Consider the following 57,671-nt stretch of genomic DNA (forward strand, 5'->3'; position numbering starts at 1 on the left):
ATGACGATCGGTGACATTCTCAAAAAGCTCGGAAGCGAATCCGATCCATCGGAATTCAACAAAAAAGAGCCGTTTGATGTCCTCATCATCGGCGGAGGGCCTGCCGGCGCAACGGCGGCCATTTATGCGGCGCGCAAAGGGGTTCGCACCGGCATCATCGCCGACCGTTTCGGCGGCCAGATTTTGGACACCACCACCATTGAAAACTTCATCTCCGTCAAACAAACCGACGGGGAAAAACTAGCTTCCCAACTGGAAGCGCATGTCAGGGATTACCCTGTCGATGTGATGGATTCACAAACGGTCAAACGGATCGAAAAGAAAGACGACATGATTGACATCTTCCTGGAAAACGGTGCCGTGTTAAAAAGCAAAACCGTCATTATTGCAACGGGTGCCCGTTGGCGTAATGTCGGTGTTCCCGGAGAAGAGAAATTCCGGAACAAAGGCGTGGCAAACTGCACGCACTGTGACGCACCGTTATTCGCCGGAAAAGACGTAGCCGTCATCGGCGGAGGAAACTCCGGCATCGAGTCGGCCATCGACCTGGCAGGGATCGCCAATCATGTCACCGTCCTCGAATTTATGCCTGAACTAAAAGCAGACGAAGTTCTGCAAAAACGCCTGAACAGCCTTCCCAACGTCACCGTGATTACCAATGCCCAAACCAAGGAAATCACTGGCACAGATAAAGTGGACGGAATCAAATATGTCGACCGTGAAACCGGTGAAGAGCATCACATCAAACTGCAAGGTGTCTTTGTCCAAATCGGTCTCGTGCCGAATACCGAATGGTTGGAAGGCACGGTTGAAATGGATCGCGGCCAAATTATCGTCGATGCCAAAGGTGCCACCAACGTTCCGGGCATCTTTGCCGCAGGGGATTGTACCAACAGCGCCTACAAACAAATCATCATTTCCATGGGCTCCGGTGCAACCGCCGCATTGGGAGCATTTGACTATCTGATCCGCAATTAAGGGTTTTATCCCGGTTGCCCTGCTGATCATCAGCGGGGCAACTTTTTTTGTGCAAAAAACAAAAAAGGGCTCCTTGCTTGAAGCCCCGGATGACAGGATGTCCGGCGGTTTGCTCAGTCGCCGATAAATCTGGCCAATTGATGATTAAATTCTTCCTTCTCATCATAAAAAGATCCGTGTCCGGAAAATTGAAACGGGACCAACCTGGCATTCCGGATCATCCTTTGTTGGATTTCTCCCAGCTCAAACGGAACCACTTGGTCATGAATGCCGTGAATGATTAAAACCGGCACCCGGATCACTTCCAGATCGGCAAACAACACTTCCCGGATCCAGGTTTTTGCAACGGCGGCCGTGGCCCATCCCGCCGCCTCCAACCCCAATTGGAAAAACCAGTCGGAAAATGCTTGAGATGTATGTTGGTAAAAAAAGCGGTCCCCGAAATCCCGAAGCATCCGGGGACGGTCCCGGTAAGTGTCCTTGATGATCTGCAATATGGTTTCTTTCTCAACCCCGTATGGAAAATCGGTTCGCCGGACCAAACTGGGGGCAGCGGCTGCGACCAAAACCAGCTTCGACACCCCGTAACCCTGATGCCGTCCCATATACCTGGCCGCAATGGCACCGCCGGTGGAGTGCCCGACCAATGTAAAATCACACAACCCCAGCGCCTCCACCACCCCTCTCACATCATCGGCCAACGTATCATAATCATAGCCGGAAAAGGGTTTGTCTGACTTGCCAAAGCCCCGGATATCCATGCCGATACAGCGATACCCGTATTTGGGAAGCCGGTTGAACTGGTATTCAAACAGATGATGATTGCCGGGCCAACCGTGCAAAAACAAAATGGCCTTTTGGCATTCGGGCCTTAAATCTTCGACATATATGGCCTTAAATCTTCGACATATATATTGATATGATTTGCCTTCACATAGTAACCCATGGCTTTCCTCCTTCATGAATATGTCAGGTCATTCTATTCATGAAGACATTGCAATATGCCGGAACCCACCCCGCCGGCCTTTTTTCAAAATAATGCCCGAAGTGACAAATCCACCTCGGGCTTGTTTCCTTATTGATTCTGCACCTGAGGCCCTGTCATCCGGCTTTTCATTTTGTTTGTCAAAAACAATGCCGGCAGGATGCTGATCACCATGAAGATCAAACTTGTCACAAAACCGGCATGATAAGCACCGGCCAGGTTGGCTGCCGCGGCTCCCCCTTGATAGAGGAAATGGCTCACCACGGTTGCCAAAACAGCGGAACCGGAAGCCGCCCCGACGTTTTGGATGATGCGAGTGGCTACGCTGGCTGCCGGCATCTGCGACCTTTCCAGTCCCACATAAGCATCGCTCATCACCGGGACCGTGATCCCTCCAACGCCGATTCCGCGTATGAAGAGTACAATCCAGATGATCCACTGCGCCGTGGCAACATCAAAAAATATAAATGGGAATGTCCCGATGATGGTGATGGCAATCGAAGGCAATACAACATACCGGGCTCCGATCTTATCCGTCAAGTTGCCAATCAACGGCCGTGCCACCAGCATCCCCAAGCCTTGGGGAACCAGCCACAGTGCCGATGTGATCACATCCAGGCCGAGTACATTTTGAAAAAACATCGGGAAGAGAAGCATGGGTCCGTTGGTGGCAAAACCGGCCAGGAACAGGGAAAAGAACACGGCACTGAAATTTTTGGATTGGAACAGATCCAGCGGAATCAATGCTTCGCTTTTTTGCTTCCATGCATAAAACAGGTAGGAAATCAGCGACAGAGCGGCCATCCCCAAAGCCAGAATGCCCGTGGCTGCATGCTTGCTTTCCGCCCGGATCTCCGTGATGCCATAGATAAACATACCCGATAACAGCGCCAACAAAAAAATACCGGCCCAGTCCAGTTTTGCCGATCGATTCACCGGTTCAAATTTTGGAAGCTTCCATTGCGCAATGATGAGTGCAACGGCTCCGACCGGAAGGTTTACAAAGAACAACCACGGCCACTCGGAGTGTTGCAAAATCAACCCTCCGATCACCGGTCCGGCAATCGGGCCAAAAACAACCGGAATGCCGACAACAGACATGAGACGCCCGATGTTTTCGCCGCCGGCAGCTTGTGCAACCAAGGTCGTCAACGTTGGAATGATGATGCCGGAAGCGATCCCCTGCAACACACGAAATGCAATCAGGCTCTCAATGTTCCAGGCAAATCCGGAAAGGAGCGAGCTGATCAAAAACAGCCCCAATGCGTACATATACACCTTCTTGCCGTCATATTTTTGCATCAGCCATCCGGAGAAAGGGACGGCCATCCCCAACGCAAGAACATATCCGGTCACAACCCATTGCGTAACAACAAAAGAAGCTGAAAACACTTTTGCCAAATCATTCACCGCAATATTCACGATCGTGGAGTCCAACATCGGCGGCAGTGCGCCAAGCACCAAAATCCACGCGATGCCGAGTAATCCTTTGGGCAATTTTTCTTTTTCCATTTTTCCATCCCCTAATTAAGATACATATTGTACTTTAATTAGTATATACAGGAATGATATAAGATTCAATATGTACCTTATTTCCAATAACAATATGGTATAATGTTTTAGAAAAATTTTGGTCTGGGATTAAGTTTTCCCGAAAGAAGGTGAAGAAATGAAAGATCCAAACAAGAATACGCGCCGAAGAGGAGACACGCTGACCGAAAGCATTTATGACGCCACGATCCAGTTAATCAAAAAAGTCGGCTACAGCAACCTGACCTTTCAGCAAATCGCGCAGGCCGCCAAAACCAGCCGTTCGGTCTTGTACCGCCGTTGGAAAACTCCCTTGGAGTTGATCCGTGACATCGTAGCATATAAAGCAATCGACGCACTCGACGGGGCTTTGATCGATAAAATTGAGGACACCGGAAGTTTGCGCGGGGACTTATTGCAGTTGCTCACCCTCTACCAAAGCATTTATGACCGGTGCGAGCGTGAAATCATGAATGCGATTTTATTTGAAATGGGGCAAAACAAAGAAATCGCGGCTGAACTTGAAATCAACGCAACCAATAAAAACATCCAGGTCATGCGGAAACTGCTCGGATTCGCCAAAAAACGGGGAGAAAAAATAAAAGAGGTCAGCGACGAGACACTGACCTTGCCTTTTGACCTGCTCCGGATTGAAAATATTTTGCGCAAAGATGGGATTAATACCAAACGGTTGAAACGGCTGGTGGACGAAATATTGCTTCCGGTTTATCTTGCTTGACGACTCCCGCTCGCGGGCAAGAATTCTGTTTTCTTGTCCACCCTAAATTCCCTCCGGATTGATACTGAAAAAGATCCGGAAATGATCAGTGCTTTTTTATCAAATCCGGATCCAATGTCTTTCTGTCAATCTTTTTTTCATCAATGCCACACACTCCACGTGTCTCGAGTGTTGACGACAGACGAATTATAACAAATGAGATGTAGTGGTGCATTATCACTTCTTTTCAATACCTTTTATGTTACGGAGCCGATTGTGGAAGTGAACCAATAAAAAAACAAAAGAAATTTATGATACCTTGGCTCAATGAAGATTTGAAAAGTATGTAAAATAAAAAGGCTCTGTTACAAATATGGTTGTGTAATTGTAAAGGACACGTTATCTCCTCTACAAACCGGGATTTGTGCATTTCACTTATCTTCTAACGTATACGAGAATCAGATCTGTCTTGTTTTACAATAATATCTCATTATAAAAGTTGATATAATCATTAATAGCTTCTTCAAAATACGGATTTAAATAAATATCAAAGTGTCCGCAATCATACTGTTTACAAGTTGAGTATTTCGTGTTTCCTGCAAGCTGTATGGTTTTTTCTGCAGGAGCCAATGAATCTTTTGAACAAACCGCAACATAAATCGGATTGTTGATTTTGCTGAAATATTTGCCGGGAGAATACTTGACAAATTCAAGTAATGTTCTTGCTGGTGCTTCATTTCTAAATTCTGCATCTCCAATAAATCTCTTTGTGGTTTCCTCATCGGCTTCCATAAACGCATTTTCTCCCTTGTATGTGGAGAGTTTCAGCATAACGGGATGATATCCTCTTATACAGGATAATAAATCAGCAATAACCAAAGGTACTTTTTTCAGGATATAAGGCAGGGATACCATTTTTACTGTGGCCATGGTATCCGTATATGGACATTGTGCTACAGTTGCTTTAATATCATTTCTGTGTGCCGACAGCCATATTACATGCCCACCGCTGAATGAAGTGCCAAAGAGCAAAAGATTCTCTCCGTCAATGCGATTGTCTTTTTTGATATATTCGATGGCATTATTCCAATCTTCGAGCTGCATTTTTACATTTATCAGTTGTCTTTTATTGCCGTCACTTGCTCCAAAGTTACGATAGTCAAATAAAAAGCAAGCGTATCCTGCTTCTGCAAATCTTTCAGCGTATTCATATAAACGCATTTCACGAGTTCCACCCAATCCGTGAGCCATTACAATTATGGGGCATTTTTTATCGCTTGCTGGTAAATACAACCATGCACTGCATCTTGTTCCCTTGGAATAAAAGTCAACATCTTCCCGCTGGAATGAATTCCTCATAATTACCTCCTTTCAATATTGTTCCATAAATTCCGATTTGTCAGAATCCGCGGGGCGAACGAATTGCTGGCCTCTTGACTGCATTTTTCAGACCTCAATGTAATGCAGTTGTTAATATACTGGATATTATAAATGCCATTCTTGCTCTTTCCTGTTTTCAACTGTACTAATTTATTTCCTTTTATATTTGAAAACTTAACATATGAATTCATTTTATCCCCTTAAAAAATATATAATAAATAAACTTTATATTCTTAATTTTGATATAAAAATTGGTCCTTTGTCAAATGTTGGGGTACAGGTTAACGCGCAAGCGCGTTCGCGCATGTCTATAAGCTCGTGACGTTCCCGCAGGACTTTAAATATGCTACGGAGCATGACACCGCGGAAAAAATACGAATGTATTTTTTTGAGTCGCTGCCAAAAGCAAAAACTCCCAGAACAAAGTCAGACCGTTTCAACTCCTTCTGGAGGCACAGTTTTTGTAATTTGTAATGGGTATAAGGCAAATTATCAAATATAAAAAGATATTTATGGCGTGAGTCAACAAAATTATTGCGCTAATGACACTATATTAAAAGAAATAGACCCCCCAAGGACAGGTTAAGGCCTATTTCTTCAGATCTTTTTATTTTAGATAATTTTCTAATTTAAACATGGCAACATTTTCTATGTGCCCGGTCTGCGGGAACATGTCGACCGGTTGCACTTCCTGCACCCGGTACCCGCATTCTGCGAGGTATTTTGCATCACGGGCCAATGTGGCTGAATTGCAGGAAACGTAGACGAGCCGCTCAGGCTGCATAGAAACGAGGGTATCGAGCAGCACCCGGTCACAACCTTTTCGCGGCGGATCCACCACCACAACATCCGGGCGGATCCCTTCTTCATACCATCGGGGCAATACTTCTTCCGCGGCTCCTGTTTCAAACGTGACATGATCCATTCCGTTGATTTTCGCATTTCTTTCGGCATCCCGGACGGCAGCGGGAACAATTTCCACCCCGTATACCCGCTTGGCGTTTTGCGCCAGGTACAAGGCAATGGTTCCGATTCCGCAATAAGCGTCGATCACGACTTCCCGGCCGGTCAGGCCGGCATACCGGGCTACTTGATCATACAGCACTTGGGTCTGCACGGGATTGACCTGGAAAAAGGAATGCGGCGAAATGGCAAAGGTCACTTCCCCGATCCGGTCGTAAATGACATCCCGGCCCCACAACACTTCATTTTCCGGCCCCAAGACCACATTGGTCCGTTTGGAATTGATATTTTGGATCAATGATTTGAGTGCGGGGAACTCTTTTCGCAACGCCTCCACCCATTTGTCGCGATGCGGCAGTTTTTTTCCGTTCGTCACCAGGACGATCATCAATTCCCCGGTGTGAAAACCGGTGCGAACCATCACATGCCGCAAGCATCCTTGGTGTTTGGTTTCGTCATAAATGGGGATTTTCAGTTCCCGGGCCAATTCTTTGACTTTCCGGACGGCTTGGTCATTGGCTTCATGCTGGATGAGGCAGGCCTCCATATCCACAATCCGGTGCGATCCGGCCGCATAAAAACCGGCTTTCACTTTCCCGTCTTCCCATCCCAAAGGAACCTGGGCTTTATTGCGGTACCGCCATGGGTTTTCCATGCCCAACACGGGAAGAACCGGCACCTGCATGCCGCCGATCCGCTCAAAATGATCCGCCACCTGTTGCCGTTTATGCTCCAGTTGGGCGGGATATTGCAAATGTTGGATCTGGCATCCCCCGCATTCGTGATAAATCGGGCAAGGGGGTTCCGTCCGGCTGGGATGGCTTTTCAACACTTGGATTGCTTCGCCTTTCCCGTATGTTTTTTTCACCACTTGAACGCGCACACGGACTTTCTCATCCGGAACCGTTTGAGGCACAAAGATGGTGAATCCCTGGTATTTGCCGACACCGGCTCCGTCATGGGACAGGCCGGTGATTTCCATTTCAATCACATCGCCTGTTTTTACCGGCGGTTTTGCTTTCTTCATCCGAACAACTCCTTCATAAAAAAACGTTCATCAACCCGGATGAACGGCGACTATGGACAAAAGATTTTTAGATGGCGCGGCAGCATTTTCACCTTACCGGAAAGCTCCCCTCCCCACTCCCCGTCCAGATTTAATTTCAGGGAAATCGGGGTGTTGATCTCGAGCTCATCCGTTTGGAAATAAATGATTCTCGAATCCCGGATATGTTCCCCTTTGCGGGCCAGGGCAGCCAAGTGCAAAAGATCGGGGATATTGGCTTTGGGAATGATGAGCACATCAAACAAACCGTCATTCAGACTGGCTTCGGGAGCAAGCCGTTCAAATCCCCCGACGGAGACGCTGTTGGCAATGATGATCAGCCAGATTTCCGACTTCCATTTCCCGCGGGGCGTTTGAAGCTCGACCGGGAAAGGATGATGAAGGCTCCCCAGCTTTTCGATCGCTTTGGCGTAATAAGCCAACGGCCCCACGATGGACTTTAAACGGCTGGGCGCCTCATAGGTGACTTCCGTCAACCGGCCGGCCGCCGCCACATTGATGAAATATTTATCTCCAAACACACCGACATCCACATCGACGGTGTTTCCTTTGGCAATCACTTTGCAAGCTTCTTCCAAATCCCGGGGAAGTTTCAAAGCCCGGGCCAGATCATTCGTGGTTCCTCCGGGCAAAATGCCGAGAGCGGGAGGGTTTGGAAACTCTGCCAACCCGTTGACCACTTCATGAATCGTCCCGTCCCCGCCGGCGGCAATCACCACATCCTCTCCCCGTTCAGCGGCAATACGGGCTTCCCGGGTGGCATATCCCCGTCCCGTGGTGGCATGGCAGGAGGTTTCATATCCGGCCTGTTCCAATACCGCGAGCAACTGCGGCAACTTCCTGGCTATCATTTCCCTTCCGGCTGTGGGATTGTATATCAGTCGTGCCCGTTTCATAGAGCCAGCTCCTTTGGACGTTTAAAAAAATTGCCGTCATTTTTCCTTATTCCGTCGGAACAAACACCTAGTTACTAGTTTACCCAACACCCCGGACCACTTCAAAGTGAATATTTCGTTATAGAAAAAGGCTTGCGGGAAATTCCCGCAAGCCTGTCAATCTCCGGTCAATGGGGCAGGAAAACCAGTTGGAAAAAGAACAGAACCGCAAAGAGATACACCAGCCAGTGAACTTCTCTCCACTTGCCGCGGAAGATTTTCATCAGCGGATAGGTGAGAAAGCCCAGCGCGATTCCCGTGGCGATGCTTGATGTCAGCGGCATGCTCAAAATCACCATAAATGCCGGGAATGCCTCATCAATCTCATTCCATTGGATATGGCTGACATGGCTCATCATCAAGGCACCGACCACAATCAAAGCCGGGGCCGTGATGGCCGCAATCCCGGACACGGATTGAACCAGCGGGCTGAAAAAGGCAGAAAGGGCAAACAACACGGCCACAACCACGGCTGTCAACCCGGTTCTCCCGCCGGAAGCCACACCGGAGGACGATTCAATATAGGCCGAGGTCGGGCTGGTTCCAAAAATGGAGCCTGTCAGGGTCGCAACCGAATCGGCCAGCAGGGTTCTTTCTCCCCGGGGAAGCACTCCCTCTTTCATCAATCCGGCTTGTTTGGCCACACCCAAGACCGTGCCGGTGGTGTCAAACAATGTGACCAATAAAAAGGAAAAGACCACTGCATACAAACCGTAATCAAACACAACTTGAAACGCATGAACCGGATTGTCCACCACGAGGCGGTTTGGAATCTCGGGAGCCGACACGATGCCGCTGTCGAAAGAAAGCTGTCCCGTCAAATAAGCAATGATTCCCGTCCCGATCATGCCGATAAATAAAGCGCCATTTAGATTGAGTGCCATACAGGCCAGTGTGATCGCCAATCCGGCCAGCGTAAGCAGCGCCGAAGCAGAATGAAGGTTGCCAAGCGCCACCAAATTGGATGGATGGTCTTGAATCAATCCCGACATTCTCAAACCGATGAAAGCAATAAACAATCCAATGCCTGCCGTGATCGCGCTTTTCAAATTGGAAGGGATCACTTCTATCAGCTTGGTCCGAAGTGGCGTCAACGAAATCAGAACAAAGAGAATTCCCGCGACAAAGACCGCCGCGAACGCTTCTTCATATCCCAACCCTTGATGGGCTTTCACCACGGAATAGGCAAAATATGCATTTAAACCCATCGCCGGAGCAATGGCAATCGGGTAATTTGCGAACAATCCCATGACCAACGTCCCAACCACCGTCGCAATGATGGTGGCAAAGAAACTCAACGAAAAGGGAACCCCGGCATCCGCCAAAATAATCGGGTTTACCACCATAATATAAGACATGGTGAAAAAGGTGGTCATTCCTGCAATGATTTCTTTTTTAACGGAAGATCCGTGTTTTTCCAATTGAAACATGGATGAACTCCCCCAAAAAACGAATATTATTAGAAGTACAGATATATATTATTCGTTTTATGTATAAAATGCAAGAAAAAAACCCCGGAAATGACATCCCGGGGTCTCCTGGTTATTCTTTTGTCCACTCTGTATGGAACACGCCTTCCCGGTCAATGCGCCGGTAAGTATGGGCTCCAAAATAATCGCGCTGGGCTTGCAGCAGGTTGGCCGGCAGTTTCTCAGAGCGGTAACTGTCATAGTAGTTGATGGCACTGGCAAAAGCAGGCACCGGAATGCCGTTTAACACCGCCGTTGCCACCACTTCCCGCCAAGCTTGCTGATACTCTTCCACAATCCCTTTAAAGTAGGGGTCCAAAAGCAAGTTGCTCAAGTTCGGATCCCGGTCATATGCCTCTTTGATATTTTGCAGGAATTGGGCACGGATAATGCATCCGCCGCGGAAAATCATCGCGATTTCCCCGGGTTTCAAATCCCAGCCAAAGGCATCGGATGCGGCTTTCATTTGGGCAAATCCTTGGGCGTATGAACAGATCTTGCTGGCATAAAGGGCTTTACGGATCGATTCGATCAATGCTTCCCGGTCCTCGATCACCGTATGGCAGCCGGTTTTCGGCCCTTTTAAGACCTGGCTGGCTTTAACCCGCTCTTCTTTCATGGCCGACAAAAAGCGGGAATAAACCGACTGGGTGATAATGGAGAGCGGGACGCCGAGATCCAAGGAACTTTGGCTTGTCCATTTTCCGGTTCCTTTTTGTCCGGCGGTATCCAGGATCAATTCAACCAACGGCTGTCCGGTTTCCTTATCGACTTTGGTAAAGATGTCAGCCGTGATTTCGATCAGGTAACTGTTCAACTCGCCTTGGTTCCATTCTTTAAAGACCTCATGCAATTCTTCGGCATTCATGTTTAACAGATGTTTCAACAAATGATAAGCTTCACTGATCAATTGCATGTCGCCGTATTCGATGCCGTTGTGCACCATTTTCACATAATGTCCGGCTCCGTTCGGGCCGATATAGGTGCAGCAGGGATCGCCGTTTACTTTGGCGGAAATGTCGGTCAAAATATGTTGGACCTGCTCATAGGCTTCTTTGGATCCTCCCGGCATGATGGCCGGTCCGTGCAGGGCTCCTTCTTCCCCTCCGGACACCCCGGCCCCGATAAAATGAATCCCGGTGGCTTCCAATTCTTTGCTGCGGCGAATGGTGTCCTCGTAAAAGGCATTGCCGCCGTCAATGACAATATCGCCGGGTTCCAGGTATTTTTTCAGTTGTTGAATCATGTCATCCGTCGGTTGGCCGGCTTTGACCATCAACATGATCCGGCGCGGTTTTTGAAGAGATTGAACAAATTCTTCCATGGTATATGTACCAACGATATTCAAATCGCTGTGTTTTTCGGTCAGCTTTTTCGTCCGCTCCGGAGAACGGTTGAAGACAGATACGGTATAACCTTTGCTTTCCATATTCAAAGCCAGATTTTTGCCCATCACTGCCAGTCCGATTACTCCGATATGACTTTTTGCCATGAACGACACATCCTTCTATAAATGTAAAGTATTGTTCATCTTTAATAATTAATTATAACAAAAACAAATTCATTCTTCTTCAAATCGGGAAAAACGGAATTTGAATCTCAAAAGCCCGCTCCACCATCCACAAAATTCCCAACAACGCCATCACTGCTGAAACCCACCGGATGATCCGGCGCTCAAGCGCACCGTTTCGCATGCGGATCCGCCGGAGCAACGGGAACACAAGGGAAACCACCAACAATTGCCCGATTTCAATCCCCGCATTAAACGAAAAGAGAGCGGTGAGAAAGTTGGTTTTGGGCAAGTGGATATCCGCCAGCGAACCGGCAAATCCCAAACCGTGAATCAATCCGAAGAAAAACGTCACGGTCAGTCGATGAGGGTATGTCCGGAAAAAGAAATTCTCCACTGCAACATAAACAATGGTCAGTGCAATCAGCACTTCCACCCACTTCGAGGGGGCTGCAATAATGTCCATGACGGCCAAAATCAACGTGATGGAATGGGCAACAGTGAAACAAGTAATCACCTTCAACAAGTTTTTCGCGTTTCCCGCGGCCACCAGAAGCCCCGCCAAAAAAGCCAGGTGATCAAACCCAAACCAGATGTGTGTCATTCCCATATAAACAAACTCTTTGGCCGTCAGCCAAACCGACAAATCCGTTTGTTTGGAGAAAGTCAGATGCCGGTTGTCATCATGAAAAACATAATGCCCTTCCTGATCCCCGTTTTCGATCTTGACCACGTTTTGGTGTTGGCCTTTGTTGAATTCAAAGAACATTTGATAAGACAGATCCACTTTGCCGACCGGTTCTGTGGAAATAAACGCTCCCTCCACCCGGTAGTGCCCCGGTTCCGGCCGGGTGATTTCTTTCAATGTGAATGGCATCGGACGGTTATTATTTTTTGCAACAAACCGTGTTTTTATATAGCTTTCGATTTGATTCTCCTGTTCTTCACGCACTTTATTTTCCTTCAGCACCAGTTGCTTCCCCGCCACCTGTTCCAACAGGGGCTCATTGATCAGCATCGAAACATGAATTTGATTGCCTTCGACCGATAGATCCGTAGACACCAGATGCAACGGATGGGCCTCTGCCGGCAACAAAGGCAAGAAAATGATCATCCACCATAAACATCCCATCCATCCCCAATAACGAATTTTCTCCATCCTCTCTCCTCCCACATCATTTCGTATAATTCCGGGCCATTTCCATCAAACTAACAACGTACCAAGAAACAGGAGGGATTAAATCATGAAACGCGTTGCAGTGGAAGCCGGATTATCTCCCGTCCGTGATTACTTGAGCCAAAGAGGTTTCCAAGTTGAGGAATATCAAGCGGAATCACTGCAAAATCAAGGTAATTATGCCGCAATTGTCATATCCGGACAAGATCAGAATTTAATGGGCATGCAAGACCAAGTGGAAAACTGTCCGGTCATCAGCGCAAGCGGCCTGACCCCGGAAGAAGTTTGCCGGCGGATTGAACAAATTGCCGGATCTTAAAGAAAAGACCAAGTCATCTGTTATGACTTGGTCTTTTTCTTCAGGTTCTCCACCATGGCCTCCATCCAACGGGAAACTCCCGGATCCGGCAAGTATGCCGACCTGAGGTATTCCACCTTCAATCCTTCCAAACGGGAGGGAATCAGTTGGTCAGTGAAGTACCCCTCGCTTAAAAACAAAGGCAAAACCAACACCCGGTATTTCTGACTCAAAGCATCAGCCCGTTTTTGCAATTCGTCCGATGAAAGGGAGGCAGAGGTGATACAGGCCAAAGGAAACTTTCGCCGCAGCTGCTTTACCAATCCGTTCATTCCGGCTTCCCACTTCTCTTTGAAACCGGGCAATTCATTTCCGTGTCCCACCAGCAAAACCGCCTCTTCCTCCGGTTTCCGGATAAGAGCTTGGATTCTTTTGGCCAACATTTCCGCAATGTACGGATGATCGTCCATCGCGGGACTCATCGCCACTTTGGCATGAACGTTCAACGGGGCGACATCGGATGCGGCCGGAAGCCGGCCGGTCAGCCCCAACATAAACCGGATTTCTTCAATATGTTTGCTGCCGGAAGATGCAAACAGGGGGATGGCAAAAATCCGGTTTACCCCCTGGGCTTCCAATGCATCAATCCCGTCTTGGATCTTCCGGCCTTCCACCAGTTCCAAAAATCCGACCGTAAGTGGATGTTCCGTTTTCACCTGCTTCACGGCATCATCAACCAACCGGACCCACCGGCTGCTTCTGGAACCATGGGCAATCACCAGCACCCCGATTTTTTCCGCCATCACACATCCCCTTATTTTGAATGGTCTGCCACTTTCTGCATGGATTTAAATGTCAAAAGAGCGAAAAAGAAGCTGATCATCCCGTTCATCAGGCCTTCCGCATAAAAAAAGACCTGAGCCACTCCGTTTAAAGCCAGCAAAAAAACCGTCACCCAATAAACGGGTTTGGGAAACGCCCGGGCCGTCCGCTCATAATAGGTCAACAAAAAATACAGCGCAAAAATCAAAAAAGTAACCGCTTCATAAGGGGCCGGCACAAAAAATAAAAAATAAACCCCCGCCCCCAACAGAAGCGCAATAATCACAAGATGAAAAAGCAGCACAACCAAGCCTCCTTCTGATTAGAAAGAAGCCCGCCGAAAGGCGAGCTTTTTAATTGGACGACTGAATCTGTTTTAAGATCAACTCATTCACCAATTTCGGATTGGCTTGGCCCCGGGTTGCTTTCATCACCTGACCAACCAGGAAGCCAAGCGCCCGGTCTTTTCCGTTTTTAAAGTCCTCAACGGATTGCGGGTTGGCGGCAATCACTTTTGCGACTTCCTCTTTCAGCTTCCCTTCGTCACTGATTTGGACCCATCCTTTTTCTTTCACGATGGTTCCGGGGTCTTTTCCGGTATCCAACATTTCTTTGAACACTTTTTTCGCGATTTTGCTGCTGATGGTTCCTTTTTGAATCAATAAGATCATTTCAGCTAAATGAGCCGGGGTCATCCGGATGGCTTCGATTTCGATGCCTTCCCGGTTCAGATATCCCAACAGTTCGGTGATGATCCAGTTGGAAGCCAGTTTCGGATCCGCTTTTTTCGCCACCGTCTCTTCATAAAAATCGGCAACGGCTTTGGAGCTGGTCAAAATGCCCGCATCATAATCACTGAGCCCGAACTCTTTTTGGTACCGTTCTTTCCGCTGATCCGGCAATTCGGGGATGCTTGCGCGGATTTCTTCTTTCCAAGCTTCGTCAATATGAAGCGTAACCAGATCCGGTTCGGGGAAATAGCGGTAATCATGCGCTTCCTCTTTGCTGCGCATGGTTTTCGTCCGGTTTTCCTGTTCCAGCCAGCGCAAGGTTTGTTGCACCACTTTTTCGCCGCGGTCCAGGATTTCCTGTTGCCGCTTTTGTTCATATTCCAGCGCTTTTTCCACGTTTTTGAACGAGTTTAAGTTTTTCATTTCCGTCTTGGTGCCGAATTCTTTTTGGCCGACCGGACGCAAACTGATATTGGCATCGCAACGCAACGAGCCTTCTTCCATCCGGACATCAGATACGCCCGTGTACTGGATGATCGTTTTTAATTTTTCCAAGTACGCCCGGGCTTCAGCCGGTGAACGGAGATCGGGTTCGGATACGATCTCAATCAGCGGCACTCCCACACGGTTGAAATCCACCAGCGATCCGTCGCCGTTTTCGCTGTGATTCAGCTTTCCGGCGTCTTCTTCCAGATGCAGACGCGTGATGCCGATGCGTTTCTTTTTCCCGTCCACTTCGATTTCAATCCATCCGTTTTGACCGATCGGTTGATCATATTGAGAGATTTGGTAAGCTTTCGGGCTGTCCGGATAAAAATAGTTTTTCCTGTCAAACTTGCTGTATTCAGCAATCTCGCAATTCAGGGCCATGGCGGCTTTCATCGCAAAATTCACCGCTTGCTTGTTCAATACCGGAAGCACGCCGGGATGCCCCAGGCAAACCGGACAGGTATTCGTGTTGGGGGGAGCTCCGAACTCAGTTGAACAACCGCAAAAGATTTTGGATTTCGTGGACAGTTCCACGTGAACTTCCAAGCCGATGACTGTTTCATATTTACTCATTCTGCGTTCCCTCCCACCATCGGAGCCGGCAATGACTCAGTTTGTTGTTCATAGGCATGAGCCACGCGCAATACCGTCGATTCGGCAAAAGGCTGGCCAATGATCTGCAAACCAACCGGCATGCCGTCCGCCAGACCGCACGGAACACTGATGGCCGGCAATCCTGCCAGGTTGACCGGAATGGTCAAAATATCATTCATATACATGGTCAGCGGATCGTCCGCTTGTTCCCCGATTTTAAAAGCCGTTGTCGGCGTGGTCGGTCCGACAATTACGTCAAATTGCTTGAATACGTTCTCGAAATCCTGACGGATCAATGTTCTCACTTTTTGCGCCTTTTTGTAATAAGCATCATAATAACCGGAGCTGAGTGCATAAGTTCCGAGCATGATCCGCCGTTTCACTTCGGGACCGAAGCCTTGGCTGCGCGACTCCAGATAAAGATCCAGCAAGTTTTTCCCGGTTTTGCGAACCCCGTACCGCACGCCGTCAAAGCGGGCCAGGTTGGAAGAAGCTTCTGCCGGGGCAATGATGTAGTAGGCCGCAACCGCGTATTCCATATGGGGAAGGGAAACCTCCTCCACATGTGCGCCCATTTTCTCCAGCTGGTCAATCGCTTTTTGAACCGTTTCACGGACGGAAGGATCAATGCCTTCTCCCATCATTTCTTTGGCCACAGCCACTTTCATGCCTTTGATCTCTCCGGTCAAAGCAGACAGATAGTCCGGCACTTCCACCGGGGCCGAAGTGGTGTCATGAGGATCGTGGCCGGAAATGGCTTGCAAGACATACGCGGCGTCTTCCACGTTTTTCGTCAACGGCCCGATTTGATCCAGTGAAGAGGCAAAAGCCACCAAACCGTAACGGGAAACACGCCCGTAGGTCGGCTTCATGCCAACCACGCCGCAATACGCCGCCGGTTGGCGGATCGATCCGCCGGTATCCGATCCGAGCGAGAAATAGACTTCACGGGCAGCAACCGCTGCGGCCGAACCTCCGCTGGATCCTCCGGGAACCCGGTCCAAATCCCACGGATTGCGGGTCAATTGCAAAGAGGAGTTTTCCGTGGAGGAACCCATCGCAAATTCGTCCATGTTCATTTTTCCCACTGTCACCGCTTCAGCCTGCTCCAATTTATCCATCACCGTTGCGTTATAAATCGGCTGGTAATTGGACAAAAGCCGGCTGGCACACGTTGTGGTCATGCCTTCGGTGCAAATGTTGTCCTTGATGCCTGCCGGTAAAGCGGCGAGCAGACCTTTTTCCGAAGTGTTTGCAAGCTTCTTGTCCAACTCTTCCGCACGCTTTCGGGCGCCTTCCGCGTCCACGTGAACGAAAGCTTGCACTTGTCCGTCGACTTCTTCAATGCGCCGCAGAGATTCATTCACCAGGTCTTTGACCGAAATTTCACGATCTGCCAAGCGTTTATGTATGCTCTTGATGGATTCATTAAACAGCGACATCGTTCTCCCCCTTACTCTTCAAAAACTGCCGGCACACGAAACATTCCGTCTTGATGTTCCGGTGCATTTTTCAATACTTTTTCCCGGTCCAGGGACGGACGCACTTCGTCTTCCCGCATCACATTGATCATTGGAATGACATGGCTGGTCGGTTCCACATGATCTGTGTCCAATTCGTTCAATTTATTGGCAAACTCCAAAATATCATTTAACTGGCTGGTAAACTGTTCCGCTTCCTCTTCACTTAATTTCAAACGGGCCAGTTCAGCCACTTTATAAACCTCTTCTTTGGAAATCGCCATCTCGTTCACCTCCGCTAAACAATCGCCTGCCTTATTATTCTTCCACTTTAACTTCTCACAGTATAGCATAAAACCGTAAATTACATTAGTTTTTCTTCAACTCCGTCCTTTTCAATACAGGTCCGTGGGAACAGAGACCTTATTTTTTGACTAAAATCGGAAATATTTTTGTCGAAATCATAAAAAATCTCCAGTATAATAATGATAAAATTCAATAAATATTTTGATGAATCCGATGAAGCAACACTATCCAACCGGTTCGGACAAATTCTCATCAGCAGGAGGGTTGAACGTGAAAAATCGACTATTGTCCATTCTCATCTGGGGAGGAATATCCGTACTAGGCGCCGCCGGGTTTGCCATTTTGGCCTTAAACCGCGGCGAATCGGTGAACTCATTTTGGCTGATTACCGCCGCCGTCTGCACCTATGCGGTTGCTTACCGTTTTTACAGCCGTTTTATCGCGCGGAAAATTTTCGAATTGGATGACAATCGGAAAACTCCGGCAGAAATTCATAATGACGGCAAAGATTATGTTCCCACCAACAAATGGGTGTTGTTCGGCCACCATTTTGCGGCCATTGCCGGCGCCGGTCCCCTTGTCGGTCCCATTTTGGCGGCACAAATGGGGTATTTGCCGGGAACGATCTGGATCATCGTCGGCGTGGTGCTTGGCGGGGCCGTGCAAGACTTTATCATTTTGTTCGGTTCCATGCGGCGAAACGGAAAGTCACTCGGTGACATGGCACGCGAAGAAATCGGGCCGGTCGGCGGATTCACGGCTGCCATCGCCATTTTGGGAATCATGATTATTTTGCTGGCGGTATTGGCATTGGTGGTTGTGCAAGCGCTCGCACACAGCCCGTGGGGAATGTTCACCATCGTGATGACGATCCCCATCGCCGTATTTATGGGCATCTACATGCGCTATCTGCGGCCGGGGAGAGTGCTGGAAGCTTCGATCATCGGGTTTGCCCTGTTGCTTTTGTCCATTTACGGGGGGCAATATGTATCCGCTCATCCGGCTTTGGCTTCATACTTCACGTTTGAAGGCACCACCATTGCTTGGATGATGATCATTTACGGTTTTGTCGCATCGGTTCTCCCGGTTTGGCTTTTGCTCGCCCCACGCGATTATTTAAGCACCTTTTTAAAAGTGGGGGTCATTTTTGGACTGGCCGTCGGCATTGTCATCGTCTTGCCGGACCTTAAAATGCCGGCCTTAACCCAATTCATTGACGGAACCGGTCCCGTGTTCTCCGGCGATTTGTTCCCGTTTGTCTTTATCACTATCGCTTGTGGTGCCATCTCCGGATTCCACGCTTTGGTTTCATCCGGCACCACTCCCAAAATGATCGCCCGGGAATCCCATGCCACCATGATTGGATACGGCGGAATGCTGACCGAATCTTTCGTCGCCATCATGGCACTGGTCGCGGCATGCATCCTGACTCCCGGTGTGTACTTTGCCATGAACAGTCCGGCTTCGGTGATCGGAAATGATGTCATCTCGGCAGCCCGGGCCGTGACGGAGATGGGATTTACCGTAACGCCGCAGGATTTGTCGCAATTGGCTGAATCGGTCGGGGAAAGCACCATTCTTTCCCGCACCGGCGGAGCTCCGACCCTTGCCGTCGGAATGTCCGTCATCTTTTCCGAAGTGCTCGGCGGACAATCGTTGATGGCATTCTGGTATCACTTTGCCATCTTGTTTGAAGCTGTATTCATTCTGACCACCATTGATGCCGGCACCCGGGTGGGCCGCTTCATTTTGCAAGACTTGATGGGAAGGGTTGTCACGAAACTGGGTGACACCAAGTTTTATCCGGCAAACATCTTGGCAAGCGCACTCGTTGTTGCCGGCTGGGGTTACTTTTTATACCAAGGCGTCATTGACCCGTTGGGCGGCATTAACACGTTATGGCCCCTGTTCGGGATCGCCAACCAAATGCTCGCGGTTGTTGCGCTGGTTGTCGGCACCACCATTTTGATCAAGATGGGAAAAGCCGCCTACTCCTGGGTGACGTTCATTCCGCTGGGATGGCTGACCATTGTCACCATGACAGCCGGATGGCAAAAGTTGTTCCATCCCGATCCGTCGGTCGGATTTATCGCGGCGGCCAACAAATATTCCGAAGCGATTGCCAACAACCAGTTGCTGGGTCCGGCGCAATCGATCGAAGAAATGAAGCGCATCGTTTTGAACAACCAGATTGATGCCGTCTTAACCTTCTTGTTCATTGCTTTTGTGATCGTGATTATTGTGGATGCGGCCCGCATCTGGTACAAGGTGCTGGTCAAACACGAACCCCTGTCGGCAAAAGAAGCGCCATATGTTCCGCATCAACCCAAAACCGTGAAGGGGTGAATTTGAATGGTGAAATGGATCAAAAAATCCTGCCGGGCCCTTGCCTATTATTTAAATGAAATGGCCGGTGTTCCCAATTACGACCGATATCTTGACCACCTTCAAAAACATCATCCGGACCAAACCCCGATGACAAGAGCCGAATTTTACCGCCAGGCCATCGATGAACGATACGGAAGCGGCGACATCCGCCGTTGTTGCTGAACGGAAACAGCAAAAACACCCACCTCCGGTTTTTAGAGGTTGGGTGTTTTTGTTTCGTCTTTCACGGTTTGGGTTTCCGCCTTCGGATTTCCGGTCTTGGCAATTTCTGCTTTGGGTGCATCCGGCTTGGCTTCTGCTCCTTGTCCCGAATCTTCTTCGCTTAATACCCCGCTGGTGGCCTTTTTAAATTCTCGAAGCGATTTCCCAAGGGCCCGTCCCAGTTCCGGCAGTTTCTTCGGACCAAACAAAATGAGTGCCACCACAAATATCAGCAGCCATTCCACACCATTGATGCTCACTTTGTTTCCTCCTTTATCAAGGGGCACTTCTAATCGTATCCATTATAACACCGATTCAAAACAAAGAAAAACCCAAACGACGCGTCCGGGCTTACCCTACATGCTGATCAATGATGTTTTTCAGCTGATTCTTCTTTTCTTTGGAACACAAGGCCAAAGCCTGTGTGATCTGTTCCTGCCAATTTTCTTCTTCCATCAGAACCTGATCCAGCCTCTCTTTTGAACGGTCGATACAGGAAAGTTCCTCTTTGATGATTCCCACCATTTGTTTCATTCCGTTGACGTGCGATTCGATCCGGTCGACTTTTTGCTCCACCTTGTTCAAATTCTTTTTTAAATCCGAGATATCCGTTTTGATCTGTTCAATGCTTGCAGACTGCATATCCATCCGTTCCATCATGGCATGCAACAAAGATTGCAATTCTTCCATCGCCGATCAGCTCCATCTCAGACTCTGCTTCTGTTTCTTCCATTATATAGAAATTTTTGTCAAAAATTTTCCTGTAATTTGTCGATATTTTGACAAAAATATCAAAATTGAGGTTTGCTTTGATTCCCGGCTTGTGCAAGCAAACCCGTTTTTGCTTAATCTTCCCTCCGGCGCCCTCAAAATCCTGCCACCATTGCGGGCATTTTTTTCATACTTTTTCCGGCTTCCTGCCAAAATAAAGCCAACAAGTGAAGGAGGCGAAAAAAATGCCCTTTTTGGATTGCGGCGGAACCCGGCTTTACTACGAATCGGAAGGAAACGGACCCGCCATCATTTTTATCCATCCTCCGCTGATCACCAGCCGCGTCTTCCACTATCAGATGGAAGATCTGAAACACCGTTATCAACTGATCCTTTTTGACGTTCGCGGACATGGATTCAGCGGCCCGTCCCGCCAGCCGGTGACTTATCCGTTGATCATCCAGGATCTTTGCTGCCTGATGGATCACTTGCAAATCGAAAAAGCTTATCTGGCCGGGTATTCCACAGGCGGAAGCGTGGCCTTAAACGCCTTGCATCGCCATCCCGAACGATTTTTGGGCGGCATTTTGATCAGTGCGCTTTCGGAAATATCCGATCCGGTCATCCAAGCGGAGTTGGAGCTGGCTGTGGCTTTGTGCAACCGCACCGGCTTTCCGCTTTTGTCACGGAGCTTTTGCCTGGCCAACGCCGGCAGCCTCAAAATGTATGCTTATCTCCATGCCGCGGCCCGCATGGGAAACCCGGAAAACATCAAGCAATACTTTCAATACAGCCGGACATTTAACGGTACCAGGCTCCTGCCAAGCATTCAGGCGCCCGTCTTGGTTTTCTCGGGAACCCGGAATGACCGGTTTCGCAAATATACGGAAGTTCTCACCAAAAACCTGCCCAATTCCACTCATTTTCCGCTGAACCACAAGCCGCACCACTTAACCACCCGGGCTGCACGGCAACTCAATCAAGCCATCCGCGCGCGGCTGGCGCTGTATGAAACCGATTGAATCCACCGCATGCATAGGCGTTTATGGCGGTGAAATAATAAGAAAAAACCGGAAAGGAGCTTGCGCGTTGAATCATACTTACCATCTGATCATCAAGTTTATCTATGTCACTTTTCTTCTTTACCTTACTATGGGATTGATTTACGACATTGATTATAAATCGATTCTGTTTGTCAGCATTGTTCTGGCATTGGCCGGATATCTGGGGGATTTCTTTTTGCTGCCGAAAATGGGAAATGTGTTCACCACCCTGTCGGATGCATTGTTAAGTTTTCTCATCGTTTGGTTCATCGGGACTTACTTTTTTGATATGGATATCGGCACCAAAAACTTTAAAATCAACCAAGTGCCTCTGTTTCAAATTTCCCTGACCGTCGGGATCGTCTATGCCGTCATCGAATGGTTTTACCATCGCTGGTTTTTTAAATTTCTCGGCAAAAAAGAGGTTTTTTAACCTTCCCTTTTCGGCCCCCTTTTCTTCTTCAAGCATGCAAAAGGGGGACTTGATTCCGGATCCAGCATTATAAATATAATTATAAATATTTTGATATCAACACTCTGAATGCCAAGGAATACTCAATTTCAAACGCCCGTTCACAGTGGAAGACGTTCCCTCGTTCATCCGCCTTTGCCCTGAAAAAGGCGACATCATTTGATTCCGGACGAAACCTCCATTGAAATGAAATAGACATCATGAAAGGAAATGTTCCAATAAAAAAAGGCTGTTGACGATTTTGCCAACAGCCTGAAAGCGTCGATTAAACCACATATTTTTCGGCATCGATGATCCGGGCGGCAATCCGGCGTTTCAATTCCACTTCGTTTACCGGTTGGATCCGGGTCAGCTTTTTCAATACCGAAAGTTGAGTGCGCAGGACATCGCCTTCTTCGATGGCTGCCAAAGCATGGCGGGCCAGCGCATCCACTTTTTGCATCGACTCATAGATGAAAGCCACGGTGTAATCGATTTTGGCTTGTTCGTTTTCTTCACCATTTTTAAGAATGGCTTTTTTCGTGCGCAACAAAGCACTCTCCATGGCAAAGGTCTCGATGGCGATATCTGCCAGGTCACGCAGCAATTCTTGTTCTTTTTGCATTTTCTCCCCGTATTTTTGCGTGGCCAGTCCGGCGACCATCAAGAAGATTTTCTTCGCATTTTCCACATAATGTTCTTCGGCCTCCAAAACCGGAGCATCTTCATCCGGGAAGTACGGCATCATGGTCAACAATTCTTCTTGCAGATTTTGTGCGGCTTGCAAGAAAGGCAATTCCCCTTTCAATGCTTTCCGCATCAAGGTGGCCGGGATGATCAGCCGGTTGATTTCGTTGGTTCCTTCAAAAATACGGTTAATCCGGGAATCGCGATACATGTTTTCAATCTCGTACTCATTCATGAAACCGTAACCGCCATGGATTTGTACCCCTTCATCCACCACATAATCGAGCACTTCGGAACCGAACACTTTCGACACAGAGCATTCGATCGCCAAATCCCCGATCGCATTGGCCACCACGGAACCTTCCGCGTTTTCCACTCCTTCCAGGTTGGCGTCAAACATTCCGGCAATCCGGTACGCCAAGCTTTCCGCAGCATACACTTTGGTCGCCATGTTGGCCAATTTTTCGCGAATGAGTCCGAATTTGGAAATCGGCACTTTAAATTGTTTCCGTTCATTGGCGTATTTTGCCGAGATCTCGATGGCCCGTTTGGAGGAACCCACGGTGCCGATGGCCAGTTTGTAACGGCCGATATTCAAAATGTTAAAGGCGATTTTGTGCCCTTTGCCCAGTTCTCCGAGCAAGTTTTCCACCGGGACCTTGGCGTCTTCCAGGATCAAGGTGCGGGTGGATGATCCTTTGATTCCCATTTTCTTTTCTTCCGGCCCGACAGAAACCCCGGGGAAATCACGTTCCACAATGAACGCCGTAAACTTGTCGCCATCCACTTTGGCGTAAACGATAAACACATCGGCAAAACCGGAGTTGGTAATCCATTGTTTCTCCCCGTTTAAGATGTAATATTTTCCGTCATCGCTCAATTTCGCCGTCGTTTTTGCCCCCAAGGCATCCGATCCGGAACTGGGTTCCGTCAGGGCATAAGCGGCAATTTTCCGTCCGGAAGCCAAATCCGGCAGATATTTTTTCTTTTGTTCATCATTTCCGAAAAAGACGATCGGAAGGGACCCGATCCCCACATGCGCCCCGTGGGACAAACCAAAAGAACGGGCAAGAGAGATTTTCTCCGTGATCAAACTGGAACTGACTTTGTCCAGACCCAACCCTTCATATTTCTCCGGCACGTCCGCACCAAGGAGCCCCAAACCTCCTGCTTCTTTCAACAAACGCACGGTATGTTCAAATTGGTGATTCTCAATTTCCGGCAAAACCGGCCATACTTTGTCTTTGACGAAGTCTTCGGTCGTTTTGGCGATCATTTTGTGTTCTTCTGTAAAATCTTCCGGCGTAAAAACCGTTTCCGGATCTCTTTGCTCCAGTAAATAAGCTCCGCCTTTTGCTTTTGTATCTGTCATTTTTCTTCCCTCCCGTTAATTTAAAACCTGATGAATTGGCTTCGGTCAGCTTACCCGTTCCACAATGCCCGCGGCTCCCATCCCGCCGCCGATACACATGGTGACAAGCCCGTAACGGAGATTGCGCCGCTCCAGTTCTCCCAAGATGGAAACGGTCAATTTCGCCCCGGAACATCCCAGGGGATGGCCCAGCGCAATGGCGCCTCCGTTGACATTCACCTTCTCCGGATCCAGTCCCAACTCCCGGATCACGGCCACCGATTGGGAAGCAAAGGCTTCATTCAGCTCAATCAAATCGATGTCCTCAAGACGAATGCCCGTTTTTTCAAGCAATTTGGGCACGGCTGCCACCGGACCGATTCCCATGACATCCGGATCCACCCCGCCCAGGGTGAATCCGCGGAAAATCGCCAGCGGTTTCACACCCAGTTCCTCGGCTTTTTCCCGGGACATGATCATCACAGCGGCCGCTCCGTCACTCGTTTGCGAAGAGTTCCCCGCGGTCACCGTTCCGTTCACGTGGAAAACCGGACGTAATTTTCCGAGCACTTCCAGATTGGTGTCGGGACGGACGCCTTCGTCGGTGTCAAAGATCCGCTCTTTGACTTGCAGTTTTCCATTTTCATCAAAGAAATGTTCCTTCACGGTCAAGGGAACGATTTCATCTTTAAATTTCCCCGCTTTGATGGCTGCCGCCGCCTTTTGGTGGCTGGCCAAGGCAAAACGGTCCTGATCTTCTCTGGTCACGTTGTACCGCTTCGCCACTTCTTCCGCCGTATGCCCCATGGACATGTAAGTTTCCGGCAGATGTTCCATCAGATAGGGGTTGGGCGCCGGTTTATATCCGCCCATCGGCACCATACTCATGCTTTCGACGCCACCGGCGATCATGATGTCGGCAAATCCGCACATAATTTTTTCCGCCGCAATGGCAATGGTTTGCAGGCCGGAAGAACAGAAACGATTCACGGTCATTCCCGGAACCTCCGTGGGAAGTCCCGCCCTCAAAGCGACGATTCTCGCAAGGTTCATCCCTTGCTCTCCCTCAGGAAACGCGCATCCCAAGATCACATCTTCCACTTCCTTGGGATCCACCTGAGGAACACGCCGCATCAAATCCGAAACAACAGCTGCGGCCATTTCATCCGGCCGGTAATTGCGCAAGCTCCCTTTTCCCGCTTTTCCCACTGCAGTACGGGCGCCGGCCACAATGACTGCTTCGCGCATATTTTCTCCCCCTTTTCAAATGTTAGTTGCGAAGAGGCTTCCCTTTAACCAACATGTGTTGCATTCTTTGTTGGGTTTTGGGTTCTCCGATCAGACTCAAAAAGGCTTCCCGTTCCAGATCCAACAGATATTGCTGATCCACCAGCGTTCCTTCCGGCACATTTCCACCGGACAGAACAAACGCCAATTTGCAAGCAATTTTGTAGTCATGCTCACTGATATATCCAGACTTCAAGAGCCCGTAAGCACCGAGTTTCAGCGTGTTGTATCCCGTTTCCCCGACCACCGGGATTTTACGCGGTTCCGGAGCTTTGTAACCGGCGTTGTAAAGTCCCAGGGCCACTTGTTTTGCATCGTAAATCAAGTGATCTTTGTTGACGGTGATGCCGTCATACGGACGGATGAATTTATATTTGCGGGCATCTTCGCCGCTGGTTGACACCTTGGCTTGGCCGATGGTCATAAAGATGTGATTGACCAGAGGTTGCAACGAAATCCGGTCTTTCGGATCCACGCCTTCGGTGAAACGGAGCAACATTTCGCTGTTGCCGCCACCACCCGGAATCAAACCGACACCGACTTCAACCAGCCCCATGTAGGTTTCTCCGGCGGCCTGAACCCGGTCACACGGCAAGCACACCTCAACGCCGCCGCCCAACGTCATGCCATAAGGTGCGGCAACGACCGGTTTCTCCAGGGTCCGCAAAGAGCCCATGGCTTGCTGGAACTGATGAACAATCAAATCGATTTCCGGCCAGTTGTAATCTTGTGCTTCCATCAAGAGCATCATCAGGTTGGCGCCGACACAGAAGTTGGGCGCTTCCGCACTGATGACCAGTCCCCGGTAATTCTTCCGCACTTCTTTGACCGATTTGTTGATCATGCTGATCACTTCCGGCCCCAGTGCTTGTTTGGGGGAATGGATTTCCAGACAAGCGATGTCATCGCCCAGATCAATCAGGGTGGCTCCCCGGTTTCCGAAAATTTTCTTCCCTTGTTCTTTCAGGCGGGCCAAGGAGATCGCTTTTGGATGCTCTTCCACTTCTTCATATTTGCCGCCGATCGAGAACACCCGGTTTTTTCCGCCTTCCGTTTGATAGAAAGCAGTTTTTCCGGACTGAAGCATCTCTTCCACCCATTGCGGGATGGTTTCTCCTTCTTCACGCATCCGGTTGACGGATTTTTCAAGCCCGATGGCATCCCACATTTCAAACGGGCCCAAATCCCAGTTGAATCCCCATTTCATCGCACGATCCACACTGGTGATGTCACCGGCGATTTCTTCCAGACGGGCGGCGGAATAAAGAAGCACTTTTTTCGTGATGGTCCAGGCCAATTTTCCGGCAACATCATCGGCATACACCAAGGCTTGCAATTTGCCCGGCAACCCTTTTGCCCGTTTGCTTGCTTCCAGTGAAGGGGCTTTCAGTTTTTGGCGCGGTTCATAAGTAAGCGTTTTCGGATTTAAGACCAAAATCTCTTTTCCTTTTTCCGTTTTCACCCGTTTATAGAATCCTTGGCCGCTCTTTTCACCGAGCCACCCGTTTTCCACCAATTTTTTCAGGAGGGGAGAAACTTCAAAAGCCGCTTTTTCCTCCGGATCATCCACATTTTCTCTCACATTGTCAGCCACATGGACAAACGTATCCAATCCCACCAGATCCAGGGTACGGAAGGTGGCGCTTTTGGGCCGCCCCATGGCACGTCCGGTGATCGCGTCCACTTCGGCCGGTCCGAGATCCATTTCCTCCATCGCCTCTAACGTGACTTGAAGCCCGTAAGTTCCGATGCGGTTCGCAATAAAGTTGGGGGTATCCTTGCATATGACCACCCCTTTGCCCAGAACCTCCTCGGCAAAGGACTTCATGTCTTCCACAATGGCCGGATCGGTCTTTTCATTGGGGATAATCTCCAGCAACTTCATATAGCGCGGGGGGTTAAAAAAGTGTGTTCCCAAGAAATGCTTCCGGAACTCTTCGGAACGACCCTCCACCATTTTGTTGATGGAAATGCCCGAAGTGTTGGAACTGACCACAATGCCCGGTTTCCAGACTTTTTCCAGGCGCTTGAACAAATCTTGTTTAATTTCCAAATTTTCCACGACGACTTCGATCACCCAGTCCACCTCGGACAAGCGGTCAAAATCGTCCTCCATGTTTCCGATTTCTATCCGTTCAGCCGCTTCCTTCGTATAAAGCGGAGATGGCTTTTCCTTGAACAAACGGTCTTTCCCGGCTTGAGCCAAACGGTTACGAACCGCCCGGTCTTCCAGCGTCAGCCCTTTCTGCTTTTCCTTTTCCGTCAAATCCCGCGGCACAATGTCCAATAATAAAGTTGGAATTCCTACATTCGCAAGATGCCCGGCGATCGATGCCCCCATGACACCTGCGCCCAACACTGCTGCTTTTTGAATGCGTCGCAAGAGTTCTCCTCCTCTCTTCTTTTGAAAAACCCCATCTGAATGAACAGTCATTCACTTGAGGGATAGAAAAAAACCTATCCCTAAGGATCGGCTTTGACTACAAGAGGATTGACACTAATTCATAACTTAACAAATTTTATTTTGTTTATAATTAATTTCAATAATATTATTTCTCTGTTTTTTATTTTCGTCAAGGGTTTTTATCGACTTTTTAATTCCTTCTGACAAAATTATTTTTTCAAAACGATCCGGTTCCTTTTGATTCGTCACATTTTTCGATCAATAATAACCCAAATGATAATTCCCGCTCCCAATGCGACAACCGAAAAGATGACAAAGGGTGTGAAGGAAAACGGATTGGAGCTGCTTTGCGAAGGTTTCGGACCAGAGTCTGCCACGCCGGCGTCGTCTTCGGAATTCGTTGAAGCATTTTCGGGAGAGACTTGAAACGAATCAGCATCTCTTAATATCCGCCGGTCGCCGTTGATCGTCCCGTCAAAGGTGAGCTGTGCCTGATAAGTGCCGGGAGGAAGCGCTTCAAACCGCCGGGTTGCGGTTTCCCCGTTCTGCCAGAGCCAAACGGAGGCTTTTTCTTGTCCTTGTTGATCAAAAACTTGAAAATGCCATTTTCCTGCCGCTTGACCCCCGTATAAAATTTCCCCGGAAGCGCGGATACCCTCGTGGGAAGGTGTCACTTGCAACCGGATGCCTTCCCGGGTAAACGTGCAATCTTCTTCCAATATATACGGCTTGCGGTTGATAATCCCGTCAAACTTAAGACGTGCCGTGGTTTTCCCGGCATCATTCCCGATCTTTAAAAATGAGACATCACCATCGCCAATCTCGCGGAACGATTGGTTGTGTTCACGGTCAAAATAATACCAGCTTCCTTCCACTTGATCGCCGGAACCGACCGTGAGCCGCGCATACACATAATACCGCTCACTTTGTTCATCAAAACCGACACTGCATCGGATCGAATAGGCATCCTGAGCCCGGCCGTGAGAAAAAGGAAGCGCCGCCACAACCAGCCATAAAGCAAAAAAGATGATCCACCCCTTTCTCATCCCTTCCCTCCCTTCCAAAGAAAACCCAGATTTCATGAAATTTTCCATTCATGGTTACATTCATTATAACATATATTTCTGAATAATTTTAAAATATACTTTAATTAATGGTTTGATTTTCTATTATTTTAAATATCCCTTTAGAAAAGCAAAAAGTTGCCCGGTGCATCCCCGACGGATGCCTGAGCAACGTTCCGACTCGCTTTATAAATGGTTGCTTGCCCGCATCACACGCGGTCTCAATGCGGGGGTCTGGGGAATATACTCTTTCACCAAAGCGGCGGCATAAAAGAGACACCACAAATAGTTGATGAAAAGGAAAGTCCCCGCTTTCAACCACACATTCGGAAGATCCAACAGGTCAAACGCCAACACATAAGCCGGCAGAATCGACCACAAAGCCCGGTCTCCCAGTGATTCAGCCATTTCCCAATAATACACTTCTTCCACTTTAAAGAGTTTGTCACGGAAGTACATTTTCAAGACGGGCCGGACACTGGAATAATAGAAAAAACCCGGGATTCCCAACAACGCCCGGTTGATGCTGATAAACAAATACGACAAGATCAGCAAACAGATATATATCATCGGTTTGCTCCTCCCCCCACAAAGACCTGGATGATTTTCTGTTTTATTTCGTAAAACTTTGTCATAAAAAAGTTTTATATATATATTTATATCTTTTTATAATTCTTTCCTCCCGGGAAAATTTAAAAATTCCATGTCTTTGTTAACCAGTAATTTTAATTAAAACTAAAATTAAACAAAATTTGATTTTACAGGTTGAATCTGTGTTTCCAAGAAGTTTATTTTATGTAAATAAATATCCCTCGTCCATCAGGATCGAGGGGATTATTATTTCCAAAATTATCCGGTAATTAATCCGGAAGAATTTTTGATGATGAAATTGCGAATGGTTTCCGCTGCTGCCTCTTCGGAGGAAAGTTCTTCCGCACGGAATTCAAAAGCTCCCTTTTTTTCATCCAGATCCAGCTCATCTGCCAGCATGCCGATCAGCCCTTTGGTTTTTTTATCCAATTCAAAAAATCCCCGAACGCTGTTGACCGCCTGTTTCGGTTTAAACTGAAACACGATTTCATCAAATTTGCCGCGCATCCAATCCGTGGCATGAAACTGGATGATTTGCACGCCCCCGTTCCGTTGGCCGGTATAACTTTCCCCATAGTGAACAAAGCCCAGCTTTGCAAATCCGCCCAAGAAGTTTTTGAGAAGGCCCGATGGCCGGACATCGACAACGTCCCGGTCCTTGGCATCAATGCCGCTTATGATTTCCAAATTGGATTGGAAATAATAACGGGTATTGACGGATGAAACCGGCAGCAGCTCAGGGCATTTAAAAAAGAAGTCAAATTCTCTTTTTTCCCCGGGATGAACCGTAAATTCTTCCTGAATCACCGGAATGGTTGCAATGGTTTCATTGACATACTTGATTTCATCGTCCTTTTTATAAGAAGACGCCAGCTTGAAGTGGACTTCCAGCTCTTCGATTTGCTGTTCGACTTCGCCTCCCTCCACATACACCTTTCCAGTAACCTCTTCACCCATGGTGACCACATCGGAATCCAAAACCAAATCGATTTTGGCCGCTCCCACTCCCAAAGAGGCAAGAATTTTCTTAAACAAATCCGTTCCATCCTTTCGTTATTATGTAATTCACTCCCATCTTACCATACATTTCTCACGGCGAGCGGGTCAATCGATTCTTTCTTGATTTTCGTTATTCTGCTTCCTCCACCTCAAACCCCATATCCCTTATCATCTGATGATCCAACAGGGCTGACTGGCCTTCGGTCGTCAAATAATCCCCGACAAAAATGGAATTGGCGGGATAGAGGGACAATGCTTGCAAATGGCGCAGGTTGACTTCTCTTCCTCCCGAAACCCGGATTTCCTTTTGTGGACAAATGAAACGAAACAACGCAAGCACTTTTAAGCAATAACGCGGATTTAATTCATTCATCCCTTCCAAAGGGGTCCCGGGGATGGGATTCAAAAAGTTCACCGGGATGGAATCGACATCCAGTTCACGCACGGCCAACGCCATTTCCACGACTTGTTCCTTGGTTTCCCCCATGCCGACAATATAGCCGGAACAAGGGGAGATGCCCCCTTTTTTCACCAACTGCAGCGTTTCCACCCGGTCTTGATATGTATGGGTGGTGGTGATGTTTTCATAGTGTTTCTCTCCGGTATTCAGGTTGTGGTTGTAACGGTCCACGCCGGCTTCTTTTAACCGTTTGACTTGGTCTTCGTTCAAAATTCCCAAACAAGCACAAATTTTAAGCGGATATTTTTCTTTGATTTCCCGGACCGCCTGGACCACTTCATCCAGTTCACGCCGGGTCGGTCCGCGCCCGCTTGCCACAATGCAATAGGTTCCGGCTTTTCTTTCCATGGCTTCTTTGGCCCCGTCGACCAAATCTTCTTTTTTCAATAAACTGTATCGCTCAACCGGAGCCTGGGAAACAATCGATTGCGAACAGTAACCGCAATCTTCCGGACAAAGCCCGCTTTTGGCATTGATGATCATATTTAATTTGACTTTTTTCCCGAAATAATGGCACCGGACACGAAAGCTGGCTTGCAGCAAAGGCAATAATTCATCATCCGGTGCATTTAACACCGAAAGACCTTCTTCCATGCTCAATGTTTCTCCCTGAAGTGCCTTATCCGCCAACTTTTCCCACTTGAACAAGCTGCTGAAAGAATGAAGTGTCATCGCAACCTCCTGCTCCTTAAAAATTCATGAACCCATTTTTCCGGACCGGTCGGATCAACCGGTGTCCGGACGATTCTTTCTTTTTGATTGTAAACCATATTAAATTACAAAGTTTACATTTATAATATGAGTATACCACAGCCGCTTTTTTCCTCATAAGAAAAAAAGCAAATGCCCTCCCGGGACATTTGCTGTCAAATTGCCCTATAAATACAATTCGCTGTATTTTTTTCTTAAATAATCCAGATAGGGTTGAATGGTCAGTTCCGATCCGGTTGCCCGCCGGATCAATTCGTCCGCGGTATATTTGCTTCCATGCTGATAGATCTGTTCTTTCAGCCAGGAATGGAGAGCGGTGAAGTCCCCGTGTGCAATTTGTTCCGGGATGTGGGGGGCATCTTTTAAGGCCGCTTCGTAAAATTGGCAGCTTAAGATATTTCCAAGCGCATAGCCCTGAAACTGTCCGCCGATAAAATCCGCATACCAATGGATGTCCTGCAACACGCCCGAACGGTCATCGGGAGGAGTGATGCCCAGATCGGACTGATAACGTTCATTCCACGCATCACGCAAATCTTCCACCCGGAGTTTTCCTTCCAGCATGAGCAGTTCCAGATCAAAGCGGATGATCACATGCAGGTTGTATGTCAATTCATCCGCTTCCGTGCGGATCAGCGACCGCTTCACATGGTTGATGGCCCGGTAAAACTCTTCCAGTGTCACCCTTCCCAACTGGGTCGGGAACGTGGCCTGCAATTGCGGATAAAAATAGGTCCAAAACTCCCGGCTTCTGGCAATCACATTTTCCCACAGACGTGACTGGCTTTCATGAACCCCGGAAGAAGTCCCGTCATAAAGCGGGGTTCCGTCATACTCCGGGCGAATCCCCAATTCATACAGTGCATGCCCGGCTTCATGGATCGTACTGAACAACGCTTCGCTGATATCCCGCTCATTGACACGGGTGGTGATACGGATATCTCCTGCCGCAAACCGCGTCATAAAGGGGTGGGCCGACAAATCCACTCTCCCGCGGTTGAAATCAAATCCCATCTGCTTAATGATTTCCTTGCTGAAATCCAGTTGTTTTTGTACCGGATAAGATTGCACCAAGGAGGAACGGTCCGAAGCCGGTTTCTTCGTCACCGCTTCCACAAACGGAACCAATTCCCTTCGCAGCTCTTGAAACAACTTGCGGAGCGTCGACGCTTTCATCCCGTAATCCGAACGGTTGATCAACGGGTCGGACACATGCTCTTTTTCCGGAAAAAAGCCGGCATATTCCAAGCTGAGTTCCAACGTCTTTTTCAGGTAAGGAGCCACTTTGTCAAAATCATTGGCTTCCCGCGCTTCCAGCCACACTTGGGTGGTTTCGGTGATATGCCTGTAAAAACGGACCATGAAATCTGCTGAAACTTTTTGTGCTTCCTCATATTGCCGTTTGGCAACCCGGACGATGGCTGCCTGATCGGAATCAAAGGATGAAGAAGCCGTCTCTTTTTCCAGATCCTCCAGTAATTCACCCAACCGGGGATCCGTTTTTTTCTGATGAACCAATTTCCCCAACAAGGACAGTTGGTGTCCTCTTGCTTCTGCTGCAGCCGGGGGCATGTATGTATTTTGATCCCAGCTTAATATGGCCATCGTTGCTTCCAAATCATATATTTCGCGCAGCTTTGTTTTTAATGCTTCCCATTTTTCATGCAAAATCGATTTCCCTCCAGTTTGCCGGGCAAAAAGTCCGGAGATTCAGTCAATCTTTGTTTATTGTACCAAAACATCACATCCCAGGCGATGCCCGAAAAAGATGAAAATCACCGGTTTTGCCGGTGTCCGGTTAAATTTGGATTCCATTTTTTCTTGCCTTTTTTACACGCTCGGGTGACAATAGTGTGCAAAGTGTGTATGATACTTAGAAGAATGAGAAAAAGAGGCGGTACCATGAAAAAGCGGGATTGGATCGAACAAGTTCTCCGTCAATCCTGCCTGGAAAACCCGGAAGGAATGACGGCACAACAAGTCGGAAAACTATCCGGCCTGAACCGTTCCACTGCCAGCCGGTATTTAAATGAATTGGTCAAACTGGGACGTGCCCGGAAACAGGCGGGACGCCCGGTGAGATATTTTCCTGTGGACAGCCCGGACAAAATCCGGGAAACCTCGCGCTGGAAACCGGCTGAAGATGACGGATTGCTGGACGATGCCTTGGCGGCCCTTTTATATCCTCCCAAAGGCCTTCCCATTTTGTTTACCGGGGAAACCGGTGTCGGGAAAACCTATATGGCTAAAAAATTGGTCGAAGTGGCCATCGAAAAAAATTACCTTCCGCCAAACACGCCGTTTGTCTCTTTTAACTGCGCGGAATACGCCCAAAACCCCGAGTTGCTTCTGGCCCAACTGTTTGGCGTGAAAAAAGGCGCCTACACCGGTGCGCAGGAAAACCGGTCCGGATTGGTGGAGCGGGCCAATGGCGGCATTTTGTTTTTGGATGAAATCCACCGGCTTCCCCCGTCGGGACAGGAAATGCTTTTTTACCTGATGGACCAGGGATTTTACCGTCGCCTCGGGGATGCTTCTGTGGAACACCCTGCCCGCATCCGGCTGATCGGCGCCACCACCGAACCTCCTGAACAAGCGTTATTGCCGACATTACAGCGCCGTTTTTCCGTGCAAATTGAAATTCCGCCGCTCAGAAAGCGTCCTGTGCAGGTGCGGGAACAACTGATTGAAACATTTCTCCTCGATGAATCGAAACAGATGAACATTCCCGTTTCTCTGTCCCCCGAATGCCGCTCGCGGCTTTTGACTTATCCTTGCTTTGGAAACATCGGCCAATTAAAAAGCGATATCCAGATTGCATGCGCCCGGGCTTTCCTCCGGCATATGAATCGTACCGGACAAGAAGTGGTGATCCAACTGCATGATTTGCCGGCCCACCTGCGCAAACAAGGCTGGATCTCGGCCGCCATCGAAGCCAAAATGAAAGATCATCCGGAACCCGAAGAAGCGGCAGCAAAAACAACAGACGAAGCGGACAACATCTACCGCGAACTGCTGGCAGCCAAAGAACAATTAAGCAAACAAAACATTTCGTCAGCGGAATTAAACCGGCAACTGCAGGAAACGGTCAATGAATATATCACCCGTCTTTTGCATTCAGCCAAAACCCGGCAACCGTCCGGGGATCAAGACCTGTTCTTATCGATCCGGCAAGTGCTTAAGCAATGTGTGGATCATTGGAACCATCCTCTGTCCCAAAAAATATCCGACACGAAGATCAACGCCCTGGCCCTGCACATCCAGTCTTATTTGGAACAACCCGGGCCCCGTGCGAAAAAAACGTTGAACGGGTTAAAGATTGAACCGGTTTACCGCGAACTGGCCGGTCAGATTGGAACCGCTTTGGAACAAGCGTTGGATATCCGTTTGCCAAAAGACGAATTGGATTTAATCTCCCTTTTCTTCTCGTTGTATCAACCCCGTTCATCCGACCCGAAACCGCGGGTGATTGCCACGGTTTGTTTAACGGGCGAAGGAGCGGCGGTTTCATTGGAACTTTGGCTGAAACAACATTTGCCGGAGCAAGACCAGGACGTGTTGATCCGTGCGGTGCAAATCGATCCGCTTGAACGCGAATCCGGGGAATTGGAAGAATTGGCGAAATCCTGTCATCTGGTCGCCGTGGTCGGAACAGTCCCCCCCAAAATGAAAGATATTCCATATATTCCGGTTTGGGAACTGTACCAACCCGCCGGATGGGACAAATTAAAAGAACTGTTATCCAAGAGCCGCCCGGACGATTCGCCTTTGGAACGCGACACCAAACCGGAACCCGAAAACCGGCTCTTTACATTGATGGAACAAGGATTGCGGGAGACGGTCACTCACTTCAATCCCAAAAAATACATCGATGTGATCCAAAACCATCGCGCACTGTTTCAAGAAACATTTCAGTGGACCCCCGAACGCGAACTGGGAATCTGGATGCATCTGGCGATTTACACCGATCAACTGTTGAAAGAACAAATCAATCAAACGGCCCGCCAAAATCACGGCGGCAGGCATAAATCCCGGGCGGAACAACCATCCTATTTATGGAAAAACCTTTTGCTCCAACTGGAATCCGTCTTTTCCGTTCAATATCCGGCGATGACGGCACAAGAAATGACCCGTTTATCGGCGTCTTCCGATTAAACGGTTCCATCCTTGTGTGTAAATTCGTTGCACACAAGGATGTCCCATCTCATCCGATGCGAAAAATCTTTCCAATCCGTCTGTTTTATTGCTTGGCATGCTTTTTGCATTTAAAATGAAATGGCATTTATTTTTTATTACTAAAACCAAGGTGGAACATCGTTTCTTTAAGAAGCGGAGGAATGAAATGAACCACACCATCCGCCTGCTCGTCATTTGCAGCTGGGGGGCAACTTCCAGTGTATTGTGCCAAAAAATCAATGAAGCAGCTTCCCAAAAGGAGATGGCTTTAACGGCAAAAGCTGTCGGTGTCAAAGATTGGCGCGAACATCTCGAATCCGCGGATCTCGTCATGATCGAACCCCAAATCAGCCATCTCCGGAACGAGATCGAACCGGTCGCAAAAGCCCATCGAAAACCGTTTGCGCAAGTCGACCCGGTTGCTTTTGCCACGATGAACGGAGATCAATTGCTGAAACAGGCGGCATCGCTTTTATCCACTCCCCGGTCATTGCACCGGACAGAATAAAGGTTGCCATCCTTTCCACCTTGTAGACGATATGCCAGTCAAAATCCAAAATGATAAAAAAGAAAGGAACATGTCTCATGGCTCAAAAGAAAGTAACCATTTCCAATCCAAGCGGTTTGCATGCCCGTCCGGCGGCACTTTTGGTCAAAGAAGCCGGAAAATTTTCCAGCAAAATCCAATTGGTAAAAGATGAAAAAGAAGTGGATGCCAAAAGCTTATTGGGGGTCATGTCGCTCGCAGCCAAACAAAATGACGAAATCGTCATTAAGGCTGAAGGAGAAGACGCTGAAGAAGCCGTAAACCAATTGGCACAATTTATCGAACAACTCAATGCTTAACTTTAAGGAGGGTTCATGTTGAGCCAACACATCAAGGGAGTGGGGGCTGCACCGGGGTTAAATATCGGACAGGCCATTTGGTGGCGCAAAGAGAAACCGGTTGTGGAAACACGCTCCATCTCCGATACCGATGCTGAAGTGGAAAAGTTAAATCAAGCGATTGAAAAAGCCAGGGAACAAATCCAAGAGTTGCGTTCGATCGCTTCCCAGCGGATGAGTGACGAAGAGGCCGCTGTTTTTGATGCACATCTTGCCTTTTTGGACGATCCAGGTTTTACGGGCGAAATGAAAAACCGGATTCAAAGCAAAAAACAAAACGCTGAATCCATTTGCCAGGAAGTCACCGATGAAATGAGCCAATTGATGGCTTCGCTCGATGACGAATACATGCAAGCCCGTGCCGATGACATTCGTGATGTCGGAACCCGTCTGTTGTTGATTTTATCCGGCAAACAACCTTTTGATCCTTCCTTGTTAAAACCGGGGCATGTTGTGATCGCGGAAGAATTGACTCCTTCCGACACGGCCCAATTTCCGGAAGGAATCAGCGGGATGGTAACCGAACGCGGAAGCAAAACCGCCCATGCCGCCATCATGGCCCGGACTTTGGGCATTCCGGCGGTATTGGGACTGGGTGAGGCCATTCGTCAAATTGAAGACGGCGACATCATTGTGTTGGACGGGGATCAGGGAACCATCCAAATCAACCCGGACAAAGAAACCGAAGCAGCGATCCGCCAACAGATCAAAAAACAAAACGAAGCACGCGAGCAAGCATTGAAAGAAGCAAAAGCCGATGCTTATACAGCCGATGGAAAACGGATTCAGGTTTTCGCCAACATCGGAAGTTTAAATGATGTGGACATCGCCCTGAAAAACCATGCCGAAGGGGTCGGTTTGTTCAGAACCGAGTTCCTTTATCTGGAAAATGACCACTGGCCCGATGAAGAAGAACAATATGACGCTTATGCGAAAGTTTTGAAAGCGTTTGGCGACCGTCCCGTGGTCATCCGGACTTTGGATATCGGCGGTGACAAAGACTTGCCGTATGCCGAATTGCCCAAAGAAGAAAACCCGTTCCTGGGACACCGGGCGATCCGTTTCTGCCTTTCCAACCCGGACATTTTCAAAACACAATTGCGTGCACTGCTCCGGGCAAGCGTCCACGGAAATCTGTGGATCATGTTCCCGATGATCGAAAACCTCGCTGAAATCCGCCAAGCCAAAGCGCTGCTGGATGAGTGCAAAAATGAACTGAAAAATGAGGACATTTCCTTTGCGGAAAACATTCCGGTCGGCATCATGGTGGAAATTCCGGCTGCCGCCATCAATGCGGATTTACTTGCGCCGGAAGTGGATTTCATGAGCATCGGAACCAACGACCTCACCCAATACACCCTCGCGGCAGACCGGGGCAACGAGAAAGTGGCTCATCTGTATGATGCCGCACATCCGGCGGTGTTGCGCCTGGTGAAAATGACCTGTGACGCCGCGGAAAAAGCAGGAATCGTTGTCGGCATGTGCGGGGAATTGGCGGGAGACACCGCCATGACAGAAGCGTTGATCGGGCTCGGGTTGCATGAATTGTCCATGAGTGCCGGAACCATTCCGGAAGTGAAACAAAAAGTCCGCCAAACCGATTCGGAAAAAGCCAAAGAACTGGCGGCGGGACTGTTGAGCCAAAAAGACGGGGATCAAGTCCGCCGGTTCATTCAAGAACAAAAATCATAAAGACGAAAAAAGCCGAAGAACAGTGTTCTTCGGCTTTTTTTAAAATGAAAAAGGAATCCAAAACATGCTTTTGGATTCCCACCGTTCCCTATTTAAACCGTCATTTTTTTCATCGGTCGTATTGCTGGTTCTGGTTGGACAACCTCAATAGGCCTAACACCTCTCCGAAGCATTTTGTGATAGGCTTGGGAGGGTTTTAATACATTGAACATGTGCTCAATGGCAATCATGGGATCAACGGTATGACCGCAAGTATAGCAATCCAAGGCGGCAAACCCTTTTTCCGGATACGTGTGAATGGACAGATGACTCTCTGAGAGCAACACTAAAACAGTGGCCCCTTGAGGTTCAAACTGATGCGATTGGACGGACAAAACGGTTGCTCCACAGGCTTTTGCCGCGTCTTTCAAGTGTTCCTCCAAACGCTGGACATCATTCAGCAGATCGAAATCAACACCCCATGCATCCATGGCTACATGTCTTCCGAAAGTAGAAAATTCCATCTCTTTCGGCCCCCTTCCTAGCAAAAAGTTGGTGTGAGCCAAATTCCGCTAGGATCTGCTTGTTCACCACGGGGGAAGGTTAGTCCAGTGAGGTCCCAACCCTTTAAGTGAATCCTGGATCCTACTAGCTCAATGTCACAGTGATTAACTTAACACAATCTGTATACAACTTCAATAGTTATTTTAACCGAAATTCCCTTTCACTACGATCTTTTTAAAAAGTTTAAATCCAATATTTTTAATTCTCCGAATCATCCCGTCCCGGAGCATTGAAAAAAGCGGGATCCTGTCCCGCTCCGTTTCCTTCCGTCCCACATCCCGCCTTTTTACAACTCTTTCACCCAGATATTCATATCTTCAAAATCCCCCGAGATCTGGCTGTTTTGGATCAATCGCCCTTTATATTCAAAACCCAGCTTGGCGATCACCATATTCATTCCCGTGGAAACCGCCCGGGTCAATGAAAACAGGTGAGGGATCCCTTTTTCTTTCATTCTTAATTCCAGATCATAAATAATAGCACTCAACAGTCCGTTGCCCCGATGATCCGGGTGAGTGGCGCAATCGGTAATTTCCGCACATTGAAAATGCGGAAAAACATCCGCCGAAGCCGAACTGACAATCTGATCCCCTTCGGTCACCACCGAGAAGTAGACATCCTGGTCCATGCATTGGCGGATAAAATCAGGATCATGAATGGGGGTGGGGTATGTTTCAAAGACCAGCTGATACAACTTTGCCAAAGCCTCCGCATCTTCTTTCACGGCATGGCGCAATTGATACCTGGGATCCAGACGCGGACGCTCTTTAATGGTTTCGACCTTCTCTGCCATCTCCACAATTTTGTCTTTTTTCTCCTCATCTTTTTTATGCGCACGGTCCTCTTCCAAAAAGCGGGACAAAATACAAGCCGGATTTCCTTGGAAAAAACCGCTGATTTCTCCCTCTCTTTGAAACCCGAGCTTCTCAAAAAAAGAGATGTCCTCAGGGTTTGCATAAATCATCACTTTACCGATATCCTTTTCTTTGGCCAATTCTTCCAGGTGTTTCAACAGGGACTCCACATCGTACCGGCTGTATTGGATCAATTTAATGCGACTATTAAATTCATCCACTTCATAAGATACATTATGTGGAGTGGTTTGAGTGGTTTTCATTCAACTCTCCTCCATCATCTTTCTTTCCGCAACTCCGCTGTCCTTAGCTTTTGCCAACCTGCCCGATATTATCATCAGTAACTTTTACCCTGTCTTCCGGAATACAAACGGCTTTTTTCCCGGATTCATGTCAATCGGACATAAAAACATCACAAAAAAGACAGATCTGTCGTGTAATTTTTATTTAATGCGGGTAGGATATAATTTAGATCTTGATTACCCTAAATCCCGGGGGGTTTCTTTTATGTACCTGACACCCAGAGAACGAGGCATTGTCATCCGGGCTCTCACCAAGGTGTTGGAAACCGAGCCGCCTTATACAAGAGCCGATGAATATAAAAAATTATTGGACCGTCTCAAAAGCGAACAAGAACGGGAAGACGACGAACATCCCCGGCAAGAATACATCTACAACATGGACGATGGCTGAAACATAAAAAATCCCCTTCTTTTCAAAGAAAAAAGGGGATTTTTGTCTTCTTCACCATCCCGCCTGGGGATGCCTTTTTAATTTGATATTCCGGAACAAAAAGCAAGGATCCAACGAATCGGAATCTGACAAAGGTTGACTCGTGATCAACAAATGAAAGGGCGCGTAAGCGCGTTTGTCTTTCAAGAGGATCCCTGCATGTTCCCTCGGAAACGCAACCGCATATTCCCGTTTCCCTTTCAACCGGAAACAAAAGAGATAAGCGTCATTGCCGCGGTCGTACATCCAGACATATTCATCCGCTTCCTCCGATTGTTTGACATCGCCGGCCCACTCCGGAATGGACAACACCAACGTATCCGTGCCATCCGCACGGAGTTCGGTCCAGCCTCCGTCCTCCGGAATGGCTGCTTCTGTCACTTGTGGTATATATCTTGAACGCATAATCACCGATCCTTTACCCCATTTTTATTCCTGGACACGATCCGGTGCAACAGCGGAGCAATTCCCGTTAAATCCCACGCTCCGGTGTCAATCTCCGAGAATGCGTCAATGTCCCCGATCACCAGGGTGGGAACCGGGTTGACGGTATGGGTTTTCACCCGCAAATCTTCGCTGTTTCCATGATCGCTGACCAATACAATCGTATCCTCCGGCCCTTTCAACCGCACAAGTTCCCCCAAAAAACGATCATAATGGTGCGTCACATATTGAAGCAACCAGGGATCCTGTTTGTGGCCGGCCCGGTCACTCAAGAAGAACTCATGGACAACCAAATCATAATCGCGGGCTATCGACCAAAGGTGGCGGGCAGCCTGTTCCGGCGTGATTTCCTCCACATCCATCCCGGTTTTTTTCAGGATGGTCCGGGTGATGTCATGATACACCGCTTTGCCTTCCACCAATTCCGGGAAAAATCGAACCGGCTCCCGGCTGGATTGGATCGTTGCCGTGGTGACCGAAACCCAACCGCGCTTGGTGGCAGGACGTTCAAAATACTCTTTGGTGTACGCATTGGCAAAGGTCGCTTTCCAGCCTTTTTTTTCAAACTGTAAGTAGATGTTGTCTTTTTGCACCCATTCACGCAACCTTCGAAACGGCAACCCGCTCATGTGTTTTCCCATCTCCCGGGCTGCATTTTTTCCCGTAAAGATCGTCGCCTGGCCCGTGGCACTCTGCGGAAGCCCCTCCACGCCCAGGCAGGCATCGGTCTCAAGCAGAAGAAGGTCCGGACCATGGCGGCCGGCCGCTTCCCTCACCAACGGCATTCCGCCAAACAACTGACGGATGCAAGGAGTCGGATACGTCACCCAGGGATTGTGATCCGCCATCTCCCCCAAGCCGACCCCGTCAATAAACAGCAGCACGACAGCGATCTTCACCACCCCCTGTCGGTGTCCTCAGGTTGTTTTCATCCCGGCCTCCCGGTACAATGATAAGGAGCATTGCAAAAAAAGGAGGATACGATGCAACGTTTCAGCCAAATGTCCAAAGATGCGCTTGAGATGGAAATTGAGCGCCTGAACCGGGAAAAACAAAAAGCAAAAGACCAAGGTTTGGATACACAACTTGCCATTTTGGAACAAAAAATCAATCTTGCGCGTTCATACCTGATCGATCCCGCGACCGTCCAAACTGCCTGTTGGTATCAAGTGGAAGGAAAAAACATTCCTTTTTATGTCGAATATCTCAACGGAGTGATGGCTTGGGGAAATTGGGAACATTCCGGTGAAAAAGCAGCCGTTCCATTGGCTTTGTTGGAAAAACCGGTATCCCGCCGTTCTGTTAAATGATGGTTAATTTTTATTTTTATTGGACATAATACATCTAGGAGGTGTGTTCGAAAAAATGTATTATGTCGTCCGCGATTCAGAAAAACTCCCGCCATCGATCATTCATGAAGATAACTATTTCGCTTGGTATAATCCGATGAAAAAGGACCATCGCATTGAATTTCGCGGCACCATGAATCAATGCTATGATTTTATGGCCGCACACTATCCCCGAAAATAATGCTTTTTTTCGGTCCGCAAATTGACAGAATTGTATAAAGAAATGAGTGAAAAATAAACCGGGACTTGAAAGTCTCCGGTTATTTTTTCGGTTGTAACTTTTTCTTTCGCACCGGCGGCAAAATTTTGTTCATGCTGACTTCCTGTTTGCGTTCCCAAGTACTCGGATCATTTTCGTCAAACTGCTCCAAAAAGCGAATCACTTCGCGGGTAATCGGCGTTGGCGTCGACGCACCCGCCGTCACGCCGACCACTTTTTTCCCTTTGAGCCAGTCCAAATTAATTTCTGTCACATCCGCAATCCGGTACGCATCCACGCCGGCGATCTCTTTGGCCACCTGAGCCAGCCGGTTGGAATTGTTGCTGCGGGGATCCCCGACAACAAGAACCAGATCCGTTTCCTTCGCCTGTTTCGCAACGGCTTCTTGCCGCAATTGCGTTGCCAGACAAATTTCATTGTGGATCTCTGCCGTCGGGAACCGTTCTTTGACCTTTTCCATCAAATGCTTGGTATCCCATTGGCTCATGGTGGTTTGGTTGGTGACGAGCAACCGGTCCGTTTTGAGTTGGAGCCGGTCAATATCTTCCTCTTTTTCAATCAAGTGAACCTTCCCGGGAGCCACTCCCATGGCCCCTTCAGGCTCGGGATGGCCTTGTTTGCCAATATAAATCACTTCATATCCGTCGGCCGTCTTTTCCCTGATCAAATCGTGCGTCCGCGTAACATCCGGACAAGTCGCATCCACCACCGTCAAACCCTTTTCCCGGGCGCGACGGCGGACTTCGGGAGAAACCCCGTGTGCGGTGAAAATGACCGTCCCTTTGTCGATTTTCTCCAGAATCTCCAACCGGTTTGCTCCGTCCAGGGTAATAATGCCTTCGTCTTCAAATGCTTCCACAACATGGCTGTTGTGAACAATCATTCCCAATATATAAATCGGACGGGGCAGATCCAGGTTTTGGGCGGCTTGGCGTGCCAAAACCATGGCATCCACCACTCCGTAACAATATCCTCTGGGTGTGATTTTTACGACTTCCATGTTTTTCCCTCCTGACCCCGATTTTGGATCCGAGGCTTTTGTCCATCTCATTATAGCGCAACGGCCGCTCCGGGTAAATGCAAATCCTCCCCGTTTCCGATAAGTCCAAAAGGATTTCACAATTTTTTAGGCTTTTTTTCTGGAACATCCATCCTTGGTCATTCATAGGATACACTGTCATCATGAAGAGAAGGAAGTGAGTGTGCATTATGGAAAAACCAGCAAAACCCATGCCGATGCCCGAACCGCAGCCTTTGCCGCAACCGCCGGCTATGCCGGAACATCCCATGCCCATGCCGATGCCCTGCATGCCGCCCATGTATGAAATCCCCTGTGATCCCAGATGGCTTCGGCACATGTACCACCATCTCAAAATTTGCCATAAGTATGAGCTGGAAATGCTCAGATGGTATATGAGGTATTGTGAGAGCAAGCATCATTGCAGACATCCTCACCGTCGTCATCCCCATGGCAGAAGACCTTACCACTGTCATCCGTATGAATCCTCTTCATCCCCTCATGACCGGAACCGGTGGGATAGCCCTCACCATCATTGCTGAAAAAAGGCCATCCTTCCCAAATTCTCCCCTGGAAGGATGGCCTTGATTGCACCTGTATCGGATTAATTTTTCATTCTTTCGCGTACATACAAGGTACCCAGAATAAAAGAAATAAACAACAAAAAAAGGATAATCACTCCTGATGAATCCAGAATATTCCCATTCATATGATCAAAACCCCCCGAATCTTGTCCGTCTGTAAATAGGTATACTACATTTAAATAAATTTGTACAGAATGGGAATATTACAAAACCATGAAACAGGGGTGATTTCATGCAGATTTAAAGAGCTTCCTCTTCTTCCTCCCAATCCTGGGGTTTCATGACACCGTTTTTGATCCTCAAGATGGCCAACGTTCTCGCTTCAAAATCCAGAGCCCGTTCCGAATGGGAAAGCATCAGGTTTCGCCGGGCAATACAGTCAAAGCACACGGCAAATTCATCAAAGATCTGGTCGGGATCTTCGGCGATTCTCAATTCGGTTCTCTTCTTTTCCTGATAACAGATCGCGCAATTTAAATACATTTCCGTGTAATAAGGTTGAGGCCCGCCTTCGCGGATCGCATTTAATATCTCAGCTTCAATCTGTTCCGCCAAACGCTCCACTCTTTTTTTTCTCTCCATTTGATCCTGCATCATTGTTCACCCATTTCCCCTTTTAAAAAAATCGCGTTTTCCACGAATAAGCCCATTCACAGCATCTTTTTATTTATATTTAAAAGCAAAATTCGTTATTTTTAGCTATATCATCCATTCGTCAACAAACCGGAAAACCCCTTTTAAACAAGGAAGAAAGCGAAAAAATCCCCATCCGCCCTCATATCAATAATGTCTGTTTTTGTCAAAATATAAAATGATTTGACTACTTATGTCACGAAGGAGGAATTATTGGTTACCGATGTCTAATACAAGTTAGAAAGGAGGGGGCGAATATGGTCGTACGTGATCGATCCTCGAAATCTTTTGCCGACCAGCGTCTGGGGTACAAGTATCGTGTCATTCACAAGCGGGTTCGCCCTGCAGTGAAAAGAACGGTGCTTAAAATGGCAAGAGATATGTTTCTCGACCATATTTCGAAGGATGTGCCTTTTAAAAAGTGAATCACCTTTGTTTTGTTGGCATTTTGCTTACATGACAGCCCTCCCGTTCCATAAGGGCGTCATTTCCTCTCCAAATGGATGAATCATTCCCCCGAATGGCCAATGGTTCGTTTCTCTATTCTTTTGAATTTGGTTTTGGGTACTCAACGATCAGCCCTCCCGAACCGACGGGAGGGCCCTTTTTTTGGTTCTTTTAAGCGTGCGTATGGCTCTGGAGACGGGCATGCATCTCTTTGTCCCGCCACCGGATAAAATGTGTCAGCTCCTCTGTCATCTGCCAATTGGAAAACGGGGTGATCAAATAAATTCCGTCGAACTTTTCCATAGCCACTTCCAAAAGCTCTTTGGCCACTTGGACGCCTTCTGATTTCCCGGACTGACGGTCGGTCGTTTTTTCCATTCGTTTTAACACATCTTCCGGTATTTTAATTCCGGGCACTTCATTATGCAAAAACAATGCATTGCGATACCCGGTGAGCGGCATCACACCGATGAACACCGGGATGCCGAGCGATTTCGTCGCTTCATGCACCCGGATCACCCCGTCCGGGTCATAGACCGGCTGCGTCATGACAAAATCCGCGCCGGCTTCAATTTTTTTCTCGAGACGTTTGACCGCCGCATCCAGCTTTCGTACATGCGGATTAAAGGCGGCCCCCACCACAAACTGCGCTTTTTGTTTTAATTTCCTTCCCGAAAACGAGATCCCTTCATTCAGCTGTTTCACCATCCGGATCATCTCAACGGAAGTGACATCGTAAATCGAATGGGCTCCGGGCAAATCCCCCATGCGGGTGGGATCCCCGGTGATCACCAAAATCTGATCGATTCCCAAAGCATGAAGCCCCATCAGGTGGGATTGCTGTCCCAATAAATTCCGATCCCGGCATGCAACGTGGACCAACGGTTCGATATCATATTTTTTTAAGATGGCACCCAGCGCCAAATTGCTCATCCTGGCGGTGGCCAGGGAATTGTCCGCCATCGTGACCGCATCGACGCCGGCTTGCTTCAGTTTTTTGGCCCCTTGCAAGAAACGCATGATATCCAGATCTTTCGGCGGATCAAATTCACAAATGATGGTTCGTTGTTTGTTGCGGACTTTCTGTACGACTGTCGGTTTCGTTCTTCTTTGCAAGACGATCGTTTCATGGGATGACAGTTTGTAACCGTCTTGGGGCGGGTTTTTCCGCTGAACCGGACATTTGCCTTTCAAGACTTTGGCAATCCGGGCGATGTGCTCGGGAGTGGTTCCGCAACACCCTCCAAGCAGCCGGACGCCTTGATCAATCAAGAGGCCGGCTGTTTCCTCAAAATAATCCGGCGCCGACTTGTAATGAAGTTCCCCGTTGCTCATCCCCAGCCGCCCGGCATTGGGAAAAGCCGTGAGGATCATTTGCTCGGGAACAATGGTTTTTTCCAATGTCCTCAATACTTCCACGGGGCCGAAACGGCAATTGATTCCCACGCCGTTCACCCCGAGCGATGCAAGCTTCTCAAAAGCCTCAGAGATGGTAAAGGCATCCCGGGTCCGGCCGATTTCCATCATCGAAAGCTGGGCAAAGACGGGAAGCGTCGTGAGCGGGCGAATCACTTCAACCGCCAATTGCAGCTCTTTCAAGTCCAAAAAAGTCTCCAGCAAAATCCCGTCGACGCCTCCGTGCAAAAGAGCCACCGCCTGCTCTTCATACATCGCCCGGTACTCCTCTTCATCGTACACCGGCACTTTCCCGGCACAGATGGAACCGATCACCCCGAGAACATAGGCATCGCTTCCAATCGATTCTTTGGCAATATGAACAGCTTCCCGGTTCAGCCGCGTCACCTTGCTTTCCAGTCCGTAACGCGACAGCCTCTCGCGGTTGGCACCGAAGGTGTGCGTTTCGATCACACGCGCCCCGGCCCGGTAATATGCTTCATGAACCTCGCCGATCAGGAACGGGTTGCTCAAAACCAATTCCTCCGTACAATGGCCGATGGAGACGCCTTGCTGATACAAAAATGTTGCAATCGCCCCGTCCCCGACCAGCAAAGAATGTTGCAGGCATTGAAGCAAGCCTTGCTCGCCCATCAATCTTTCCCCCTTATATCGCATTAAAATACCGAGCTTCCGGATGAGCAAACACCATTGCCGACACGGATGCTTCGGGATCCATCATGAAACCGTCGGTTAACTGAATGCCGATGTCCTCCGGCGAAATCAGGCGAAACAACTTCTGCTGATCCTCCAGATCGGGACAAGCCGGGTAGCCGAAAGAAACGCGAATTCCCTGATATCTCGCCCCAAAACGCTCCTTCATGGTCATTTCGGCCGGATCCGGAAATCCCCAACGGTTCCGCATCTGTTGATGCAATTGTTCGGCAAAGGCTTCCGCCGTTTCCAACGCCAGCGCCTGGATGAAATGGGAATGGAGATAATCCCCTTTTTCTTTCCATTTTTGGGACAATTCCCGGATGTGTTGCCCGGCTGTCACCGCAAGAAAACCGACATAATCCATTTCCCCGGATTCCACCGGACGCACAAAATCTGCCAAGCACAAATACGGCTCTTTGGACTGGCGGGGAAACGAAAAACGTTCCAATACCACGCCGGGAGTTTCGGGATCATAGATCAAAACGTCATCCCCGTCGGCTTGCGCGGGGAAAAATTGATAAATGCCGTGAGGGGTGAGCCACCGTTCTTTTTTGGCTCTTTCAAAAAACCGGTCAAACAATCTCTTCATTTCCAGCGCTTTTTCGTCCCCCTCTTTGATCAATTGCTCCACATTCCCCTTCAACCCGAGGTGCTTTCCAAACAACATCTGCAAATTGATATAGGGAAGAAGCAAATCCAACGGATAATCGCGGTAAACATGCCTTTTGAAATCCGGCGGGGTAAAAACAGGAGCCTTGCGGTTCACTTTGCTTTTCCCCTGCACAGCCGCCGGGGCGCCTGCTTCCTTTTGCTCTGTTTGCGATGGAGACCGCTGCTTTTTCTTTTCGTTTTTTTCAGCCTCAATCTTCTCCCTCTGCTCCGGATTCATCAGCCTGTTGGCCAGTTCCAGTCCGTTCATCGCGTCTTTGGCATATAAAACGGGCCCGTCGTATTCCACGGCAATGCGTGTTTCTGTAAATTTTCTCGTCAAAGCCGCCCCGCCCACCAAGATGGGAATGTCAATCTCTGCTTCTTTCAGGTCCTGGGCCGTCACCACCATCTGCTGGGCCGACTTCACCAAAAGCCCGGACAACCCGATGATATCCGGCTTTTCTTTCCGCGCGGTCTCAATCAATTGTTCCGGGGGCACTTTAATCCCCAAATTCACCACTTGATAGCCGTTGTTCGCCAAGATGATTTCCACCAAATTTTTCCCGATGTCATGGACGTCTCCCTTGACGGTGGCCAAAACGACTTTCCCACGTGTATGACTTTCCGTCCGGTCCATGTAGGGTTCCAAATACCGGACGGCCGCTTTCATCACTTCCGCACTCTGCAAAACTTCGGCTACAATCAACTGGTTATCATTGAATAAGCGCCCCACTTCATCCATGCCCGCCATCAACGGGCCGTTGATGATATCCAGCGGTTTGTACTTGGCCAGCGCCTGATCCAAATCCTCGTACAAGCCGTCTTTGCTTCCTTCCAGGATGTAGTTGGCCAGTCGCTCTTCCAACGTCATCCGGACCCCGGTTTGCTTTTTCTTTTCCTTTTTATGGCGGTAAAAGTTGGTAAACCGGGTCAGGATGTCGTCATAGTTTTGGTGATCCGTGTGAAACAAGAAGGCTTCCGCCAACTCCCGCTCTTCTTCCCCGATGGAAGCGTAACGCTCCAGTTTTTCCGTGTTGACGATGGCATAATCCAGCCCGGCTTTGGTGCAGGCATAGAGAAACACCGCATTTAACACTTCACGCCCGGCCGGCGGAAGCCCGAAGGAAACGTTGGATATTCCCAGAATGGTTGACGTCCGGGGTAACGCTTCTTTGATGAGCCGGATGCCTTCCACCGTCTCCCGGGCGGAACCAATGTACTGTTCGTCTCCCGTCCCGACGGGGAAAACCAACGGGTCAAAAATAATGTCCTCTTCCGGAATGCCATACTGATGAACCAGCAAATCATAACTTCTGAGCGCCACTTCCAGTTTCCGCCGGGCCGTCAGTGCCATCCCCTCTTCATCGATCGATCCCACCACAATCGCCGCCCCGTATTTTTTCACCAGCGGGAGCACTTCCCGGAAACGCTCTTCCCCGTTTTCCAGGTTGATGGAATTGATCACCGCTTTTCCTTGGGAATATTGAAGCGCCTTTTCAATCACCTTGGCATCGGTCGAGTCAATCATCAGCGGAACTTTCACCATTTTGGTCACATGCTTCAAAAATGCTTCCATGTCCGCCAGTTCATCCCGGTCCGGATCGGCCAGGCAAACATCGATGATCTGGGCTCCGCCTTTCACCTGCTTGCGGGCAATCTCGGAGGCTTCTTCATATTTCCCTTCTTTGATGAGCCGTTTAAACTTGCGGGACCCGATCACGTTGGTGCGCTCCCCGACCAGCAACGGCCGGGAATCCTCTTCCAAGAAAACCGGGTCGATTCCCGAGATTCCGGGCAAATGGCTTTCCACCGGCCGGCGGGGTTTTTTTCCTTCCAAAGCCCGGGCAATGGCCCGGATATGTTCCGGCGTGGTCCCGCAACAGCCTCCCGCCAAGTTCAGCCAGCCTTTATCCGCAAAATCAGTCAATTTTTGCGCCAAGGCTTCGGGGGTCTCCAGATAATCCCCGTTTTCATCCGGCAATCCGGCATTGGGATAACAACTGACGCCGCAACGGGCAATCCGGGACAACGAACGGATGTGATCCGTCATGAACTCAGGACCGGTTGCACAATTCAGCCCGACCGCAAACGGACGAAGGTGTTCGATGGACAGATAAAATGCCTCGATGTTTTGCCCCCCGAGCATCGTTCCCATCGGTTCAATCGTCCCGGATATCATAACCGGCAAGCGGAAGCCCAAGTCCTGAAATGCCCTTTCAATCCCGATCCCCCCGGCTTTCACGTTTAACGTGTCTTGGGAAGTTTCCAACAGGAGAAAATCCACCCCGCCCTCCATCAAGGCTTTCGCCTGCCGGTAGTATCCCTCGGCCAACGCTTCAAAGGTCGTCCCCCCGGTAACGGACAATGTCTTGGTGGTCGGCCCGATGGCACCGGCCACATAGCGGGGGCGGTCACCGGTCGACCATTTGTCCCTCGCTTGAACCGCACAACGGGCGGCTGCCCGGTTGATTTCTTCGGTTTTGTCCGCCAAATCATATTCCCCCAGAACCAGCGGGGTGGCTCCGAAGGTATTGGTTTCCACCACATCGGCGCCGGCCTGGTAATACTTTTCATGAATGTTTCGAATCAGATCCGGCCGGGTCAGGTTCAAAATTTCATTGCAACCTTCATACCGCTCTCCGCCAAAATCATCCGCCGTCAGTTGCGCCTGCTGCAACATCGTGCCCATCGCGCCGTCCAAAATGACAATTTTTTCGCGCAAATATGCTTCAATCGGTTTTTTCCCCATACCTATCGCCACCTTTAACCGTTTTCTCCCAGGCAATGATTCGCAAAAATAAAAAACACCTTTTCATCTCTGAAAGATGAAAAGGTGTTGATTACCCGGCCAGACTCACTCTCATCTTTCAGAGAGAGAAACTCTCTCTGCTGGAATTGGCACCACATTGGACACAAGTTCCAACAGGTTGCCGGGCTTCATCGGGCCAGTCCCTCCGCCTCTCTTGATAAGAGATCCTTGTAAAAATTATGTCAGTTTATCTTCATAATATATAAATCTTTTTGCAAGTTGTCAACCAATTTGCCGCAGTTGCTGTTGTTCCAGTTCTTTTTGGGCCAAGTACATTTGCTCGGTGGCCGATTTGAAGCCATCCTGATCATCCAAAGCTTCATAACAGCCGGCCAGTTCATAATAACAGTCATACACATTGGTTTTCAGCTTGTTTTTGGCTGCCAAACGGGCGGACCGTTTCAAATATTCAACCGCTTCGGTGTAATGCTTCATTTGTTTCAGCAGTTTGCCCATGGTGAAAAGGGAGTCATTCAACAGTTGCGGATCATAAATTTTTTCTGCCCATTCCAGCGCTTTTTTCAGCTTGTCATAAGCTTCGTGGTATTTGCCTTGCAACATATAGACTTTGCCCAGATGACAATAGGCATGTGCCGCTTCCTGGGAGTTGTCTTCATGTTCTGCCAGTTCTAAGACAAAATGGAAGCAGGTCGCTGCATCATCCAACTGGGAAATTTCAAGGTAAGACAATCCCAACCCGCTCCAAAGCTTTAACATTTCTTCCGTGTTTTTACTTCCGACCGACCGTTGAATCCCTTCTCTGGCATAGCGGATGGCATCATGGTAAAGTTTCATTCTCCGCAACAACTTGGAGCGATAATAGTACATTTTAATGATGATGTCTTTGCTTTGAATCCGGGGAATTTTCTCCCACAATTCTTCCAGCAGGCGGAAAGCTTCGTCCGTGCGGTTCAACTTTTCCAAGTAAGCCACTTGCGAAATCAAGAGCAAGTAATAGATCCGGTCATCGCACTCATTGGATTTGCCTTGCTCCATGGCCGTCAACCCGCGTTCCACATAGCGGAGGGCCTGTGCATAATCTTTGTTCATAAAGCGGCAATAGGCCAGTTCGCAATAACCGGCCGCTTCCAAATGATTTTTCGGGGAATAGGGATCCTGATAAGCCAGACGGATGGCTTCACTCAACTCGCGTTCTGCTTTGCGCCATTCCTTCTGATGGCTGTACACTTTCCCCTTCAAATAATGAACCGTGGCCTGATGTCTGGAATAAGATTCTTCCGATATATCCGAAAGCAAATGAAGGGCTCGTTCCGGCATTCCCATCTGGATCATGGTTTCGATGGCGACAAACCGCACTTGCATACTTTCCAAAGTTTCCGTATCTTTTTCGATCATTTCCGGGATTTCATTTAAATCCAGTTCCAACTTGCTCATTAAATACAAGACTTTATCTTTGTTGACATGAGGAACACCGCGCTCAATATTGCTGATTGTCGCCGTGGAGATATGCTCGTCTGCCAAATCTTCCAATCTTAACCCTTTTTCTTTTCGGACTTTACGAATAAATTTGCCAATTTCACTCATTTCCAATATATTCATAGCCGATCTTTCCTTTCGGATTGTTGGTTATCTCTATATTACTTCATTCATTTTATTTTATAAAGAAATAAATATATAAAAATTAACATTTTATGGATTGTAATTTATACCAATTTCTATTTTTAACTTTGATCCATAAAAACAAGCCCCTGTCTTCATCCTGAAAAAAGCAATTGAAACACCGCTTTCACATCCTTATTTCGAGCCGGGTTGTTTTTTCGAATTTTACAAATAATAATCAATGTTAAATCCCGCGATTCGCAGCTTTCTTAAATATTTTATGCATTGAATTAAAATACTTTGTTTATTGCCCAAACACCCTTCAAATATTGGCTCTATATCTTTTTTTTCTCTGTATTTCTTATTTTACCCAGTAAATTAACAACGAAATCTCCTTCTTTCATCCTGCTTTTGATTGTTTTTGATTGGTTTTGATTTAAAATAATTGTTTTTGCTCTTTTTTTTCGATACAATCAAGGAAAGGCCGAAGCGAGGTGATGGATCACGCTTACACCCCAACGTCACCAATTCATTTTGAATTTATTAAAAAGGCAAGGCATCGTAAAAGTGCAGGAACTGGTTCATTTAACCGGTGCTTCCGAATCCACCATCCGCCGTGACCTGGACCAATTGCAGCAACAACATCTTTTAAAACGGGTTCACGGCGGTGCAGCACTGCTTCAAAACAAAGGGTTGGAAATGCCCATTCAGGAAAAAGCGGTCCGGCACACCCGCGAGAAAAAGGAAATCGCTCTTTTTGCCGGTTCGTTTGTCGACCGGGGGGCTTGCATCTATCTCGATGCAGGCAGCACCACGCTGGAAATGATCCCGGCGCTGGCCGGTAAACAAGTCACGGTGGTCACCAACGGAATGACGCATTTGGAACGGCTGGTTGAATACGACATCGAGGCCTATGTTTTGGGCGGGAAAATGAAACCATCCACCAAAGCGCTGATCGGAGCCATGGCACTTGAGGGAATCGAACGTTACCGCTTTGATCAGTGTTTTTTGGGAACCAACGGCATCCATCCGGATTTCGGATACACGACGCCGGATCCCGAAGAAGCCTGCCTGAAACAAAAAGCGCTTCAACTTTCCAGCCAAGCGTTTGTGCTGGCCGATCCCAGCAAGTTATCGGAAGTTTCGTTTGCCAAATTCGCCGATTTGGAACAAGCCTCCTTGATTACACTCCCTCTTTCTTCGGAGATCAAAGAAAAACTTGCGCAAAAAACTTATATATTTGAGGTTGATCAGGCATGATTTATACCATTACATTGAATCCTTCCATCGATTTTGTGGTTGAAGTGGAAACCTTGCAACTCCATCAAGTCAACCGGATGAAGAAAGAACACAAATACCCCGGGGGAAAAGGGATTAACGTGGCCCGCGTGTTGCACCGGCTGGGGGCGGAAACCACGGCTCTCGGCTTTGTGGGCGGATTTACCGGGAGGTTTATCGAAGAAGCGTTGCGCCAGGAAGGCATTCCTGCCCGGTGGATCCGCGTCAACGAAGATACGCGCATCAACATCAAGCTCAAAACCGGGGAAAACGAGGAAACGGAAATCAACGGTCAAGGGCCGTCAATCCCTCCGGAAGCGTTTCAGCAATTAAACGAACAGCTGGAACAAGTCCGGCCGGGAGACACCGTGGTGATGTCGGGAAGCATTCCCCCGTCGCTCTCCCCTTCCGTCTATGAGGAATGGGCCGCAATACTTGGCGCCCGCGGCGTCCGTGTCGCTGTTGACGTTGCCGGACCGGCATTAAAAAGAGCGGCCAACCGTCATGTTTTTTTGTTGAAGCCCAATCACCATGAACTGGGACAATTGTATGGTGTCCGTTTAAACACCATGGAAGATGTGGTTGTTTACGGACGGAAGCTGCAACAAGCGGGGGCAGCCCATGTGATCGTATCGATGGCCGGCCAAGGAGCGCTTTTGTTTACGGAGGATGCGACATACCGCTCCACCGCTCCCAAAGGAGCCGTGGTTCACCCGGTCGGGGCAGGCGATTCGATGGTTGCCGCCTTTCTCGCCGACTATGAGAAAACCAACGATGCGGTCTCCGCATTCAAAACCGCCGTGGCTGCCGGCAGTGCAACCGCGTTTTCACCCGACTTGTGCACCAAAGAACAGGTGGAACAATTACGAAAGGAAATTGACATCGAGGCGCTTTGAGGAGGTGCAAACCCAATGAAGATCACTGATTTGTTAACCAAAGAAACGATTGTGATGGAACTCGGCGCAACCACCAAATCCGCCGTGATTGACGAGCTGGTGGACAAGCTGGACCAAGCCGGGGTTTTGTCCGACCGGAATCTGTTTAAAGAAGCCATCCTCGAACGGGAATCGCAAGGATCCACCGGCATCGGCGAGGGAATCGCGATTCCCCATGCCAAAACCAAAGCGGTCCGGACACCGGCGATTGGTTTTGGCCGCAGTCGTTCCGGGATCGACTATGAATCATTGGACGGCAAACCGGCCCGTTTGTTCTTCATGATTGCCGCTCCGGAAGGAGCCAACGAGACCCATTTGGAAACATTGTCCCGCTTGTCCACGTTGCTGATGAATGATGATTTTCGAAAACGCTTGCTCGAGGCCGAAACCGAAGAAGATCTGCTGGACATCGTCCGCCTCCAGGAAGCGGAAAGGCAGGAGGATACAGAAGAAAAGGAAAATGAAAAAGAATCCGGTGACGAAGAAGCTTTGATCCTGGCAGTCACTGCTTGCCCCACCGGCATCGCCCACACCTACATGGCAGCCGATGCCTTGTCCGCCAAAGCGAAAGAAATGGGCGTTTCCCTCAAGGTGGAAACCAACGGTTCAACCGGAGTGAAAAACCGTTTGACCGAAAGCGAAATCAAACGGGCCACGGCCATCATCGTCGCCGCGGACAAGCAAGTGGAAATGGATCGCTTCCATGGCAAACACGTGATTCAGGTTCCGGTGGCCGACGGCATTCACAAGGCCGAAACCCTCATCCGGCGTGCCTTGCAACAGGACGCCCCGGTCTATCAGGGACATCAAGAGGCAAAAGGTGCAGAAAAGAAAGCGCCTTCTTCCTTCGGTTTTTACAAGCATTTAATGAACGGGGTCAGCAATATGCTGCCTTTTGTGGTGGGCGGCGGCATCTTCATTGCGTTGTCTTTTGTTTTTGGAGGCATTGATGCCAAAGGCCCTGTGGCAGAACTGTTGATGAAAATCGGAGGGGACGAAGGAGCGTTTCATTTCCTGGTTCCGATTTTGGCCGGATTTATCGCCAGCAGTCTGGCGGACCGTCCCGGATTTGCCCCCGGGGTGGTCGGAGGCTATTTGGCCGCCAGCGCGGGAGCCGGGTTTTTGGGCGGACTGATTGCCGGTTTTCTTGCCGGTTATGTTGTCCTTTTGTTGAAAAAAGCTTTTTCCGTTTTGCCGGACAGTTTGGAAGGAATTAAACCAGTGTTGCTTTACCCGGTTTTCGGCATCCTGATCACCGGGGTGTTGATGGTGACGGTGATCAATACCCCCGTCGCCGCACTGAACCAATGGCTGACAGACTGGCTGAACGGGATGAGCGGCGCCAATGCCGTCATCCTCGGATTGATCCTGGGCGGCATGATGGCAGTCGACATGGGCGGCCCGGTAAACAAAGCCGCTTTCACCTTCGGCATCGCTGCCATCGAAGCCGGCAACCTCGCCCCCCACGCCGCCGTCATGGCCGGGGGAATGGTTCCGCCGCTCGGCATTGCGTTGGCAACCACTTTCTTCAAAAACAAGTTCACCGACGAGGAACGCAAATCCGGGTTGACCAATTACGTGATGGGCGCTTCCTTCATCACCGAAGGGGCGATTCCGTTTGCCGCTGCCGATCCCCTGCGGGTCCTGACTTCCTGCATCGTGGGATCAGCCGTGGCCGGTGCCGTCACCATGATGTTCGGCATCACCTTGCCGGCTCCGCATGGCGGAATTTTTGTCATTCCTTTGGTCAACCAACCGCTTTTGTATCTTCTCGCCATCCTGGCCGGTTCGCTCGTCACGGCCATCCTGATCGGCTTCTTCAAAAAGAACATCCGTTAAACTTGAAAAGGTCTCTTCCCTCCGGTGACAACGGGAACGAGACCTTTTCTTATCACATCGGTTTGGCAGTCAATTTGATTAATTGGATCACTTCTTGCATGTTTTGCTCGGGAGAATTTTGACTCATTTTCTCGCGGTAGGCTTCCTGATTTTCCACGAGATGCTCCAGATGTTGCAGGAAACTTTCATCGGTCAAATCTTCTTCCATCAAAACTTCCGCATAGCCCATTTTTTCAAAAGAACGCGCATTCAGGATTTGGTCCCCGCGGCTGGCAGCTCTGGATAACGGGATCAAAAGCATCGGTTTTTTCAGCGACAAGAATTCAAAAATGGCGTTGGATCCGGCACGTGAGACGACAAAATCGGCCATGTTCAAGACATGGGGCAACTCGCCGGACAAATACTCAAACTGGCAATAGCCGGGTTTTTGAATCGACTCATCCACTTGCCCTTTCCCGCAAAGATGAACGATTTGAAACCGCTTTAAAAGCGTATCCAGGTTGTTGCGGACCACTTCGTTTATAATGCGTGATCCCAAGCTTCCGCCCATAACCAGGATCACCGGCTTTTCTCTGGTGAATCCGCACAATTCCCTTCCCCGTGCGGGATCCCCGTGTTTCAATTCTTCCCGGATGATGGCGCCGACATATTTTCCTTTCTCTTTGGAGAAATGTTTGGCCGTTTCCGGAAACGTAGTGCAAACTTTTGTGGCAAACGGAGTGGCAATCTTGTTGGCCAGACCGGGCGTCATGTCCGATTCGTGAATGATGGCAGGCACCCGGTTCAACCATCCTCCCAGCACCACCGGAACCGACACGAATCCTCCCTTGGAGAAGATCAAACTCGGTTTATGGCGGCGAATCAACCGGTATGCTTCAAAAACCCCTTTCAGGACTTTAAAAGGATCTTTAAAGTTGTTCCAATCGAAGTAACGGCGCAGTTTTCCGGTTGAAACACTGTAATATTCCACATCGTTCAGTTCGGCAACCAATTGTTTTTCTATTCCGTCTTTGGAACCGATATAAATCACTTTCCAGCCATCTTCCAAAAATTTAGGAATCAGTGCCAAGTTGACCATGACGTGGCCGGCGGTTCCGCCACCTGTAAACAAAATGGTTTTATTCATCTGTCGTTTCCCTTTCTAACAGTGT

52 protein-coding genes, 1 pseudogene and 1 riboswitch (1 of these 54 cut by a window edge) are annotated in these 57,671 nt (G+C 48.8%); of the genes and pseudogenes, 19 read left to right on the forward strand and 34 right to left on the reverse strand.

Features of this window, described 5'->3' with window-relative positions:
* Positions 1 to 978, forward strand: partial view of an alkyl hydroperoxide reductase subunit F gene (gene ahpF, locus I8U21_RS10740; RefSeq protein WP_198053898.1) — the 3' portion only. It extends 549 nt beyond the left edge of the window; the window shows 978 of its 1,527 coding nt (coding positions 550-1,527); its start codon lies beyond the left edge, outside the window; the stop codon is at positions 976 to 978.
* 113 nt (positions 979 to 1,091) lie between these two features.
* Here ahpF and I8U21_RS10745 read toward each other — a convergent pair whose 3' ends face one another.
* Together I8U21_RS10745 and I8U21_RS10750 are read right to left on the reverse strand one after the other, a co-directional pair.
* On the reverse strand, positions 1,092 to 1,826 hold the full coding sequence (locus I8U21_RS10745) for an alpha/beta fold hydrolase (protein WP_232337625.1): 735 nt from the start codon (positions 1,824 to 1,826) through the stop codon (positions 1,092 to 1,094).
* 227 nt (positions 1,827 to 2,053) lie between these two features.
* A complete protein-coding gene (locus tag I8U21_RS10750) occupies positions 2,054 to 3,475 on the reverse strand; it encodes an MDR family MFS transporter (protein WP_198053900.1) in 1,422 nt (473 codons plus the stop codon).
* 157 nt (positions 3,476 to 3,632) lie between these two features.
* Between I8U21_RS10750 and I8U21_RS10755 the strand changes: the two genes are divergently transcribed.
* Positions 3,633 to 4,232 carry a TetR/AcrR family transcriptional regulator gene (locus I8U21_RS10755; RefSeq protein WP_198053901.1) on the forward strand — a complete coding sequence of 200 codons (600 nt, stop codon included), beginning with the start codon at positions 3,633 to 3,635 and terminating at the stop codon, positions 4,230 to 4,232.
* A 453-nt stretch (positions 4,233 to 4,685) separates the two neighbouring features.
* Here I8U21_RS10755 and I8U21_RS10760 read toward each other — a convergent pair whose 3' ends face one another.
* The 7 genes and pseudogenes from I8U21_RS10760 to I8U21_RS10790 all read right to left on the reverse strand — a co-directional run bounded on the left by I8U21_RS10760 (position 4,686) and on the right by I8U21_RS10790 (position 12,693).
* On the reverse strand, positions 4,686 to 5,570 hold the full coding sequence (locus I8U21_RS10760; protein ID WP_198053902.1) for an alpha/beta hydrolase: 885 nt from the start codon (positions 5,568 to 5,570) through the stop codon (positions 4,686 to 4,688).
* 109 nt (positions 5,571 to 5,679) lie between these two features.
* Positions 5,680 to 5,788, reverse strand: a pseudogene (locus I8U21_RS10765) (IS1595 family transposase); the annotation flags it as partial.
* 410 nt (positions 5,789 to 6,198) lie between these two features.
* The gene (gene rlmD / locus I8U21_RS10770; protein WP_181731502.1) at positions 6,199 to 7,581 is read right to left on the reverse strand and encodes a 23S rRNA (uracil(1939)-C(5))-methyltransferase RlmD; all 1,383 of its coding nucleotides are present in this window, start codon (positions 7,579 to 7,581) and stop codon (positions 6,199 to 6,201) included.
* 50 nt (positions 7,582 to 7,631) lie between these two features.
* Positions 7,632 to 8,516 carry a diacylglycerol kinase gene (locus tag I8U21_RS10775; protein WP_198053903.1) on the reverse strand — a complete coding sequence of 295 codons (885 nt, stop codon included), beginning with the start codon at positions 8,514 to 8,516 and terminating at the stop codon, positions 7,632 to 7,634.
* A gap of 167 nt (positions 8,517 to 8,683) precedes the next feature.
* Complete coding sequence (locus I8U21_RS10780) at positions 8,684 to 9,985, reverse strand: NCS2 family permease (protein ID WP_181731500.1); 1,302 nt, start codon at positions 9,983 to 9,985, stop codon at positions 8,684 to 8,686.
* A 112-nt stretch (positions 9,986 to 10,097) separates the two neighbouring features.
* A complete protein-coding gene (gndA, locus tag I8U21_RS10785; protein ID WP_181731499.1) occupies positions 10,098 to 11,516 on the reverse strand; it encodes an NADP-dependent phosphogluconate dehydrogenase in 1,419 nt (472 codons plus the stop codon).
* 79 nt (positions 11,517 to 11,595) lie between these two features.
* On the reverse strand, positions 11,596 to 12,693 hold the full coding sequence (locus I8U21_RS10790) for a HupE/UreJ family protein (RefSeq protein ID WP_181731498.1): 1,098 nt from the start codon (positions 12,691 to 12,693) through the stop codon (positions 11,596 to 11,598).
* Between the two features lie 85 nt (positions 12,694 to 12,778).
* Between I8U21_RS10790 and I8U21_RS10795 the strand changes: the two genes are divergently transcribed.
* On the forward strand, positions 12,779 to 13,030 hold the full coding sequence (locus I8U21_RS10795) for a YkuS family protein (protein ID WP_037993084.1): 252 nt from the start codon (positions 12,779 to 12,781) through the stop codon (positions 13,028 to 13,030).
* A 20-nt stretch (positions 13,031 to 13,050) separates the two neighbouring features.
* Here I8U21_RS10795 and I8U21_RS10800 read toward each other — a convergent pair whose 3' ends face one another.
* From I8U21_RS10800 to gatC, 5 genes are read right to left on the reverse strand one after another with little or no spacing between them, the layout of a single operon-like run.
* Positions 13,051 to 13,812 carry a sirohydrochlorin chelatase gene (locus I8U21_RS10800; protein WP_181731497.1) on the reverse strand — a complete coding sequence of 254 codons (762 nt, stop codon included), beginning with the start codon at positions 13,810 to 13,812 and terminating at the stop codon, positions 13,051 to 13,053.
* An 11-nt stretch (positions 13,813 to 13,823) separates the two neighbouring features.
* Positions 13,824 to 14,135, reverse strand: a complete 312-nt coding sequence (locus I8U21_RS10805) for a hypothetical protein (RefSeq protein WP_181731496.1) — start codon at positions 14,133 to 14,135, stop codon at positions 13,824 to 13,826.
* Positions 14,136 to 14,184: 49 nt separating this feature from the next.
* Positions 14,185 to 15,624 (reverse strand): Asp-tRNA(Asn)/Glu-tRNA(Gln) amidotransferase subunit GatB, encoded by a 1,440-nt coding sequence (gatB, locus tag I8U21_RS10810; protein WP_181731495.1) that lies wholly within the window; start codon positions 15,622 to 15,624, stop codon positions 14,185 to 14,187.
* A complete protein-coding gene (gatA, locus tag I8U21_RS10815) occupies positions 15,621 to 17,087 on the reverse strand; it encodes an Asp-tRNA(Asn)/Glu-tRNA(Gln) amidotransferase subunit GatA (protein ID WP_198053904.1) in 1,467 nt (488 codons plus the stop codon). The genes gatB and gatA overlap by 4 nt, the downstream gene beginning before the upstream one ends.
* An 11-nt stretch (positions 17,088 to 17,098) precedes the next feature.
* On the reverse strand, positions 17,099 to 17,389 hold the full coding sequence (gene gatC, locus I8U21_RS10820) for an Asp-tRNA(Asn)/Glu-tRNA(Gln) amidotransferase subunit GatC (protein WP_181731493.1): 291 nt from the start codon (positions 17,387 to 17,389) through the stop codon (positions 17,099 to 17,101).
* 235 nt (positions 17,390 to 17,624) lie between these two features.
* Between gatC and I8U21_RS10825 the strand changes: the two genes are divergently transcribed.
* Positions 17,625 to 19,757 (forward strand): carbon starvation CstA family protein, encoded by a 2,133-nt coding sequence (locus tag I8U21_RS10825; RefSeq protein ID WP_181731492.1) that lies wholly within the window; start codon positions 17,625 to 17,627, stop codon positions 19,755 to 19,757.
* A gap of 6 nt (positions 19,758 to 19,763) precedes the next feature.
* Complete coding sequence (locus tag I8U21_RS10830) at positions 19,764 to 19,961, forward strand: YbdD/YjiX family protein (RefSeq protein ID WP_181731491.1); 198 nt, start codon at positions 19,764 to 19,766, stop codon at positions 19,959 to 19,961.
* 32 nt (positions 19,962 to 19,993) lie between these two features.
* Here the strand turns inward: I8U21_RS10830 and I8U21_RS10835 are convergent, their stop codons facing one another.
* Both I8U21_RS10835 and I8U21_RS10840 read right to left on the reverse strand, forming a co-directional pair.
* Positions 19,994 to 20,260: a twin-arginine translocase TatA/TatE family subunit gene (locus tag I8U21_RS10835; protein WP_181731490.1), complete on the reverse strand. Its 267-nt coding sequence runs from the start codon at positions 20,258 to 20,260 to the stop codon at positions 19,994 to 19,996.
* Positions 20,261 to 20,351: 91 nt separating this feature from the next.
* Positions 20,352 to 20,690 carry a hypothetical protein gene (locus tag I8U21_RS10840; protein WP_181731489.1) on the reverse strand — a complete coding sequence of 113 codons (339 nt, stop codon included), beginning with the start codon at positions 20,688 to 20,690 and terminating at the stop codon, positions 20,352 to 20,354.
* A gap of 266 nt (positions 20,691 to 20,956) precedes the next feature.
* Here I8U21_RS10840 and I8U21_RS10845 point away from each other — a divergent pair, with 266 nt between their 5' ends.
* Together I8U21_RS10845 and I8U21_RS10850 are read left to right on the forward strand one after the other, a co-directional pair.
* On the forward strand, positions 20,957 to 21,733 hold the full coding sequence (locus tag I8U21_RS10845; protein WP_198053905.1) for an alpha/beta fold hydrolase: 777 nt from the start codon (positions 20,957 to 20,959) through the stop codon (positions 21,731 to 21,733).
* A 67-nt stretch (positions 21,734 to 21,800) separates the two neighbouring features.
* Entirely contained in the window at positions 21,801 to 22,187 is a 387-nt protein-coding gene (locus I8U21_RS10850) for a DUF2512 family protein (RefSeq protein WP_181731487.1), read from the forward strand.
* A gap of 304 nt (positions 22,188 to 22,491) precedes the next feature.
* On the opposite strand, the gene I8U21_RS10855 is transcribed toward I8U21_RS10850, so the two are convergent.
* The 8 genes from I8U21_RS10855 to I8U21_RS10890 form a co-directional block, all read right to left on the reverse strand.
* Positions 22,492 to 24,264 carry an acyl-CoA dehydrogenase family protein gene (locus I8U21_RS10855; RefSeq protein WP_181731486.1) on the reverse strand — a complete coding sequence of 591 codons (1,773 nt, stop codon included), beginning with the start codon at positions 24,262 to 24,264 and terminating at the stop codon, positions 22,492 to 22,494.
* A 45-nt stretch (positions 24,265 to 24,309) separates the two neighbouring features.
* Positions 24,310 to 25,491, reverse strand: a complete 1,182-nt coding sequence (locus I8U21_RS10860) for an acetyl-CoA C-acyltransferase (RefSeq protein ID WP_181731485.1) — start codon at positions 25,489 to 25,491, stop codon at positions 24,310 to 24,312.
* A 22-nt stretch (positions 25,492 to 25,513) separates the two neighbouring features.
* Complete coding sequence (locus I8U21_RS10865) at positions 25,514 to 27,964, reverse strand: 3-hydroxyacyl-CoA dehydrogenase NAD-binding domain-containing protein (RefSeq protein WP_198053906.1); 2,451 nt, start codon at positions 27,962 to 27,964, stop codon at positions 25,514 to 25,516.
* 215 nt (positions 27,965 to 28,179) lie between these two features.
* The gene (locus I8U21_RS10870; protein ID WP_181731483.1) at positions 28,180 to 28,980 is read right to left on the reverse strand and encodes a hypothetical protein; all 801 of its coding nucleotides are present in this window, start codon (positions 28,978 to 28,980) and stop codon (positions 28,180 to 28,182) included.
* A gap of 204 nt (positions 28,981 to 29,184) precedes the next feature.
* Entirely contained in the window at positions 29,185 to 29,568 is a 384-nt protein-coding gene (locus I8U21_RS10875) for a hypothetical protein (protein ID WP_037993108.1), read from the reverse strand.
* Between the two features lie 279 nt (positions 29,569 to 29,847).
* The gene (locus I8U21_RS10880; RefSeq protein WP_181731481.1) at positions 29,848 to 30,624 is read right to left on the reverse strand and encodes a sporulation protein; all 777 of its coding nucleotides are present in this window, start codon (positions 30,622 to 30,624) and stop codon (positions 29,848 to 29,850) included.
* Between the two features lie 94 nt (positions 30,625 to 30,718).
* Positions 30,719 to 31,720: a biotin synthase BioB gene (bioB, locus tag I8U21_RS10885; RefSeq protein ID WP_181731480.1), complete on the reverse strand. Its 1,002-nt coding sequence runs from the start codon at positions 31,718 to 31,720 to the stop codon at positions 30,719 to 30,721.
* Positions 31,721 to 31,924: 204 nt separating this feature from the next.
* Entirely contained in the window at positions 31,925 to 33,427 is a 1,503-nt protein-coding gene (locus tag I8U21_RS10890; protein WP_232337627.1) for a carboxypeptidase M32, read from the reverse strand.
* 234 nt (positions 33,428 to 33,661) lie between these two features.
* Here I8U21_RS10890 and I8U21_RS10895 point away from each other — a divergent pair, with 234 nt between their 5' ends.
* The 4 genes from I8U21_RS10895 to ptsP all read left to right on the forward strand — a co-directional run bounded on the left by I8U21_RS10895 (position 33,662) and on the right by ptsP (position 38,512).
* Complete coding sequence (locus I8U21_RS10895; RefSeq protein ID WP_181731479.1) at positions 33,662 to 35,914, forward strand: sigma 54-interacting transcriptional regulator; 2,253 nt, start codon at positions 33,662 to 33,664, stop codon at positions 35,912 to 35,914.
* A 187-nt stretch (positions 35,915 to 36,101) separates the two neighbouring features.
* Positions 36,102 to 36,443, forward strand: coding sequence for a PTS sugar transporter subunit IIB (locus I8U21_RS10900; RefSeq protein ID WP_198053907.1), 342 nt, complete (start codon positions 36,102 to 36,104; stop codon positions 36,441 to 36,443).
* Positions 36,444 to 36,520: 77 nt separating this feature from the next.
* The gene (locus tag I8U21_RS10905; RefSeq protein WP_181731478.1) at positions 36,521 to 36,781 is read left to right on the forward strand and encodes an HPr family phosphocarrier protein; all 261 of its coding nucleotides are present in this window, start codon (positions 36,521 to 36,523) and stop codon (positions 36,779 to 36,781) included.
* A gap of 18 nt (positions 36,782 to 36,799) precedes the next feature.
* Positions 36,800 to 38,512: a phosphoenolpyruvate--protein phosphotransferase gene (gene ptsP, locus I8U21_RS10910; RefSeq protein WP_181731477.1), complete on the forward strand. Its 1,713-nt coding sequence runs from the start codon at positions 36,800 to 36,802 to the stop codon at positions 38,510 to 38,512.
* 92 nt (positions 38,513 to 38,604) lie between these two features.
* Here the strand turns inward: ptsP and speD are convergent, their stop codons facing one another.
* Positions 38,605 to 39,015, reverse strand: coding sequence for an adenosylmethionine decarboxylase (speD, locus tag I8U21_RS10915; protein ID WP_037993114.1), 411 nt, complete (start codon positions 39,013 to 39,015; stop codon positions 38,605 to 38,607).
* A gap of 326 nt (positions 39,016 to 39,341) precedes the next feature.
* Positions 39,342 to 40,172, reverse strand: coding sequence for a putative beta-lysine N-acetyltransferase (gene ablB / locus I8U21_RS10920; protein WP_062843269.1), 831 nt, complete (start codon positions 40,170 to 40,172; stop codon positions 39,342 to 39,344).
* A 244-nt stretch (positions 40,173 to 40,416) separates the two neighbouring features.
* Here ablB and I8U21_RS10925 point away from each other — a divergent pair, with 244 nt between their 5' ends.
* The gene (locus I8U21_RS10925) at positions 40,417 to 40,602 is read left to right on the forward strand and encodes a hypothetical protein (RefSeq protein WP_156473341.1); all 186 of its coding nucleotides are present in this window, start codon (positions 40,417 to 40,419) and stop codon (positions 40,600 to 40,602) included.
* Between the two features lie 51 nt (positions 40,603 to 40,653).
* Here I8U21_RS10925 and I8U21_RS10930 read toward each other — a convergent pair whose 3' ends face one another.
* Entirely contained in the window at positions 40,654 to 41,046 is a 393-nt protein-coding gene (locus I8U21_RS10930; RefSeq protein ID WP_062843267.1) for a hypothetical protein, read from the reverse strand.
* Positions 41,047 to 41,048: 2 nt separating this feature from the next.
* On the reverse strand, positions 41,049 to 41,984 hold the full coding sequence (locus I8U21_RS10935) for an alkaline phosphatase family protein (RefSeq protein ID WP_062843266.1): 936 nt from the start codon (positions 41,982 to 41,984) through the stop codon (positions 41,049 to 41,051).
* Positions 41,985 to 42,068: 84 nt separating this feature from the next.
* Between I8U21_RS10935 and I8U21_RS10940 the strand changes: the two genes are divergently transcribed.
* The gene (locus tag I8U21_RS10940) at positions 42,069 to 42,395 is read left to right on the forward strand and encodes a DUF1811 family protein (RefSeq protein ID WP_181731476.1); all 327 of its coding nucleotides are present in this window, start codon (positions 42,069 to 42,071) and stop codon (positions 42,393 to 42,395) included.
* Between the two features lie 43 nt (positions 42,396 to 42,438).
* The gene (locus I8U21_RS10945; RefSeq protein WP_156473340.1) at positions 42,439 to 42,615 is read left to right on the forward strand and encodes a hypothetical protein; all 177 of its coding nucleotides are present in this window, start codon (positions 42,439 to 42,441) and stop codon (positions 42,613 to 42,615) included.
* 79 nt (positions 42,616 to 42,694) lie between these two features.
* On the opposite strand, the gene I8U21_RS10950 is transcribed toward I8U21_RS10945, so the two are convergent.
* Positions 42,695 to 43,654: a 4-hydroxy-3-methylbut-2-enyl diphosphate reductase gene (locus tag I8U21_RS10950; protein WP_062843264.1), complete on the reverse strand. Its 960-nt coding sequence runs from the start codon at positions 43,652 to 43,654 to the stop codon at positions 42,695 to 42,697.
* A 196-nt stretch (positions 43,655 to 43,850) separates the two neighbouring features.
* Between I8U21_RS10950 and I8U21_RS15195 the strand changes: the two genes are divergently transcribed.
* A complete protein-coding gene (locus I8U21_RS15195) occupies positions 43,851 to 43,979 on the forward strand; it encodes a hypothetical protein (protein WP_255516963.1) in 129 nt (42 codons plus the stop codon).
* A 517-nt stretch (positions 43,980 to 44,496) separates the two neighbouring features.
* Here the strand turns inward: I8U21_RS15195 and I8U21_RS10955 are convergent.
* Positions 44,497 to 44,853 (reverse strand): hypothetical protein, encoded by a 357-nt coding sequence (locus I8U21_RS10955; protein ID WP_181821615.1) that lies wholly within the window; start codon positions 44,851 to 44,853, stop codon positions 44,497 to 44,499.
* 293 nt (positions 44,854 to 45,146) lie between these two features.
* Here I8U21_RS10955 and I8U21_RS10960 point away from each other — a divergent pair, with 293 nt between their 5' ends.
* Complete coding sequence (locus I8U21_RS10960; RefSeq protein ID WP_156097696.1) at positions 45,147 to 45,314, forward strand: hypothetical protein; 168 nt, start codon at positions 45,147 to 45,149, stop codon at positions 45,312 to 45,314.
* Positions 45,315 to 45,507: 193 nt separating this feature from the next.
* On the opposite strand, the gene I8U21_RS10965 is transcribed toward I8U21_RS10960, so the two are convergent.
* From I8U21_RS10965 to I8U21_RS10975, 3 genes are all read right to left on the reverse strand, one after another.
* Positions 45,508 to 47,385 carry a bifunctional homocysteine S-methyltransferase/methylenetetrahydrofolate reductase gene (locus I8U21_RS10965; protein WP_181821617.1) on the reverse strand — a complete coding sequence of 626 codons (1,878 nt, stop codon included), beginning with the start codon at positions 47,383 to 47,385 and terminating at the stop codon, positions 45,508 to 45,510.
* A gap of 13 nt (positions 47,386 to 47,398) precedes the next feature.
* Entirely contained in the window at positions 47,399 to 50,848 is a 3,450-nt protein-coding gene (gene metH, locus I8U21_RS10970; RefSeq protein WP_082813546.1) for a methionine synthase, read from the reverse strand.
* A gap of 108 nt (positions 50,849 to 50,956) precedes the next feature.
* A riboswitch (SAM riboswitch) is annotated at positions 50,957 to 51,072 on the reverse strand.
* Between the two features lie 58 nt (positions 51,073 to 51,130).
* Positions 51,131 to 52,468, reverse strand: a complete 1,338-nt coding sequence (locus I8U21_RS10975) for a helix-turn-helix domain-containing protein (RefSeq protein ID WP_198053908.1) — start codon at positions 52,466 to 52,468, stop codon at positions 51,131 to 51,133.
* Positions 52,469 to 52,969: 501 nt separating this feature from the next.
* Between I8U21_RS10975 and I8U21_RS10980 the strand changes: the two genes are divergently transcribed.
* From I8U21_RS10980 to I8U21_RS10990, 3 genes are read left to right on the forward strand one after another with little or no spacing between them, the layout of a single operon-like run.
* Positions 52,970 to 53,728, forward strand: coding sequence for a DeoR/GlpR family DNA-binding transcription regulator (locus I8U21_RS10980; RefSeq protein WP_181731624.1), 759 nt, complete (start codon positions 52,970 to 52,972; stop codon positions 53,726 to 53,728).
* On the forward strand, positions 53,725 to 54,642 hold the full coding sequence (pfkB, locus tag I8U21_RS10985) for a 1-phosphofructokinase (protein WP_181731472.1): 918 nt from the start codon (positions 53,725 to 53,727) through the stop codon (positions 54,640 to 54,642). Before I8U21_RS10980 ends, pfkB begins: the two co-directional genes overlap by 4 nt.
* A gap of 15 nt (positions 54,643 to 54,657) precedes the next feature.
* Positions 54,658 to 56,520 carry a PTS fructose transporter subunit IIABC gene (locus I8U21_RS10990; protein ID WP_181731471.1) on the forward strand — a complete coding sequence of 621 codons (1,863 nt, stop codon included), beginning with the start codon at positions 54,658 to 54,660 and terminating at the stop codon, positions 56,518 to 56,520.
* A 52-nt stretch (positions 56,521 to 56,572) separates the two neighbouring features.
* Here the strand turns inward: I8U21_RS10990 and I8U21_RS10995 are convergent, their stop codons facing one another.
* A complete protein-coding gene (locus I8U21_RS10995) occupies positions 56,573 to 57,646 on the reverse strand; it encodes an undecaprenyldiphospho-muramoylpentapeptide beta-N-acetylglucosaminyltransferase (protein WP_181731470.1) in 1,074 nt (357 codons plus the stop codon).
* Positions 57,647 to 57,671 lie beyond the last annotated feature (25 nt).

The sequence above is a fragment of the Thermoactinomyces sp. CICC 23799 genome, assembly GCF_016055145.1.
Taxonomy (GTDB): domain Bacteria; phylum Bacillota; class Bacilli; order Thermoactinomycetales; family Thermoactinomycetaceae; genus Thermoactinomyces; species Thermoactinomyces intermedius.

What these genes read in the sequence shown, in the direction of transcription:
- I8U21_RS10775 (WP_198053903.1), bottom strand. Translation starts at nt 8,516, where the DNA reads ATGAAACGGGCACGACTGATATACAATCCCACAGCCGGAAGGGAAATG.
- I8U21_RS10975 (WP_198053908.1), bottom strand. Translation starts at nt 52,468, where the DNA reads ATGAATATATTGGAAATGAGTGAAATTGGCAAATTTATTCGTAAAGTC.
- I8U21_RS10955 (WP_181821615.1), bottom strand. Translation starts at nt 44,853, where the DNA reads ATGATGCAGGATCAAATGGAGAGAAAAAAAAGAGTGGAGCGTTTGGCG.
- I8U21_RS10865 (WP_198053906.1), bottom strand. Translation starts at nt 27,964, where the DNA reads ATGACTGTTCATTCAGATGGGGTTTTTCAAAAGAAGAGAGGAGGAGAA.
- I8U21_RS10845 (WP_198053905.1), top strand. Translation starts at nt 20,957, where the DNA reads ATGCCCTTTTTGGATTGCGGCGGAACCCGGCTTTACTACGAATCGGAA.
- pfkB (WP_181731472.1), top strand. Translation starts at nt 53,725, where the DNA reads ATGATTTATACCATTACATTGAATCCTTCCATCGATTTTGTGGTTGAA.
- I8U21_RS10870 (WP_181731483.1), bottom strand. Translation starts at nt 28,980, where the DNA reads ATGAGAAAGGGGTGGATCATCTTTTTTGCTTTATGGCTGGTTGTGGCG.
- I8U21_RS10860 (WP_181731485.1), bottom strand. Translation starts at nt 25,491, where the DNA reads ATGCGCGAAGCAGTCATTGTGGCCGGCGCCCGTACTGCAGTGGGAAAA.
- I8U21_RS10780 (WP_181731500.1), bottom strand. Translation starts at nt 9,985, where the DNA reads ATGTTTCAATTGGAAAAACACGGATCTTCCGTTAAAAAAGAAATCATT.
- gatA (WP_198053904.1), bottom strand. Translation starts at nt 17,087, where the DNA reads ATGTCGCTGTTTAATGAATCCATCAAGAGCATACATAAACGCTTGGCA.
- gatB (WP_181731495.1), bottom strand. Translation starts at nt 15,624, where the DNA reads ATGAGTAAATATGAAACAGTCATCGGCTTGGAAGTTCACGTGGAACTG.
- I8U21_RS10750 (WP_198053900.1), bottom strand. Translation starts at nt 3,475, where the DNA reads ATGGAAAAAGAAAAATTGCCCAAAGGATTACTCGGCATCGCGTGGATT.
- rlmD (WP_181731502.1), bottom strand. Translation starts at nt 7,581, where the DNA reads ATGAAGAAAGCAAAACCGCCGGTAAAAACAGGCGATGTGATTGAAATG.
- I8U21_RS10840 (WP_181731489.1), bottom strand. Translation starts at nt 20,690, where the DNA reads ATGGAAGAATTGCAATCTTTGTTGCATGCCATGATGGAACGGATGGAT.
- I8U21_RS10950 (WP_062843264.1), bottom strand. Translation starts at nt 43,654, where the DNA reads ATGGAAGTCGTAAAAATCACACCCAGAGGATATTGTTACGGAGTGGTG.
- I8U21_RS10875 (WP_037993108.1), bottom strand. Translation starts at nt 29,568, where the DNA reads ATGATATATATCTGTTTGCTGATCTTGTCGTATTTGTTTATCAGCATC.
- I8U21_RS10960 (WP_156097696.1), top strand. Translation starts at nt 45,147, where the DNA reads ATGGTCGTACGTGATCGATCCTCGAAATCTTTTGCCGACCAGCGTCTG.
- I8U21_RS10795 (WP_037993084.1), top strand. Translation starts at nt 12,779, where the DNA reads ATGAAACGCGTTGCAGTGGAAGCCGGATTATCTCCCGTCCGTGATTAC.
- I8U21_RS10905 (WP_181731478.1), top strand. Translation starts at nt 36,521, where the DNA reads ATGGCTCAAAAGAAAGTAACCATTTCCAATCCAAGCGGTTTGCATGCC.
- I8U21_RS10940 (WP_181731476.1), top strand. Translation starts at nt 42,069, where the DNA reads ATGCAACGTTTCAGCCAAATGTCCAAAGATGCGCTTGAGATGGAAATT.
- bioB (WP_181731480.1), bottom strand. Translation starts at nt 31,720, where the DNA reads ATGACACTTCATTCTTTCAGCAGCTTGTTCAAGTGGGAAAAGTTGGCG.
- speD (WP_037993114.1), bottom strand. Translation starts at nt 39,015, where the DNA reads ATGGAATTTTCTACTTTCGGAAGACATGTAGCCATGGATGCATGGGGT.
- I8U21_RS10800 (WP_181731497.1), bottom strand. Translation starts at nt 13,812, where the DNA reads ATGGCGGAAAAAATCGGGGTGCTGGTGATTGCCCATGGTTCCAGAAGC.
- I8U21_RS10925 (WP_156473341.1), top strand. Translation starts at nt 40,417, where the DNA reads ATGTACCTGACACCCAGAGAACGAGGCATTGTCATCCGGGCTCTCACC.
- I8U21_RS10830 (WP_181731491.1), top strand. Translation starts at nt 19,764, where the DNA reads ATGGTGAAATGGATCAAAAAATCCTGCCGGGCCCTTGCCTATTATTTA.
- metH (WP_082813546.1), bottom strand. Translation starts at nt 50,848, where the DNA reads ATGGGGAAAAAACCGATTGAAGCATATTTGCGCGAAAAAATTGTCATT.
- I8U21_RS10895 (WP_181731479.1), top strand. Translation starts at nt 33,662, where the DNA reads ATGAAAAAGCGGGATTGGATCGAACAAGTTCTCCGTCAATCCTGCCTG.
- gndA (WP_181731499.1), bottom strand. Translation starts at nt 11,516, where the DNA reads ATGGCAAAAAGTCATATCGGAGTAATCGGACTGGCAGTGATGGGCAAA.
- I8U21_RS10825 (WP_181731492.1), top strand. Translation starts at nt 17,625, where the DNA reads ATGAAGCAACACTATCCAACCGGTTCGGACAAATTCTCATCAGCAGGA.
- I8U21_RS10855 (WP_181731486.1), bottom strand. Translation starts at nt 24,264, where the DNA reads ATGACAGATACAAAAGCAAAAGGCGGAGCTTATTTACTGGAGCAAAGA.
- I8U21_RS10965 (WP_181821617.1), bottom strand. Translation starts at nt 47,385, where the DNA reads ATGGGCGAGCAAGGCTTGCTTCAATGCCTGCAACATTCTTTGCTGGTC.
- I8U21_RS10790 (WP_181731498.1), bottom strand. Translation starts at nt 12,693, where the DNA reads ATGGAGAAAATTCGTTATTGGGGATGGATGGGATGTTTATGGTGGATG.
- I8U21_RS10900 (WP_198053907.1), top strand. Translation starts at nt 36,102, where the DNA reads ATGAACCACACCATCCGCCTGCTCGTCATTTGCAGCTGGGGGGCAACT.
- gatC (WP_181731493.1), bottom strand. Translation starts at nt 17,389, where the DNA reads ATGGCGATTTCCAAAGAAGAGGTTTATAAAGTGGCTGAACTGGCCCGT.
- I8U21_RS10930 (WP_062843267.1), bottom strand. Translation starts at nt 41,046, where the DNA reads ATGCGTTCAAGATATATACCACAAGTGACAGAAGCAGCCATTCCGGAG.
- I8U21_RS10755 (WP_198053901.1), top strand. Translation starts at nt 3,633, where the DNA reads ATGAAAGATCCAAACAAGAATACGCGCCGAAGAGGAGACACGCTGACC.
- I8U21_RS10990 (WP_181731471.1), top strand. Translation starts at nt 54,658, where the DNA reads ATGAAGATCACTGATTTGTTAACCAAAGAAACGATTGTGATGGAACTC.
- ablB (WP_062843269.1), bottom strand. Translation starts at nt 40,172, where the DNA reads ATGAAAACCACTCAAACCACTCCACATAATGTATCTTATGAAGTGGAT.
- I8U21_RS10760 (WP_198053902.1), bottom strand. Translation starts at nt 5,570, where the DNA reads ATGAGGAATTCATTCCAGCGGGAAGATGTTGACTTTTATTCCAAGGGA.
- I8U21_RS10995 (WP_181731470.1), bottom strand. Translation starts at nt 57,646, where the DNA reads ATGAATAAAACCATTTTGTTTACAGGTGGCGGAACCGCCGGCCACGTC.